The sequence below is a fragment of the Luteimonas sp. gir genome, from assembly GCF_037198055.1.
Taxonomy (GTDB): domain Bacteria; phylum Pseudomonadota; class Gammaproteobacteria; order Xanthomonadales; family Xanthomonadaceae; genus Luteimonas; species Luteimonas citri_A.
In genome coordinates this window covers 170,075-227,745 of record NZ_JBBAXQ010000004.1, presented here as the reverse complement: position 1 = coordinate 227,745, position 57,671 = coordinate 170,075, and the positions used below count along the sequence as shown (strand labels likewise).

General features: G+C 71.1%; 47 protein-coding genes (1 of these 47 cut by a window edge). 28 read left to right on the top strand and 19 right to left on the bottom strand.

Translation table 11 applies throughout. From position 1 onward, the window contains the following. Positions 1-18 precede the first annotated feature (18 nt). The 10 genes from tsaD (at position 19) to WAF18_RS08600 (ending at position 9,248) form a co-directional block, all read left to right on the top strand. Positions 19-1,059 carry a tRNA (adenosine(37)-N6)-threonylcarbamoyltransferase complex transferase subunit TsaD gene (gene tsaD / locus WAF18_RS08645; RefSeq protein ID WP_337244740.1) on the top strand — a complete coding sequence of 347 codons (1,041 nt, stop codon included), beginning with the start codon at positions 19-21 and terminating at the stop codon, positions 1,057-1,059. A gap of 119 nt (positions 1,060-1,178) precedes the next feature. Continuing rightward, the gene (gene folB, locus WAF18_RS08640) at positions 1,179-1,535 is read left to right on the top strand and encodes a dihydroneopterin aldolase (RefSeq protein ID WP_183427257.1); all 357 of its coding nucleotides are present in this window, start codon (positions 1,179-1,181) and stop codon (positions 1,533-1,535) included. Between the two features lie 56 nt (positions 1,536-1,591). After that, positions 1,592-2,893 (top strand): mechanosensitive ion channel family protein, encoded by a 1,302-nt coding sequence (locus WAF18_RS08635; RefSeq protein ID WP_337244739.1) that lies wholly within the window; start codon positions 1,592-1,594, stop codon positions 2,891-2,893. Between the two features lie 48 nt (positions 2,894-2,941). Further along, on the top strand, positions 2,942-3,442 hold the full coding sequence (gene folK / locus WAF18_RS08630; protein ID WP_337244738.1) for a 2-amino-4-hydroxy-6-hydroxymethyldihydropteridine diphosphokinase: 501 nt from the start codon (positions 2,942-2,944) through the stop codon (positions 3,440-3,442). Next, entirely contained in the window at positions 3,430-4,455 is a 1,026-nt protein-coding gene (locus WAF18_RS08625; RefSeq protein WP_337244737.1) for a 3-oxoacyl-[acyl-carrier-protein] synthase III C-terminal domain-containing protein, read from the top strand. Before folK ends, WAF18_RS08625 begins: the two co-directional genes overlap by 13 nt. A 1-nt stretch (position 4,456) precedes the next feature. Continuing rightward, positions 4,457-5,335: an MBL fold metallo-hydrolase gene (locus tag WAF18_RS08620; RefSeq protein WP_337244736.1), complete on the top strand. Its 879-nt coding sequence runs from the start codon at positions 4,457-4,459 to the stop codon at positions 5,333-5,335. Continuing rightward, the gene (locus tag WAF18_RS08615; RefSeq protein ID WP_337244735.1) at positions 5,320-6,276 is read left to right on the top strand and encodes an NAD(P)-dependent oxidoreductase; all 957 of its coding nucleotides are present in this window, start codon (positions 5,320-5,322) and stop codon (positions 6,274-6,276) included. Before WAF18_RS08620 ends, WAF18_RS08615 begins: the two co-directional genes overlap by 16 nt. Further along, entirely contained in the window at positions 6,273-7,427 is a 1,155-nt protein-coding gene (locus tag WAF18_RS08610) for a glycosyltransferase (RefSeq protein WP_337244734.1), read from the top strand. The genes WAF18_RS08615 and WAF18_RS08610 overlap by 4 nt, the downstream gene beginning before the upstream one ends. Beyond that, positions 7,417-8,001, top strand: a complete 585-nt coding sequence (locus WAF18_RS08605; protein ID WP_337244733.1) for a hypothetical protein — start codon at positions 7,417-7,419, stop codon at positions 7,999-8,001. Before WAF18_RS08610 ends, WAF18_RS08605 begins: the two co-directional genes overlap by 11 nt. Continuing rightward, positions 7,986-9,248 carry a glycosyltransferase gene (locus WAF18_RS08600; RefSeq protein ID WP_337244732.1) on the top strand — a complete coding sequence of 421 codons (1,263 nt, stop codon included), beginning with the start codon at positions 7,986-7,988 and terminating at the stop codon, positions 9,246-9,248. Before WAF18_RS08605 ends, WAF18_RS08600 begins: the two co-directional genes overlap by 16 nt. 9 nt (positions 9,249-9,257) lie before the next feature. On the opposite strand, the gene WAF18_RS08595 is transcribed toward WAF18_RS08600, so the two are convergent. Next, positions 9,258-10,889 carry a diguanylate cyclase gene (locus tag WAF18_RS08595; RefSeq protein WP_337244731.1) on the bottom strand — a complete coding sequence of 544 codons (1,632 nt, stop codon included), beginning with the start codon at positions 10,887-10,889 and terminating at the stop codon, positions 9,258-9,260. After that, positions 10,886-11,620, bottom strand: coding sequence for a pteridine reductase (locus WAF18_RS08590; RefSeq protein ID WP_337244730.1), 735 nt, complete (start codon positions 11,618-11,620; stop codon positions 10,886-10,888). The genes WAF18_RS08595 and WAF18_RS08590 overlap by 4 nt, the downstream gene beginning before the upstream one ends. A gap of 68 nt (positions 11,621-11,688) precedes the next feature. On the opposite strand from WAF18_RS08590, the gene WAF18_RS08585 reads away from it, so the two are divergent. Both WAF18_RS08585 and WAF18_RS08580 read left to right on the top strand, forming a co-directional pair. Then, positions 11,689-12,870 carry an SAM-dependent methyltransferase gene (locus tag WAF18_RS08585; RefSeq protein WP_337244729.1) on the top strand — a complete coding sequence of 394 codons (1,182 nt, stop codon included), beginning with the start codon at positions 11,689-11,691 and terminating at the stop codon, positions 12,868-12,870. Further along, the gene (locus WAF18_RS08580) at positions 12,867-13,286 is read left to right on the top strand and encodes a VanZ family protein (protein WP_337244728.1); all 420 of its coding nucleotides are present in this window, start codon (positions 12,867-12,869) and stop codon (positions 13,284-13,286) included. The genes WAF18_RS08585 and WAF18_RS08580 overlap by 4 nt, the downstream gene beginning before the upstream one ends. 20 nt (positions 13,287-13,306) lie before the next feature. On the opposite strand, the gene WAF18_RS08575 is transcribed toward WAF18_RS08580, so the two are convergent. From WAF18_RS08575 to WAF18_RS08565, 3 genes are all read right to left on the bottom strand, one after another. Further along, complete coding sequence (locus tag WAF18_RS08575; protein WP_337244727.1) at positions 13,307-15,649, bottom strand: family 20 glycosylhydrolase; 2,343 nt, start codon at positions 15,647-15,649, stop codon at positions 13,307-13,309. Positions 15,650-15,825: 176 nt separating this feature from the next. Beyond that, positions 15,826-18,474 carry a TonB-dependent receptor gene (locus tag WAF18_RS08570; RefSeq protein WP_337244726.1) on the bottom strand — a complete coding sequence of 883 codons (2,649 nt, stop codon included), beginning with the start codon at positions 18,472-18,474 and terminating at the stop codon, positions 15,826-15,828. Between the two features lie 160 nt (positions 18,475-18,634). After that, positions 18,635-19,657, bottom strand: coding sequence for a glucokinase family protein (locus tag WAF18_RS08565; protein ID WP_337244725.1), 1,023 nt, complete (start codon positions 19,655-19,657; stop codon positions 18,635-18,637). A 382-nt stretch (positions 19,658-20,039) separates the two neighbouring features. Here WAF18_RS08565 and WAF18_RS08560 point away from each other — a divergent pair, with 382 nt between their 5' ends. The 9 genes from WAF18_RS08560 (at position 20,040) to WAF18_RS08520 (ending at position 28,551) form a co-directional block, all read left to right on the top strand. Then, on the top strand, positions 20,040-21,335 hold the full coding sequence (locus WAF18_RS08560; protein WP_241944424.1) for a sugar MFS transporter: 1,296 nt from the start codon (positions 20,040-20,042) through the stop codon (positions 21,333-21,335). Positions 21,336-21,365: 30 nt separating this feature from the next. After that, positions 21,366-22,445 (top strand): LacI family DNA-binding transcriptional regulator, encoded by a 1,080-nt coding sequence (locus WAF18_RS08555; protein WP_337244724.1) that lies wholly within the window; start codon positions 21,366-21,368, stop codon positions 22,443-22,445. Then, positions 22,429-23,484: an SIS domain-containing protein gene (locus tag WAF18_RS08550; RefSeq protein WP_337244723.1), complete on the top strand. Its 1,056-nt coding sequence runs from the start codon at positions 22,429-22,431 to the stop codon at positions 23,482-23,484. Before WAF18_RS08555 ends, WAF18_RS08550 begins: the two co-directional genes overlap by 17 nt. Beyond that, positions 23,484-24,623, top strand: coding sequence for an N-acetylglucosamine-6-phosphate deacetylase (gene nagA, locus WAF18_RS08545; protein ID WP_337244722.1), 1,140 nt, complete (start codon positions 23,484-23,486; stop codon positions 24,621-24,623). The genes WAF18_RS08550 and nagA overlap by 1 nt, the downstream gene beginning before the upstream one ends. Further along, on the top strand, positions 24,607-25,695 hold the full coding sequence (locus tag WAF18_RS08540) for a heparan-alpha-glucosaminide N-acetyltransferase domain-containing protein (RefSeq protein WP_337244721.1): 1,089 nt from the start codon (positions 24,607-24,609) through the stop codon (positions 25,693-25,695). Before nagA ends, WAF18_RS08540 begins: the two co-directional genes overlap by 17 nt. Before the next feature lie 62 nt (positions 25,696-25,757). After that, positions 25,758-26,792, top strand: a complete 1,035-nt coding sequence (locus WAF18_RS08535; protein WP_337244720.1) for a phosphotransferase — start codon at positions 25,758-25,760, stop codon at positions 26,790-26,792. Next, entirely contained in the window at positions 26,792-27,148 is a 357-nt protein-coding gene (locus WAF18_RS08530) for a VOC family protein (protein WP_337244719.1), read from the top strand. Before WAF18_RS08535 ends, WAF18_RS08530 begins: the two co-directional genes overlap by 1 nt. A gap of 7 nt (positions 27,149-27,155) precedes the next feature. Beyond that, complete coding sequence (locus WAF18_RS08525) at positions 27,156-27,989, top strand: DUF72 domain-containing protein (RefSeq protein ID WP_337244718.1); 834 nt, start codon at positions 27,156-27,158, stop codon at positions 27,987-27,989. A 70-nt stretch (positions 27,990-28,059) separates the two neighbouring features. After that, complete coding sequence (locus tag WAF18_RS08520; RefSeq protein ID WP_337244717.1) at positions 28,060-28,551, top strand: GNAT family N-acetyltransferase; 492 nt, start codon at positions 28,060-28,062, stop codon at positions 28,549-28,551. Positions 28,552-29,101: 550 nt separating this feature from the next. On the opposite strand, the gene bla is transcribed toward WAF18_RS08520, so the two are convergent. The 10 genes from bla to WAF18_RS08470 form a co-directional block, all read right to left on the bottom strand. Further along, entirely contained in the window at positions 29,102-29,965 is an 864-nt protein-coding gene (bla, locus tag WAF18_RS08515) for a subclass B3 metallo-beta-lactamase (protein ID WP_337244750.1), read from the bottom strand. 162 nt (positions 29,966-30,127) lie between these two features. Next, a complete protein-coding gene (locus WAF18_RS08510) occupies positions 30,128-30,424 on the bottom strand; it encodes a hypothetical protein (protein WP_337244716.1) in 297 nt (98 codons plus the stop codon). A 41-nt stretch (positions 30,425-30,465) separates the two neighbouring features. Next, positions 30,466-31,707: a multifunctional CCA addition/repair protein gene (locus WAF18_RS08505; RefSeq protein WP_337244715.1), complete on the bottom strand. Its 1,242-nt coding sequence runs from the start codon at positions 31,705-31,707 to the stop codon at positions 30,466-30,468. A gap of 73 nt (positions 31,708-31,780) precedes the next feature. Beyond that, the gene (locus WAF18_RS08500) at positions 31,781-33,442 is read right to left on the bottom strand and encodes a hypothetical protein (RefSeq protein ID WP_337244714.1); all 1,662 of its coding nucleotides are present in this window, start codon (positions 33,440-33,442) and stop codon (positions 31,781-31,783) included. Between the two features lie 193 nt (positions 33,443-33,635). Next, entirely contained in the window at positions 33,636-35,285 is a 1,650-nt protein-coding gene (locus WAF18_RS08495) for a hypothetical protein (protein ID WP_337244713.1), read from the bottom strand. Between the two features lie 91 nt (positions 35,286-35,376). After that, on the bottom strand, positions 35,377-37,347 hold the full coding sequence (locus WAF18_RS08490) for a transglycosylase SLT domain-containing protein (RefSeq protein ID WP_337244712.1): 1,971 nt from the start codon (positions 37,345-37,347) through the stop codon (positions 35,377-35,379). Between the two features lie 87 nt (positions 37,348-37,434). Next, complete coding sequence (locus WAF18_RS08485; RefSeq protein ID WP_337244711.1) at positions 37,435-37,971, bottom strand: hypothetical protein; 537 nt, start codon at positions 37,969-37,971, stop codon at positions 37,435-37,437. Then, on the bottom strand, positions 37,968-38,684 hold the full coding sequence (locus WAF18_RS08480) for a class I SAM-dependent methyltransferase (RefSeq protein ID WP_337244710.1): 717 nt from the start codon (positions 38,682-38,684) through the stop codon (positions 37,968-37,970). The genes WAF18_RS08485 and WAF18_RS08480 overlap by 4 nt, the downstream gene beginning before the upstream one ends. Beyond that, complete coding sequence (locus tag WAF18_RS08475; RefSeq protein WP_337244709.1) at positions 38,681-39,310, bottom strand: GDSL-type esterase/lipase family protein; 630 nt, start codon at positions 39,308-39,310, stop codon at positions 38,681-38,683. The genes WAF18_RS08480 and WAF18_RS08475 overlap by 4 nt, the downstream gene beginning before the upstream one ends. Next, on the bottom strand, positions 39,303-40,565 hold the full coding sequence (locus WAF18_RS08470) for an aminotransferase class I/II-fold pyridoxal phosphate-dependent enzyme (protein WP_337244708.1): 1,263 nt from the start codon (positions 40,563-40,565) through the stop codon (positions 39,303-39,305). The genes WAF18_RS08475 and WAF18_RS08470 overlap by 8 nt, the downstream gene beginning before the upstream one ends. A 152-nt stretch (positions 40,566-40,717) precedes the next feature. On the opposite strand from WAF18_RS08470, the gene rsgA reads away from it, so the two are divergent. Together rsgA and WAF18_RS08460 are read left to right on the top strand one after the other, a co-directional pair. Further along, positions 40,718-41,803: a ribosome small subunit-dependent GTPase A gene (gene rsgA / locus WAF18_RS08465; RefSeq protein ID WP_337244707.1), complete on the top strand. Its 1,086-nt coding sequence runs from the start codon at positions 40,718-40,720 to the stop codon at positions 41,801-41,803. A gap of 1,223 nt (positions 41,804-43,026) precedes the next feature. Further along, entirely contained in the window at positions 43,027-44,253 is a 1,227-nt protein-coding gene (locus tag WAF18_RS08460) for a flavohemoglobin expression-modulating QEGLA motif protein (RefSeq protein ID WP_337244749.1), read from the top strand. A gap of 4 nt (positions 44,254-44,257) precedes the next feature. Here the strand turns inward: WAF18_RS08460 and WAF18_RS08455 are convergent, their stop codons facing one another. Further along, positions 44,258-47,386, bottom strand: a complete 3,129-nt coding sequence (locus tag WAF18_RS08455) for a diguanylate cyclase (RefSeq protein WP_337244706.1) — start codon at positions 47,384-47,386, stop codon at positions 44,258-44,260. An 86-nt stretch (positions 47,387-47,472) separates the two neighbouring features. On the opposite strand from WAF18_RS08455, the gene WAF18_RS08450 reads away from it, so the two are divergent. Beyond that, positions 47,473-48,111 carry a response regulator transcription factor gene (locus WAF18_RS08450; RefSeq protein ID WP_337244705.1) on the top strand — a complete coding sequence of 213 codons (639 nt, stop codon included), beginning with the start codon at positions 47,473-47,475 and terminating at the stop codon, positions 48,109-48,111. A gap of 74 nt (positions 48,112-48,185) precedes the next feature. Here WAF18_RS08450 and WAF18_RS08445 read toward each other — a convergent pair whose 3' ends face one another. From WAF18_RS08445 to WAF18_RS08435, 3 genes are all read right to left on the bottom strand, one after another. Then, positions 48,186-49,067 (bottom strand): hypothetical protein, encoded by an 882-nt coding sequence (locus WAF18_RS08445; protein WP_337244704.1) that lies wholly within the window; start codon positions 49,065-49,067, stop codon positions 48,186-48,188. A gap of 122 nt (positions 49,068-49,189) precedes the next feature. Further along, the gene (locus tag WAF18_RS08440) at positions 49,190-51,808 is read right to left on the bottom strand and encodes a PAS-domain containing protein (protein ID WP_337244703.1); all 2,619 of its coding nucleotides are present in this window, start codon (positions 51,806-51,808) and stop codon (positions 49,190-49,192) included. A 50-nt stretch (positions 51,809-51,858) separates the two neighbouring features. Then, positions 51,859-53,025 carry a porin gene (locus WAF18_RS08435; protein WP_337244702.1) on the bottom strand — a complete coding sequence of 389 codons (1,167 nt, stop codon included), beginning with the start codon at positions 53,023-53,025 and terminating at the stop codon, positions 51,859-51,861. 173 nt (positions 53,026-53,198) lie between these two features. On the opposite strand from WAF18_RS08435, the gene WAF18_RS08430 reads away from it, so the two are divergent. The 4 genes from WAF18_RS08430 to WAF18_RS08415 form a co-directional block, all read left to right on the top strand. Continuing rightward, entirely contained in the window at positions 53,199-54,554 is a 1,356-nt protein-coding gene (locus tag WAF18_RS08430; RefSeq protein WP_337244701.1) for a dicarboxylate/amino acid:cation symporter, read from the top strand. Between the two features lie 45 nt (positions 54,555-54,599). Then, positions 54,600-55,619 (top strand): alpha/beta hydrolase, encoded by a 1,020-nt coding sequence (locus WAF18_RS08425; protein WP_337244700.1) that lies wholly within the window; start codon positions 54,600-54,602, stop codon positions 55,617-55,619. A gap of 38 nt (positions 55,620-55,657) precedes the next feature. Continuing rightward, positions 55,658-57,142 (top strand): porin, encoded by a 1,485-nt coding sequence (locus WAF18_RS08420; RefSeq protein WP_337244699.1) that lies wholly within the window; start codon positions 55,658-55,660, stop codon positions 57,140-57,142. 99 nt (positions 57,143-57,241) lie between these two features. After that, positions 57,242-57,671: the start of an NADP-dependent malic enzyme gene (locus WAF18_RS08415; RefSeq protein ID WP_337244698.1), read on the top strand. It continues 1,856 nt past the right edge of the window; 430 of the gene's 2,286 nt are visible here — the first part of the coding sequence; it begins with the start codon at positions 57,242-57,244; the stop codon falls past the right edge of the window.

The window sequence follows — 57,671 nt, the reverse complement described above, 5'->3', positions numbered from 1 at the left end:
CCGGCAGTCCTGCGCCCCATGAACGTCCTCGGCATCGAAACCTCCTGCGACGAGACCGGCGTCGCCGTCTACGACACCGCCCTGGGCGGTGCCGCCGGGCTGCGTGCGCATGCGGTCTACAGCCAGATCGCGCTGCATGCGCAGTACGGCGGCGTCGTGCCGGAACTGGCCAGCCGCGACCATGTGCGCAAGCTGCTGCCGCTGATCCGCCAGACCCTGGCCGAGGCCGGGCTCGAGGTCGAGGCGCTCGATGGTGTCGCCTATACCGCCGGTCCCGGCTTGGTGGGCGCGCTGCTGGTCGGTGCGGGCGTCGCGCGTTCGCTGGCCTGGGCGCTCGACGTGCCGGCGATCGGCGTGCACCACATGGAAGGCCATCTGCTGGCGCCGCTGATGGAGGACGACGCCCCGGCGCCGCCGTTCGTCGCGCTGCTGGTCTCGGGCGGGCATACGCAGTTGGTCGCGGTCGATGCGATCGGCGCCTACCGGCTGCTCGGCGAGACCCTGGACGACGCCGCAGGCGAGGCCTTCGACAAGACCGCCAAGCTGATGGGCCTGCCGTACCCCGGCGGCCCGCAACTGGCCGCGCTGGCGCAGACCGGCACGCCCGGCGCATTCCGTTTCTCGCGGCCGATGACCGACCGGCCCGGCCTGGACTTCAGTTTCAGCGGTCTGAAAACCCAGGTGCTGCTGGCTTGGCAGAACAGCGATCGCAGCGCGTCGACCCGCGCCGACATCGCGCGCGGCTTCGAGGATGCGGTCGTCGACACCTTGGCGATCAAATGCGCGCGCGCGCTCGACGCGACCGGATGCACCACGCTGGTGGTGGCCGGCGGCGTCGGTGCGAATCTGCGCCTGCGCGAGAAGCTGCAGGCCGATGCCATGCGTCGTGGCGGTCGGGTGTGCTTCCCGCGCCCGGCGCTGTGCACCGACAACGGCGCGATGATCGCCTTCGCTGGCGCCCTGCGCCTGCAGGCCGGCCAGCACGGCGACGCCGCGGTGCGCGTGGTGCCGAGGTGGGACATGGCGCAACTGCCGCCGTTGGCGCGCCGTGCTTCGTGATGGTGATGCGAGACGTCGGCTGACGGCGAGCGTCGCGCCCCAGCGACGCGACAATCGCTAAGCTGTCGCCCGCTGTGACGCTTCACTTCTTCTATCCCACGGATCACTCCGCCCGACCCATGGACAAAGTCTTCATCGAAGGCCTCGAGATCGAGGCGCTGATCGGCATCTACGACTGGGAGCGGCGCATCCGTCAGCCGCTGGTGTTCGATGTCGAGATGGCGTTCGACAACCGCGTGCCTGCAGCGAGCGACGACATCGCGCGCACGCTCGATTACAAGGCCGTCAGCAAACGGCTGATCGACTATGTGGGGGCGTCGGAATTCGGCCTGGTCGAGACGCTGGCCGAGCGTTGCGCGGCGCTCGTGATCGATGAGTTCAATGTCGGTTGGGTACGATTGAAGCTCAGCAAGCCGGGTGCGGTGCGTGGTGCACGCGCGGTCGGCGTGATCATCGAACGCAGTCGCCAGGACTGATCCGCGGGTCCTGGCGCCGCCGCAGCCATGCGGCCGCAACAGGAGATTCCCGCACGATGCAGCCCCATCTCGAACGACTCAGCGACCTGCTGGCACCCTATCCCTGGGCCTACAGCGCGATCGTGCTGGCTGCCCTGTGCCTGCTGGCATGGCTGGCGAACTTCATCACCAAGCGCATCCTGCTGCGCGGCCTGGGCAGCGTATTGCGGCGCACGTCGCTGGGCGGCGCGCAGCACGACCGGCAGGTACGCCTGCGCGTGATCCCGCGGCTGGCCAACATCGTGCCGGCGCTGGTGATCTCGGCCGGCATCGCGGTCGTGCCCGACCTGCCGCCGCAACTGGTGCTGATCGTCGAGCGGCTGTGCCAGATCTTCGTCGTGGTGACGATCGCGCTGGCCATCTCGCGCGCGCTCGACGTGGTCAACCGCAACTACGAGCGCCGCCCCGACGCGCACAACAAGCCGATCAAGGGCTACCTGCAGGTCGCCAAGATCGTGATGTTCGTGCTGGTCGGCATCTCGGTGATCGCCACGCTGATCGGTGCGAAGTTCCTGCACATCGTCACCGGCCTGGGCGCGATGACCGCGGTGCTGATGCTGATCTTCCAGGACACCATCCTGTCGCTGGTGGCCAGCGTGCAGATCAGCAACGACGGTCGTGTGCGCATCGGCGACTGGATCGAGATGCCGAGCCAGAATGCCGACGGCGACGTGATCGACATCGCCCTGCACACCATCACGGTGCGCAACTGGGACCGCACCGTGACCACGGTGCCGACCAAGAAGCTGGTCAGCGACGCGTTCAAGAACTGGCGGCCGATGTCGGAGGGCGGTGGGCGCCGGATCAAGCGCGCGCTGTATCTCGATCAGCGCAGCGTGCGGTTCCTGGCGGCCGACGAGATCGCGCGCTTCCGCCGTTTCGTCCTGCTCGACGCCTATCTCGACCGCAAGGACCAGGAGCTGTCGGACTGGAACACCGCATTGGCCGCGCGCGGCGCCGAGCCGGTGAACCACCGCCGGGTCACCAATCTGGGCACGTTCCGCGCCTACGTCGAGCACTACCTGCGCCACCATGCCGGCATCAATCAGGAGCTGACCTTGCTGGTGCGCCAGCTCCAGCCCACCGAGACCGGCCTGCCGCTGGAGATCTACTGCTTCACCGCCGACACCCGCTGGGCCGTCTACGAGGGCATCCAGTCGGACATCTTCGACCACCTGCTGGCGATCCTGCCCGAGTTCGACCTGCGGGTGTTCCAGGCCCGCAGCGATGCGCCGATGGAGGTCCGCCTGCAGGGTGAGCCCGCCGTCGACGGCCCTGCGGGTGCGGCGCCGGTACTGGAGGATGCGCGCCCCCGCTGACCGGAAGCGGACGATGCGCGATCATGGCGCTCCCCACAGGAGCGCACCATGGCCATCGCCTGCCTGAGCCTCGGCAGCAACCTCGATCCCGAGCGTCACTTGCGCGCCGCAGTGGACGCGCTGCGCGCCCGCTTTCCCGCGCTCGTCGTCTCGCAGACCTACCGCTTTCCGGCGGTGGGCTACGACGGCGCCGATTTCCTCAATGCGGCCGCGACGATCGAGACCGACCTGCCGCCCGACGCCCTCAACGCCTGGCTGCACGCGCTCGAGGACGCGCACGGGCGCGATCGCAGTGGCCCGCGCTACAGCGACCGCACGCTGGACATCGACATCGTGCTCTACGACGATCGGGTGCTGACCGGCGCCGGGAACCTGCGCATCCCGCGCGACGAACTGCGCCATGCCTTTGTGCTCAAGCCGCTGGCCGAGATCGCGCCCGACCTGCGCCACCCGGTCGATGGCCGCACGCTCGCGCAGCTGTGGGCCGCCCATCCCGACCACGACACGACGTTCGCGCGCATCGACGCGCTGTCCGCATGTCCGGCCTGATGCAGGCCGCAGGCCCCGCACTGCGGATCCTGGGCAGCGGCTGTCACCACCCGGCGCGGCGGCTGCCGTCCAGCGACTTCGACACTCAGCTCGGTCTGGCGCCCGGCGCCAGCGAGGCGGCGACTGGCGTGGCCTGGCGCGGCGTTGCCGACGCTGGCGAGACCGCATCGTGGATGGCCGCGCGCGCCGCGCAGGCGGCGTTGTCGGCGGCCGGCATCGGTGGCGATGCGCTGGACGCGATCGTCTCCACCTGCGCGGTCATGGAACAGCCGATTCCGTGCCAGGCGGCACTGGTCCAGCGTGCGCTCGGCCTCGGCGATTCGGGCATCCCGGCCTTCGATGTCAACGCGACCTGTCTGGGCTTTCTGGTCGCGCTGGACCTGGTTGCGGCCGGCATCGCCAGCGGCCGCTACCGCCGGGTGCTGGTCGTGGCCAGCGAGCTGCCCTCGCGTGGACTGCGCGCCGACGACCCGCTGACCGCGCCACTGTTCGGCGACGGCGCCGCCGCGCTGGTGCTGGGCGCCGCGGCGCCGGGTGAGGACTCGGCGCTGCTGGCCTGGCGGATGGAGACCTATGCCGACAGCGCCGACGCCTGCCGGATCCGCGGTGGCGGCACGCGCATCGCACCTGGCGATCCGACGCATCGCGACATCGACCCGGATGTCTACCGCTTCGAGATGGACGGCCCGGCGACGTTCCGGCTTGCGGGGCGCCGGTTGCCGCGCCTGCTGCAGCGCCTGCTGGCATCGGCCGGCGTCGGCCTGGACGCGATCGACTGCATCGTGCCGCACCAAGCCTCCGGCGGCGGCCTGGACCGGATCGTGCGCGCACTGCGGCTGCCCGAAGCGCGGGTGGTGCGGATCCTCGCCGAGCACGGCAATCAGGTCGCGGCCTCGCTGCCGCATGCGTTGCACCACGCGATCGCGGAGGGCTGGCTGCAGCGCGGCCAGACCTGCCTGCTGCTGGGCACCGGCGCCGGGCTGTCGCTGGGCGGCGCGGTACTGCGGTACTGACATGCGCCTTGACCTGACTCTGTTCGACGTCGGGCAGTGCCGGCACTGCGAGCGGGTGACGCTGGCCGGTGGGCGCTGGGCCAGCGTGGCGTTTCCGTCGATGGTCGCGCTGATCGTGCATCCACGTGAGGGCGCGATTCTTTACGACACCGGCTACGCGCCGCGGTTCCTGGATGCGACCGCGCGGCTGCCCGAACGTCTCTACCGCTGGGCCACGCCGGTCGCGCTACCGGCCGAGCAGCAGCTGGAGACGCAGCTCGCCGCGCATGGGCTGCGCCCGGCCGACATCCGCTGGTGCCTGATCTCGCATTTCCACGCCGACCACATCGCCGGCCTGCGCGACCTGCCCAATGCCCGCTTCGTGTGCATGCGCGAGGACCTGGACACCCTGCGCGCGATGCCCCGGCTGCGCGGGCTGCGCAACGGCTGGCTGCCGGCCTTGCTGCCGCCTGACTTCGATGCGCGCCGGCACCATGCCGACGACGCCGTCGCCAGGCCGCTGTCCGCGCCCTGGCAGGCGCTGGGCGAGGGGCACGACCTGTTCGGCGACGGCAGCCTGTTCGCGGTCGCGCTGCCGGGCCATGCGCCGCGGCAGCTCGGCCTGTGCCTGCGCGATGCGCATGACCGCGCGGTGCTACTGTGCGCCGATGCCTGCTGGTCGCATCTGGCGTTCCGCGAGCGCCGGTTGCCGGCATGGCCGGCGCGGCTGGTGACCCACGACTGGCCCGCCTATACGCACACGCTCGCACGGTTGCACACGCTGGCACGCGAGGCGCCGGACGTGGCGATCGTGCCCTCGCACTGCCAGGCGAGCCTGGACCATTACCGCGCGCAGACGTCTGCGCTCCGACCGGAGGCTGGTGCATGCGCATCCTGGTGACCGGTGCGTCGGGCTTTGTCGGCGGTGCCTTCCTGCGCCGTCACGCCGCGCGCGACGACCTGACGCTGTGGGGAACCGGGCGCCGCGCCACCGACCTGCCGGGCTATGTGCGCTGCGACCTGAGCCGGCCGTTCGACTTGCCGTTCCGTCCGGACGTGGTGATCCATGCCGCCGCGCGGTCCTCGCCCTGGGGCACGCGTGCGCAGTACCAGGCGCAGAACATCGACGCGACCGCGCACGTCATCGCGTTCTGCAAGCGCCACGGCCTGCCGAGGCTGATCTATCTGTCGTCGAGTTCGGTGTTCTACCGCGAGGCCCATCAGCTCGGCCTGCGCGAGGACAGCCCGATCGGGCCGGACTTCGTCAACCGCTACGCGCAGACCAAATACGCCGGCGAGCAACTGGTGCGTGCCTATCCCGGCGAGCATGTCGTGGTGCGGCCGCGTGCGGTGTTCGGCGTCGGTGACACGGTGTTGTTTCCGCGCATCCTCGAGGCGGCCCGGCGCGGCGCGCTGCCGCGATTCGTCGGCCAGGATCGACCGGTGATCGGCGACCTGGTGCAGATCGATACGCTGTCGGACTACCTGCTGCGGATTGCGACGATGCCGCGTCCGGCGCAGAGCTACAACCTGACCAACGCCGAGCCGGTGGACCTGCAGGCGCTGTTGCTCGACGTGCTGGCACGGTTGGACCTGCCACCGCCGACGCGGCGCGTGCGCATCGGCACAGCGCTGCGCGCGGCCACCGTGGCCGAATGGTTGTGGCGTGGCCTGCGGTTGCGCGGCGAGCCGCCGATCACGCGCTTCGGCGTCGGTGTGTTCGCCTATTCCAAGACCTTCGATCCAGCGCGCATGCTCGCCGACCTGGGGCCGCCGAGCGTGTCGTTGACCGAGGGCATCGACGCCTTCGTCGCCTGGCAGCGCGCGCAGTGGGCGGAATGAGCCTCGCGGTCGCCTGCGTTTGCACCTATGCGGCACTGTTGGTGCTGCGCAGCGCCTGCGCGTGGCGCGAACTGCAGCGCCAGCGCGCATGCCCGGTGCCGCCATCGGCGCGGCGGATGCAGGACGTTGCCGTGCTGCAGCCGATCCTCGGCGGCGACCCCCGGCTGGGCGAGGTGCTCGACGACACCCTGCGCGCGTTGCCGCAGGCGCGCTTCCACTGGCTGCTCGATGCCGACGATGCGCTCGCACATGCGGCGGTCGCCGCCGTGCGCGCAGCGCATCCGGGCGCTGCGATCGACGTGCGGGTGTTGCCGCCGGCGCCCGACGGCTGCAATCCCAAGACCTTCAAGCTCGAAGCGGCGTTGCCGCGGGTCGAGGCGCCGGTCTGTCTGGTGCTCGACGATGACGCCGCACTGTCGGCCGATGCGCTCGCACGCCTGGTCGCCGCGCTCGATACCGCCGACCTGGCGACCGCACTGCCCGGCTACCGCGACGATGGCGAGCGCTGGCCTGGCCGCCTGCTCGCACGCTTCGTCAACGACAACGCCGCACTGACCTATCTCGCGCCGTTGGCCTGGGCGCCGCCGGTGTCGATCAATGGCATGTGCTACGCGCTGCGCACCGAGCGCCTGCGCGCGATCGGCGGCTTTTCGCCGCTGCGCCACGCGCTGGCCGACGACCTGGCGATGGCCGATCACGTCCGCGCGCATGGCGGCCGCATCGCGCAGACGATCGCGCCGGTCTCGGTGCGCACCAGCCTCGACGGCGCAGCGCACTACGTGCGGCAGATGCATCGCTGGATGCTGTTCGCCACCTTGCTGCTGCGCCGCCAGCCGCCGTGCACACGGGCGGCGATCGTGCTGCTGCACGGGCTGCCGCCGCTGTTGCTGTGGGCGATGCTCATGGCGCTGGCCTGGCGCCCCGGCCTGGCTGGCGTCGGCGCGGTCGCTGCGGTCCTGGCGATGCGGGCCTGGGCACCATGGGCGCTGCAACGCGCGCTCGGGGTGTCGTCTGCGACGCGGCCACTGCTGTCGCTGCTGGCCGAGTTGGCGCAGCCACTGCACCTGTTGCACGCCACCTGCGTGCGCACGGTGCGCTGGCGCAGCCGGCGCTACCGCGTGCAGGCCGATGGTCGGTTCCATGCCGCCTGATACCGGCGGCGGGCGCGTGCGCATCGCGTTCCTGACCGGTCGCAGCGACCGGACGCGCTGTGCACTCAGCCCGCAGCAGGCGGCGTTTCTCGACGCGCTGCGCGGGCCGGGTCGCGATCTGCTTGCGCGCAACTTCCCATACACCGCGGTGCACGCCGGTCACGCCGCAGTGCCGTTGCCACTGGCGGCGCTGCGCAATGCCGGCGACTACCTCGGCGCGCGTCGTCCTGCGTTCGCCCGGCGCCATGGCGCGGCGGTGGCCGCAGCGCTCGACGGCGGCGGCGCAGTGGTGGTGCTGGCCGGCAGTTGCGGGCTCGAACTACTGGCCAACCTGCGGTTGCCGGCGGGGCTCGCCGCACGGCTGCACGTGTTCGCCTATGGGCCAGTCGCGCGCCGCGCGCCGGATGTGGCCCGGCTGCTGTGCGTGCGCGGGCGCGGCGACTGGATCTCGCGCCTGGGCTGGCGCGGGCCCGCGCTGCCGGTCGGCGGTGGCCATCTGGACTACCTGCGCAGGCCCGAAGTGCTGGCGCTGTGCGCGGACTTCGTCGCGGCGACACCATGCGCATCGACCTGATCGCGCCGCCCTACAGCGGTCATCTGCATCCGATCCTGGCGATCGCGTGCGAGCTCGCGCCGTGGCACGCGGTGCGGGTCCTGTCGACGCCGTCGGCGATGGCGCAGGTCGCACGCGCCGGACTTGTCGGCGTGCCGTTGCTCGATGCCGACGCCGAGCGCGTGCTCGATGCGATCTCCGACCCGCGCCATGCGGTGCGCAACCATCCGCTGCGCATGCATCGCCAGCTGCGCGATGCGCTCGGGGTCATGGCGCGCTTTGCGCAGGCGCTGCACGCGGCATACGCGCAGGCACCGCCGGACCTGCTGATCGCCGATTTCACCGTGCCGGTCGCCGGCACTGTTGCGCAGGCGCTGGGCATCCGTTGGTGGACCAGCCTGCCATCGCCCTGCGTGGTTGAGACCCCCGACGGGCCGCCGGCCTATATGGGCGGACTGCTGCCAGCGACGCAGGCCGGCGCGCGGCTGCGGCAGGCGCTGGCGCGCCGGGTGGTGCGGGGCTTCAAGCGCGGCGTGCACCGGCTGCATCGCAGTCGTATGCGCGCGCTCGGTCTGCCGCAGCTGTATCGCGGCGACGGCAGTGAAGCGGTCTACTCGCCCGAGCGGATTCTGGCGCTCGGTGTCGCGGCGTTGGAGTTCCCGTGTACCTGGCCCGCGGCGCTGCGCTTCGTCGGGCCGCGGCTGCCGGCCAGTGGCCACGACACGCCCTGGCTGCCGCCGCGTGCGGCGCCGGTGTTCGTCGCCGGGCGCCGGCATGTGCTGGTGACCCTCGGCACGCATCTGCGCTGGGCCAAGAACGCGTTCGATGCGCGGTTGCGCGCGCTGGCCGCGGCGATGCCCGAACTGGAATTCCATTTCACCGATGGTGATGTCGCGGCCGGTCATCACGAGCGCAGCGGCAACTACCAGCGGCTCGCCCATGTCGACTATGCGCGCTGGGTCGGACGCTACGACCTCGTCGTGCATCACGGCGGCGCCGGCATCCTCTATCGCTGCCTGGCCGACGCGCGCCCAGCGATCGTCTGCCCGCAGGACTACGACCAGTTCGACCATGCCGCGCGCTTGCAGCACGCCGGCGCTGCGCTGTGGCTGCGCGATCTCGATGGTCTCGAGGCCGCGGTGCGCCGTGCGTTCGCCGAGCCGTCGCTGTTCGCCGGTCTGCCGGCGCTGCAGGCCGCGGTGCGCGCCTGCGTGGCGGCGTACCCGCTGGCCGAGCTGGTCGAGTGCGATGGCGGCTCGGCGCCCTAGCCTTCCCGCTCAGGGTGCCAGTTGCACGCGGTCGCGGCCGGCCTGCTTGGCCTGGTACAGCGCATGGTCGGCCCGTCGCAGCAGGGTGTCGGCATCGTCGCCGGTCTGGCGAGCGGCCACGCCGATGCTGACCGTCGGGCGCAACGTGTCGAAGTCGGTCAGCGCGGTCGCAAAGCGCGTGCGGATGCGCTCGGCCACCTGCAGTGCGGTCGCGGCCTCGACGCCGGGGAGAGCGACGACGAACTCCTCGCCGCCGTAGCGCGCGACCGGCCAGGCCGGGTCGAGTTCGAGCCGCAACGCGTGCGCGACTTCGCGCAGGCAGCGGTCGCCGGCCGAATGGCCCAGCGCATCGTTGATGCGCTTGAAGTGATCTAGATCCAGGAACATCACCGTCAGCGGGCCGGGCGTCGCACTCAGCAGCGCCTGCAAGCGCGAGTCCCAGCTGCGCCGGTTGAGCAGGCCGGTCAGGCCGTCGGTATGCGCCTCCTGCAACGCCAGGTCGCGCTCGCCGCGCAATCCCGCGCTGCGCTCGGCCAGGCCCAGTGCCAGCACCAGCGCTTCGAACGCGCCAGTCGCCAGCGCCGCCAGGCCGTCGTCCCAGGCGATGCCGATCCGCTCGCCAAGCCCAAGGCTCGACAGCGCGGTGACCAGCAGCAGCGGCGTCCAGCCGATCAGGAACACGCCGGCCAGTCGCGAGCCGCGGCGCGCGGCGAGTGCGGCGGCGCCCAGCAACAGCGGCGCGCCCAGCGCCAGCAGCGGGTTGATCAGTGTGCGGCCGAGCGCCTCGAGCGCCGGCAGCGGCAGCAGCGCCGGCACCGCGCACAACGCCACGACCGCAGCATAGCCGCGCAGCCAGCGCCGGCCGCGCGGCAACAGGCGCGGCAGGTCGGCAAAGCGGTCGAGGAACAGGATCGCGGCGACGATCGCGGTCGCAGTCGCCAGCCGCCCCCAGAAGCGGGTCGCCTCACCCAGCCACTGCTGGCCGAGCGGATGCACGGTGTAGCCGGTCTGCAGCGCCATCACCAGCGCGAACGCCACCACATAGACCGCATAGAACGCGAAGGTCGCATCGCGCAGCCGCCAAGCGAAGAAGGCCGCCATCACCGCCATTGCCAGCATCGTCGCCAGGCACGCGCTCGCGATCGCCAACCAGCGCGCATCGCGTTGCAGGTAGTCGCTGTCCGACACCACCGACCACAGCAGTGTGCCGGGCATGCTGCCATGAGCGTCGACGTGCAGTGTCAGCGGACCGCCGTCGGGCGGCGGCGCCACGATGTGGAATCCCAGGCGGCCGTGCCCCGGCCATTGTCCCGGCACCAGGATCGTCTGCGCGCGGGTCTGCGGCTGGCCCGGCGGCCAGGCCAGGGTCACGTGCTGCAGCGCCGCCTGCCGGACCTCCAGCACCCAGGGGCCGGTCGGCCATTGGCCGTCGCGCGGCCACAGCTGCACCGTGTGGCCGGCGTCCGCGCGGGGCAGCGTCAGTCCGCGCTGCGGGTCGAAGGCCTGCGCCGGCTGTGCGTCCGTGGCCTGCCAGCGGCCATCGAGCGCGACCAGCGGCGCCGCCATGGCCAGGCCCGCCAGCAGCCAGGCCGCTGCACCCAGCAGCACCGACAGCAGCGTGCGCAGACCGGGCCGGTTCACAGCATGCGGCCGCCGTCGACGTGGAGCACCTCACCGGTGCTGAAGCCGGCGCCGCGCAACAGCCAGCCGACCGCTTCGGCGATGTCCTCGACCCGGCCCTGCCGGCGCAGTGGGGTCGCCTCGAGAATGCGCGCCCGCAGCTCGGGATCGCCGCCGTCCTCCGGCCACAAAATCGCCCCCGGCGCGACCGCGTTGACCCGCACCTGCGGCGCCAGCGCGACCGCCAGGCCGCGGGTCAGCCCGAGCAGCGCTGCCTTCGACGCCGCATAGGCGACCAGGTCGGCGCGCGGGCGTTCGGCATAGAGGTCGATGATGTTGACGATCGCGCCGCTGGCGCGGCGCAAGTGCGGCGCGGCGGCGCGTGCGAGCAGGAACGGCGCGCGGGCGTTGACTGCCATCAGCGCATCGAATGCGGCCGCGTCGCTGTCCTCCAGCGGCGCTGGCGCAAAGGCCGCGGCGTTGTTGACCAAGGCATCGAGCCGGCCGAACCGGGCCACCGTCGCGGCGACGAGCGCGGCGGTGGCGTCGGCATCGGCCAGGTCGGCCTGCAGCACGGCGGCGCTGCCCGGGCGCTCGGCGTCGAGCGTGGCCGCCAGCGCGTCGGCATCGGCGCGCGAGGCGTGGCAATGCAGCGCGACGTCGTGGCCATGGCCGTGCAGATGACCGGCGATCGCGGCGCCGAGGCGGCGCGCGGCGCCGGTGATCAGCACGACGGGGCGTGGGGTGTCCATGCGGGCTCCTGACAGCCCGCGTGCAGCAGGCTCGGTATGCTGTGCATTGTGACCGCCAAGCCCCACTCATGTCCGCTCCCCCTATCTCCGACGATGCCCTGGCCCACAGCGAACGCCTGCGTGCGGCGATTCGCACGCTGATCGCCGAGGCCGGCGGCGCGATCCCGTTCTGGAAGTTCATGGAACTGGCGTTGTACGCGCCGGGCCTGGGCTACTACAGCGCCGGTGCGACCAAATTCGGCGCGGCCGGCGACTTCGTCACCGCGCCCGAGCTCGGCAGTCTGTTCGCCGAATGCATCGCCGAGGCGATCGCGCCGGTGCTGCGCGAGATCGGCGGCGACGCCCAGATGCTGGAGGTCGGCGGCGGCAGCGGCGCGTTCGCCGCCGATGCGCTCGCGCACCTGGCCGCGCTCGACGCGGTGCCGGCCCGCTACGCGATCCTCGAGCCCAGCGCGGACCTGCGCGAGCGCCAGCGCGCGCATCTGGCCGCGCAGTTGCCGGCCGCGCTGTTCGCGCGCGTGCATTGGCTCGATGGCCCGATGCCCGACGACTGGAACGGTGTGCTGTTCGCCAACGAGGTCGTCGATGCGCTGCCCACGCCGCGGTTCGCGGTGCGGGGCGGCGAGGTGCATGAGGAGTACGTCGTCGTCGCCGACGATGGCAGTTTCGCGACCGCGCTGCGCCCGGCCGATGCGCTGCTGGCGCCGGCCGTGCGGCACATCGAGCGCCAGCGTGGCGCGCCGCTGCCAGACGGTTACCGCTCCGAACTGCTGCCGCAACTGCCCTACTGGGTCCAGGCGGTGGCCGGCGGCCTGCGACGCGGCGCGATGCTGTTCGTCGACTACGGCTATCCGCGCAGCGAGTACTACCGCGACGACCGCAGCGACGGCACCTTGCGCGCCTTCCATCGTCACCGGGTGTCGCCGGACGTGTTCGCGCTGCCGGGGCTGCAGGACCTGACCGCCTCGGTCGACTTCACCGCGTTGGCCGAGGCGGGCACCGGGGCCGGCTTCGAATTCGCCGGCTACTGCACCCAGGCTTCGTTGCTGATCGGTAATCGCCTGGATGCGCGCCTGGCCGCGCACGAGGCGCAGGCCGCCGACGAGGCCGCGCGCTATGCCCTGCGCCAGCAGGTCAAGAAGCTGACTCTGCCCGGCGGCATGGGCGAGGCGTTCCAGGCGATCGGCTTTGCCCGCGATGTCGAGTTCGACCACGCCTTCCTGGTCGGCGATCTGAGCCACCGGCTGTGAGCCGCGCTGCGGGGCCACACGCGCGACGCAGCGCGCTCAAACCGCTGTGCCGGCCAAGGCTGTGGTGCGGGCTGTGGATCGCGGCGATCGCGACGGTCGTGGTGCTGTCGCTGGTGTCCTCGGTGCCGATGCCCGACGTGCCCGATGGCGACAAGCTCGGGCATTTCCTCGCCTACGCGGCGCTGGCCGCGGCCGCGGTCCAGCTCTACGCGCGCTGGCCCTCGCTGCTCGGCGCCGGCCTGGGCTTGGTGCTGCTGGGGATCGGGCTGGAATTCGCGCAAGGCGCGCTGACCCAGACCCGCATGCAGGACCCGGCCGATGCGCTGGCCAATACGTTGGGCGTGATCGCAGGCCTGGCGACCCGGCTCACGCCATTGCGCGACCTGCTGCTGCGCATCGACGGCGGGCGCCGGTAGGCCAGCGCCCGCCGCGCATCTCAGCGCGGTTGCAGCGTGACCGCGTCGACGACCCACATCGTCGGCCGGGTGTCGCCGGTGAAGCGCAGGCACAGGTCGGTCGCACGCCGTGAGGCCAGCACGGCGGTGTCGAGCGGCACGTCGAGGCTGACGAACCCGTCGGCATCGGGCGCGGCCGGCAGCGGCACCGTCGCCAGCACCGGACCGGCACAGCCCTCGCCCTGCACCTGCAGTTCGCCATGCGCGCTGCGTGCCGGCAGGAAGGTGCGCTGCGGCTCGTCGTGGGCCAGCTGGAACGCGTAGGGCATGCGCCCGGCGCGGACCGTCAACCGGTCGATATCGCCCAGATCCGCCGCTGGCCACAGCCAGCAGGGGTGGAAGATCGTCACGTTGAAGATCGCGCGCTCGCCGGTCAGCGGGCCATCGTCCTCGAGCCGCAGCAGCAGGCGCCCGACGTCGGGGCAGACCGCCAGCTCGGCGTTGCGGCGGGTCAGCAGCGAGGTCGCATCGACCGCATGGGTCGTGGCCGGCGCCAGTGGCGTGCCGTCGGCGGCGAATGCGGCCGCGCGCAGCTGCACCGGCAGGCGCAGATCGAGCGGCGCGGTGTAGCGCGGCGAGCCGGCATGGGGCACGCGGCCATTGAGGGTGTAGTGGATCGGGTAGCCCAGCGGATTGCGCAACGTCACCCGCGCGCTGCCATCCCGGCGGTCGCCGTCGATCGTCGCCAGCGCCTGGAACGGCGTTTGCGCGTAGGCGATGTCCAGCGCCCGGTAACGCCGCAGTTGTACCGGCAGGCGCGCCAGGAAATCGGCGTAGTCGCGCGCCTCCACCGGCGACCAGGCGGTCTCGGCCAGTGCCGCCATGCGCGGGAACAGGTTGTGCTGCAGACGCGCAAAGTTGCGCGTGTGCTCGGTCCACATGTTCGCCTGCACGCCGAGAATGTGATGGCGTTGTGCGGCCGGCAGCGCGGCGGGCACCGGTTCGAACCGGTAGACCTGCTCGAGCGTGACCATCGACGGCCGGCCCGGCGGCTCGCCCGGCGCGTCGGTCTGCAGGTAGTCCAGGTACAGGTCCGAGACCGGACTCATGACCACGTCGTGGCCGAGCGCGGCGGCGGCGAGGCCACCGTCGACGCCGCGCCACGACATCACCGTCGCCTCCGGCGGCAGGCCGCCTTCGAGGATCTCGTCCCAGCCGATCAGGCGCCGACCGTGCGTGGACAGGTAGCGCTCCATCCGGCCGATGAAATAGCTCTGCAACTGCGCCTCGTCGCGCATGCCGAGTTCGCGCATGCGCTGTTGCACCCGCGGCGAGGCCTGCCACTGGTCCTTGACCGCTTCGTCGCCGCCGACATGCACATACCGGCCGGGGAACAGCGTCACCACCTCGGCCAACACGTTCTCCAGAAACGTGAAGGTCGACTCCTCGACATTGAACAGCGTGCGGTTGACGCCCCATTCGGCGAGCACCGGGACCGGCGTGTCGAGCACGCCGAGCTCGGGATAGGCCGCGACCGCAGCCTGGGCGTGCCCGGGGCCGTTGATCTCCGGCACGACCTCGATATGCAGCGTCGCGGCATAGGCCACGACCTCGCGGATCTGGTCCCGGGTGTAGTAGCCGCAGTAGGGCACCGGCGCGCCGGTCGCAGGGTCGATGCCGCCATCGCCGGCCGGAATGCGGCAACCGCCGATCTCGGTCAGGCGCGGATAGCGCTTGATTTCGATGCGCCAGCCCTGGTCGTCGGTCAGGTGCCAGTGGAAGACGTTGAGCTTGTGCATCGCCATCGCGTCGAGCACGCGCTTGATCTCGTCGACGCTCTGGAAATGCCGCGCCGAATCGAGCATGAGCCCGCGCCAGCCAAAGCGCGGAGCGTCCTCGATGCGCAGCGCCGGCAGCGTCATCGCCTCGCCCTGCGCCTGCGCGACGAGTTGCCACAGCGTCGTCGCGCCGTGGAACAGGCCGCGCGCATCGGCGGCGCGCACCACGATGCCGCTTGGCGCGATCTCCAGCGCATAGCCTTCGGGCGCCTCGGGCGAGACCGCCGGATCGCGCACGAACGCGATTGCCCCGGGCGTCGGGCCGCCGGCCCTCGGCGCCGCCAGGCGCAGCCCGTTGGAGGCAGCGGCCAGTGCGGCGAACCGGTGCGCCGCCTGTTGCCCGGCCAGGCCGTCGGCGTAAAGCGGCGTCGCCGCATCGAGATCGAAACCGCCGTCGTCGGCGACGAGCCGGGCAGGCGCGGGAATCAGGGCCGGGGCCACGACGACTTCATGCGGCCGTTGCGGGCGCGGGGCGCAGGCCGCGAGCAAGGTGGCAGCGGCCAGGCCGAGACTTAGGTAAACGACGTGCTGGAACGATCGAACCATCGTGCAGTGCTCCCTCAGGCTGCGTTGCAGCATGGCGCATGGCGAACGCATTCCGCCAGAACGCGATGCCTTGTATAGCGGTGCCGCCTATCGGCCGGGCTGTGCGAAGAGCCTATGAGCAGCGCGAGGACGGCGGGATCGTTGCCCGCCGTCCAAGATCGGCCGGTGGCGCTCTTCTAAAACCGCATATGCAAGGTCGCCATGTAGCGACGCCCGGTGTGATAACGCCCTGCCGGCATGTGCTTCTCGCCCAAGTACTGGAAGTACTCCTCATCGAGCAGGTTCTGCGCATCGACGGCGATCGACCAGTTGTCGTTGAATCGCCAGCCGATGCTTGCGCCCAGCTCAGCGTAGTCATCCACACTCGCAGGTGCCGCGCCGGCAACGTAACCACCGGCAAGGTAACTGTCGCGCCAGTTGTAGCTCAGTCTGACGCTCAAGGGGCCCTGCTCATAGTAAGGACTCAGTGCGACGCTGTGCTCGGACTGATAGGGCAGCGGGTTGCCGGTATTGTTCTCCCCATCCGCGTAGGTGTAGTTGGTGGTCAGTCCGAAGCCGCTCTCACCGAATGCCTGCTGATAGGAGAGATTGAGTCCCTTGACCTTGCCGCCACCAGCATTGCGCGGCCTTGCGATGCTGTAGTCGCAATAGCCATCTGCGGTACAGCCGTTACTGCCGACAAGATCTTCCCATGCGCGCGGATCGTTGTCCCGGATCGAGTTGTACTGACGTTCGATCGTCGCACTGGTATCGATGTAGTTGTCGATGTCCTTGTAGAAGATAGATGCAGCTAATGCTGACTGCGGTGCGAAGTACCATTCGGCAGAGAGATTGAGGTTCGTCGATTCATACGGTGAAAGCTCGGCGTTGCCGCCGGCGCCAGTGAGCGTGGTGTCATTGAGAAAGGTGTTGTTGACCAACTGGTTGTACGGTGCCCACGCAATGACTTTGGCTGCCGCAAAGCGGAACAACCAGTCGTTTCCAGGGTCGAGAACCAGGTTGACCGAAGGCAGCAAAAAGTCTTCTTTGGATGTTCGGGTCTGCCATTTGCTGTCGAGATCGTCGAGTGTTGGCGTGCCGCTATAGACGAACCCGCTGCCGTCGATCTTGGATTCTACGTAGCGCAGACCGACATTGCCGCGCAATAGTCCTGTTGAAAAATCCGCCTGGACGTAACCTGCGGTGTTGGTCTGCTCCAATGCCCAGGTGTTGTTGAGGTAGCTCGCCGGATCAGGATTGTTGTAGTCGATCGGACTGTTGCGGATCCAATCGATGACGTTGTCGCGACCGACCTGCAAATGATGACCGTGATCAGGATGGAATCCGCGGATGTCGGTCAGGCCGATGGTGCCGACTTCGTCCAGGAACCCGGTGTTGACGCCCCCGTAGACATTGAGCGCGAAGCGCTCTTCCTGCTTCACCTGGCGGGCACCGAAGCGCAGCATGCTGATAACGCCCGGCAGGCGCACGTTGAAATCCAGCTGGCCGTAGCGGTTCTCACTTTCGGTAGAGAAAATGCCGTTGTTGCCCAGCCAGCCATTGGAGCCCCAGTTGCCGGGATCGCGTGCGGCCTCTGGATCGTCGAAGCGGATGCCATCGTCGATGTGCCAGCTGAAACCGCCGTTGTAGACCGGTTCGATGAAGTACTGCGCGAGATTGGTGTTGTCCGATTTGCTGCGACCGACCTGGGCTGCGATGCCCCAGATGTCCCCTTGCCATGCGCCGCGTAGGTCGAGGCCCTTGGTGGTGACCTCAGACTCGCGCACGTTGTTGTCGTAGATGACGGTTCCGCCGTCGGGATCGGCATTCGAGCCTGAGTGTCCGCCCACCACGACGCCGTTCGGTCCTTGATCGAGTCGATCGACAGCGCCGATGGTGCCTGGGTTCCAGGTCAGAAAGCTGTACAGCGATTGATTGTAGTTGTCGAAGTTCTCGCGGATGTAGAGCCCTTGAAGCTTGAACTCGAGAGCGTCGGTCGGTTTGAGCTGCAAGTTGAGCACCGCGCTGTCGCGCTTGCGCTCTTGCTGGAACCAGGCCGCGTTGATGGAGTTTGGAACCATCGCATCCGGATCCAGTCCGGCCGCCGCTGCATTGGTGAAGGTGGAGGCGGGCGCGTAGCCGAATACCTCAAGGCCCTGGCGGTCCACCTTCTCTTCGTAGTGCTGCGCTGACACAGCGACGCCAAGCGTCTCAGCCGGGTTCTTCCAGCTGTAAAGCAGCGATGCATTCGGCGCGCCACTGCCGGCTTGGTCGTTGTAGCTGTATCCGATGGAAGCGGCGATCTCGTTGGTATCCAGATCGAGCGGCTGCCGCGTATGCATCAGCACTGTGCCGCCGAGACTGCCTTCGGGCAGACGTGCCTCGGAGGACTTGATGACTTCCAGTCGGCCGAGGATCTGGGGCGCAAGCAGCGTGTAATCGAAGCCCCGGTTGGGCTGCTCGCCATAGAGCCAGATGGCTTGTGCGACGGGTCGACCGTCCAGGAACGTCAGGTTGAGGCTGGGGTCTGTGCCGTCGATGCTCACGCGCTCGCCCTGTCCGAAACGCCGGTCAAGGGAGACGCCCGGGATCTGCGACATTGCTTCGGCGACGTTGGTGTTGGGGAACTTGCCGATGTCCTCGGCAGTGATCGCTTCTGAGATCGTGTCGTTGTTGCGCTTGGTGTCGAGCGACTTCTCCAGGCTGCCGCGGATGCCGGTCACCACGACCCGGTCCAGATCGGTGGCCGCGTCCGACGTGGGGGCCGTCTGTTGTGCCTGGGCCTGCGCGGCGACGCACAGCCCCAGCGTGATCGCGGCCGAAAGCACTGATTTACGGGTGTTCATGGTGGTCCCCATCGCTGATGTGAGTGGCGCCGCGGCGGCCGTCGTGCCGTCGCGTGCGTACCTGTACCGGCGTCCCCCACTGCCTGGCCGCACCGCGCGCGCGCCGTAAGGGCGCGTCGCGACACGACGTTTTCCCGACCCTCGCGCCGCCAGCCGCGCGTCAGTCGAGCCGATCGAGGTACCAGCTGGCGGCGCCGATGACGCCCAACTGCCCGTGCTCGACCAGATTCACGGGAATACGTTCGAGCGCCTCGCGCATCGGTGCCTTGTCGAGGAACCGGGCGACGAAGTCGCTGCCCATCAGGTAGTCGCGGATCTGCGGCAGGATGCCGCCCGCCAGATAGATGCCGCCGTGCGCGCCGTAGAGCAGCGCCATGTCGCCGATCGTGCTGCCGAGCAGGCCGCAGAAGGCGTCCAGCGCCGCGCGCGCCTGCGCGTCGTCGCCGGCGATCGCCGCCGCAGTGACTTCGCCCGGGGCCGTGTGAACGGGCGTGACGCCCTGCAGCGCGCACACCGCGCGATAAAGATTGAGCAAGCCCGGGCCCGAGAGCGCGTGCTCGATCGGCACGTGGCTGCGGCCGCGCTGCAGTTCGCGCAGCAGCGCCTGCTCGCCGGCATGGCCGGTGGTCAATGCCGCCTGCCCGGCCTCGGTGGCCAACACCACCGGGCCGTGCGCGGTCGGGATGCGCACCGCGGCGCCCAGGCCGGTGCCTGGTCCGACGATCAGCATCGGTCCCGGCGCCGCGGCGTCAGGACCGGTCAGCCGCACCACATCTTGGGGGTCGACCTGGGCGGCGGCATGGGCGACCGCCTCGAAATCGTTGACCAGGCGGAACTCGCGAAAACCCAACTGTGTGCGGATGCGCTCGAGCGAGATCGGCCAGGGCAGGTTGGCGGTGATCACGGTGCCATCGCCCAGCGCGTAGCCGGCGCTGGCGATCGCGCCGGCATCGACCCGACGCCCGGGCAGAGCGGCCAGGAAATCCTCGACGATCTCCACCAGCCCCGGGTACGCGGCGCAGGCGTACTTGCGGTACTCGAGCACGCGCACCGGGTGCGCGGCATCGCCGGTGGCCTCGACCAGGCCGATACGCACATGGGTGCCGCCGACGTCGGCGGCGATGAAGGCATCGCGCATGGCGTGGCGCGGTGCGGTCGACGGCAGGGAAGGGGATGCAGCCACGGAAGCTCCGGGTGGGAAGGGCGCCATACGATGACAGCCGCTGCCAGATGCGGCGGAGTGTCGGCATGTCATGACAACGATGTCAACGCCCCGGATGCTTCGGGCGCGTCCCACCACGGGATCCTTCACACAGTTGCAACAATCGGCGCGACACGCGGAAATGAACGCGAGAGGCGCGTCGAATCAGCAGGTTCCGACCCTCGGTGCGGGACAGGGTCCGCCGATCAATGCCGCAATGCAGCACGCGTTTCGCGCGGAAGTTCAGGCATGATGCGGTCGCCGGGGCCCGCCTGGCGCGTGTTGATGACAACGTTGGTACTCGATGTCCGGTCTGCGGCCGCGCCGCACCGGTCCTGCAGTCCCGTCCGCCGGAGCGCTCCTGATGTCTGCGATCGCGACACCGTATGCCCGCCCGAGTCACGCGACCTCGATCGCGATCATGGGCCTGTTGTTCTTCATCATCGGCTTCTTCACCTGGGTCAACGGCCCGCTGATCGCGTTCGTGCAACTGGCCTTCGAACTCGACGAGGTGAACGCCTTCCTGGTGCTGATGGTGTTCTACCTGTCGTACTTCTTCCTCGCGCTGCCCGCGGCCTGGGTGCTGCGCCGGACCGGCATGAAGAAGGGACTGGCCCTGAGCCTGTTCGTGATGGCCGCTGGTGCGATGCTGTTTGGCGAGTTCTCGACCCAGCGCTGGTACGCCGGCGCGCTGTCGGGGCTGTTCGTGATGGGCAGCGGTCTGGCGTTGCTGCAGACCGCGGTCAACCCGTACGTGAGCATCCTGGGGCCGATCGAGAGCGCGGCGCGGCGCATCGCGTTGATGGGCATCTGCAACAAGGTCGCCGGCATCCTGGCACCGGTGGTGCTGGGCACGGTGGTGCTGCACGGCATGGGCGATCTCAGCGCGCAGGCCGCCGCGGCCGATGCCGCCGGACGCGCGCAGTTGCTGGGCGAGTTCGCCGCCAAGATCCATCTGCCGTATCTGGTCATGGCCGGCGTGCTGATGCTGGTCGCGCTGGGCGTGCTGTTCTCGCCGCTGCCCGAACTGCGGCCGGCTGAGGCCAACGCCGCGGCCGAGCCGGGCGAGGGCGCGCGCGTGCGTGGGCTGTTCCAACTGCCGCACCTGTGGCTGGGTGTGCTGTGTCTGTTCCTGTATGTCGGCGTGGAGGTGCTGGCCGGAGATGCGATCGGCACCTACGGCAACGGCTTCGACCTGCCGCTGGACCGGACCAAGTTCTTCACCTCGTTCACCCTCGGCGCGATGCTGCTCGGCTACGTCGCCGGTCTGGTCGCGATCCCGCGCTTCGTCAGCCAGGAGCGCTACCTGGGCATTTCGGCGGTGCTGGGCATCGTGTTCTCGGCCGGCGCGTTCCTGAGCCACGGCTACGTCGCGGTGGGCTTCGTCGCCGCGCTGGGCTTTGCCAACGCGATGATGTGGCCGGCGATCTTTCCGCTGGCGATCAAGGGCCTGGGCCGGCTGACCGAGACCGGCTCGGCGCTGCTGATCATGGGCATCGCCGGCGGCGCGATCGTGCCGCAGCTGTTCGCGGTGCTCAAACAGCACTACGACTTCCAACTGGTGTTCCTGGCGCTGACCCTGCCGTGCTACCTGTACATCCTGTACTACGGCCTGCGCGGGCATCGCGCCGGTCACGCGGCGCGCCGGGCTGCGCGATGATGGCGGCCTGAGAGACTGCCGGAGCCGGACGTGCGCAAACCCACCATCAAGGATGTCGCCGAGCGGGCCAAGGTCTCGCTCAAGACCGTCTCGCGGGTGATCAACAACGAGCCGTCGGTGTTGCAGGCCACCCGCGCGCGGGTGCTGCACGCGATCGCCGAACTCGACTACGAGCCCGACCCCTCGGCGCGCAACCTGCGCAGCGCGACCTCGTTCGTGATCGGGCTGATCTACGACAACCCCAACCCGTACCACATCATCGGCGTGCAGAACGGCGTACTCGCCGCGTGCCGGGAAACCGGCTTCGGGTTGCAGATCCATCCCTGCGATGCGAGCTCGCCGCTGCTGGTCGAGGAGCTGGTGGAGTTCGTGCGGCGCTCGCGGCTGGCCGGCCTGGTGCTCACTGCGCCGATGTCCGAGCGGCGCGAACTGATCGACGCCTTGACCGCGCGCGGCATCCGCCTGGTGCGCATCATCGCCGCGACCGAGGATCCGCGCGACGGCCATCCCTGCGTGTTCGTGGACGACCGGGATGCTGCCTACGAGATCACCGAGCATCTGATCCAGCTTGGCCACCAGCGCATCGGCTTTCTGTGGGGCGGGCCGCAGCACCATTCCAGCGGCGAACGCCATGCCGGCTACGAGGCCGCGCTCAAGGACTACGGCATTCCGCACGACAAGCACCTGGTGATTCCCGGCGACTACACCTTCGACGACGGATTCCGCGGCGCGCGCCGGTTGCTGGCGCTGCGCGATCCGCCGACCGCGATCTTCGGCTCCAACGACGAGATCGCCGCCGGCGTCCTGGCCGCGGCCAAGTCGGCGGGCATGCATGTGCCCTTCGATCTGTCGATCGCCGGCTTCGAGGACAGCCCGTTCTCGCGCCAGTCGTGGCCGCCGCTGACCACCGCCAAGCAGGCCACCGAAGACATCGCGCGACAGGCCGCGCGGATGTTGATCGCAAGCCTGCGCGAGGACGCCGATGCCGTCGCCGCGCAGGCCACCCACAACCAAGGCTTCGTGCCGCAGCTGGTGGTGCGCGGGTCGACCGCGCCGATGCGCCCGCGGCCGACGCCATCACCGGGACCCGAGGATGCCCCACGCGACTGAGGCGCCGCGCGACGCGGCCACCACCTGGATGTTCCGCGAGGCCGCGCAGGCGCCGGACGTCGTCGCTGCGCAGTTCGCGCGCAACGCCGACGCGGTCGATGCGCTGGTCGCCACCCTCATCGCGCGGCCGCCGCCGTTCGTGGTGACCTGCGCGCGCGGCAGTTCCGACCACGCGGCAACCTACGCCAAGTACCTGTTCGAGACCCGCTTAGGGATCGTCACCGCCTCGGCCTCGCCGTCGGTCGGCTCGGTCTACGCCGCGCCGCAACGCATGCACGGCGCGCTGTTCATCGCGATCTCGCAATCGGGCCGCAGCCCCGACCTGCTGCGCAACGCCGAGGCCGCGCGCGCGGCCGGCGCGCACGTGGTCGCACTGGTCAACGTCGAGGACGCGCCGCTGGCGCAGCTCGCCGACACGGTGCTGCCGCTGCATGCCGGCCCCGAGCGCAGCGTCGCGGCGACCAAGAGCTATCTGGCCTCGCTGTCGGCGCTGCTGCAGCTGACCGCGCACTGGCAGCGGGCCGCCGGCGGCGACACCGCGCTGGCCGCGGCGCTGCCGGCGCTGCCCGACGCGATGCGCGCGGCCTGGGCCTGCGACTGGACGCCATTGGTCGAGGGCCTGGCGGACGCGCGCAACCTGTTCGTGCTCGGTCGCGGCACGGGCCTCGCCGCAGCGCAGGAGGCGGCGCTGAAGTTCAAGGAGACCTGCGGGCTGCATGCCGAGGCCTACAGCGCCGCCGAAGTCCGCCACGGGCCGATGGCGCTCGTCGGTCCGCGGTTCCCGGTCCTGCTGCTGGCCCAGCCCGACGGCACCGATGCCGGCACGCGCGCGGTCGCCGACGAGTTCCGCGGTCGCGGCGCGGAGGTGTGGCTGGCCGCGCCGGGCGGCGAGCTGCCGGTCGCCGAAGCGCCCGAACCGGCCTGCGCGCCGCTGCTGGCGGTACAGAGCTTCTACCGCGCGGCCAATGCGCTGTCGCTGCGGCGTGGCTTCGATCCCGATGTCCCGCCGCATCTCAACAAGGTCACGGAGACCGTCTGATGGCCCTCGCCCTGGTCAATGGCCGCGTGCTGACCGACGCCGGCTTCCGCGACGATATCGCGGTGCTGGTCGAGGGCGCGCGCATCGCCGCGCTGCTCGCGCACGACGACCCGACGCTCCGCGAGGTCGCGCGTCACGACCTCGACGGACTGCATCTGCTGCCGGGCTTCGTCGATGCCCAGGTCAACGGCGGCGGCGGTGTGCTGTTCAACAACGCACCGACCGTCGAGGCGATCGCTTTGATCGCCGCCGCGCATCGACGTTTCGGCACGACCGCGCTGCTGCCGACGCTGATCAGCGACGATGTCGAAGTGATGCGCGCCGCGATCGCTGCAGTGGATGCGGCGATCGCGGACGGCGTGCCCGGTGTGGTCGGCATCCATCTCGAAGGTCCCTACATCGCGCCCGAACGCCGCGGCACCCACGATGCCGGCAAGTTCCGTGTGCCCGGCGCCGACGAGATCGCGCTGGCGACCTCGCTGCGTGGCGGCGTCACCCTGGTGACGCTGGCGCCCGAGCGCGTGCCGGCCGACACCGTGCGCGCGCTGGTCGCCGGCGGCGCGATCGTCGCCGCCGGGCACACCGCGGCCACCTGGGCGCAGGCGCGCGCGGGCCTGGACGCGGGCATCCGCGGCTTCACCCATCTCTACAACGCGATGTCGCCGCTGCAGGGACGCGAGCCGGGCGCGGTCGGCGCCGCACTCGAGGACCGCGAGGCCTGGTGCGGGATCATCGTCGACGGTGCGCATGTGCATCCGGCCAGCCTGCGCGTGGCGCTGGCCGCCAAGCCGCGCGGCAAGGTGTTCCTGGTGACCGATGCGATGCCGCCGGTCGGCGCCGACCGCCCCGACTACATGCTCTACGGCGAGACGATCACCGCCGTCGATGGCGTGGTGCGTAACGCTGCCGGTGCGCTCGCCGGCTCGGCGCTCGACATGATGGCGGCGGTGCGCAACACCGTGCGCACACTCGACGTGCCGCTGGACGAAGCGGCGCGGATGGCGGCGACGTATCCGGCGCAGTTCCTCGGCCTCGACGACCGGCTCGGCCGCATCGCGCCCGGTCTGCGCGCGGATTTCGCGCTGGTCGACGACACGCTGTCGCTGCGCGGCACCTGGATCGGTGGCGCGGCCGGCTGACAGGGCCGCGCCGTCCGCGCGGCTGGCCAGCGTCGATGCCCTGCGCGGCATCGCGGTCGCGGCGATGCTGCTGGTCAACACGCCGGGCGATTGGGATCACGTCTACGCCCCGCTGCTGCACGCGGCCTGGCACGGCTGCACGCTGGCCGACTTGGTGTTTCCGACGTTCCTGTTCGTGGTCGGCGTGTCGATCGCACTGGCGTTGTCGCCCCGGCGGGAGGCCGGCGCCGACCTTGCCCGGCTGCGTCGCAGCGTGCTCGTGCGCGCGGCGCGGTTGGTGCTGATCGGCCTGGCGCTGCATCTGCTGGCGTGGTGGGTGTTCGACCTGGCGCATTTTCGCCCGTGGGGGGTGTTGCAGCGTATCGGCGTGTGCTTCGCGCTGGCCGGGCTCGCCGCGCTGTCGCTGTCGCCGCGTGGGCAATGGGCGCTGCTGGCCGGCCTGCTCGTGGCCAGCGCGGTGGCGCTGGGTCTGGGCGGCACCGCGCCAGGGACCAACCCGTTCGACCGGCTCGACAATGCGCTGTTTGCGCCCTGGCTGTATCGCTACGACCCGGTGACCGGCCTGGGCCACGACCCGGAGGGTCTGGCGAGCACGGCAGGTGCGCTGGCGACGACGCTGTTGGGCGTGCGCGCCGGCGACTGGCTGCGTGCGGGGCGGGTGCGCGCACTGCTCGCGCTGGGCGTAGCCGCATGCATGCTGGGCGCGGCGTGGTCGCTGGTGCTGCCGTTCAACAAGCCGCTGTGGAGTGCGTCCTATGTGCTGTGGACCGGTGGGCTGGCCGCGCTCGCGCTCGTCGGCCTGCACCTGCTGATCGACCGGCGCGGCTGGCCGGCCTGGGGCCGCCGCTTTGGCGTCAACGCGATCGCGGTCTATGCCGGTTCGAGCGCGCTGGTGCTGCTCGCCATCGCCGCCGGCCTGTGGGCACCGCTCTATCGCGTGCTGTTCGCCGCGCCGCTGGCCCCGCTGCTCGGCGAACAGGCTGCGTCACTGGCATTCGCACTGGCGTTCGTCGCGCTGTGGTGGGCGATCGCCGCCTGGATGGACCGGCGTCGGTGGTACCTGAAGGTCTGAGCCGCGATGCCGCGGCCGTGCCGAGCTTGTACCCTGCGCATCCCGCCCCCCACATCCGCCCGATGACCGCGACGTTTCCCGTTTCCCCGGACGCCGATCCCGACCGCAGCGCCGCCCGCCTGGCCTGGGCGCGCGATGCGGCCGACGATGCAACGCTGACGCTCGTCCGTGCGTCGACCGATGCCGGTTTCCGCAGCTATTGGCGCACGCAGGGCGCAGGGCCGGCGCGCATCGTCATGGATTCGCCGCCCGAACTCGAGGATGTGCGGCCGTGGCTGCGCATCCGCACGCTGCTGCGCGCGGCCGGTGTGCGCGTGCCCGAGGTGCTGGCCGAGGACACCGACGCCGGGTTCCTGCTGCTGGAGGATCTGGGCCCGCGCACCTGCCTGGATATCGCCGACGACGCCGGTGCCGATGCGATGGTCGATGCCGCGTTCGAGCAACTGCTGCGCCTGCAGGCGATCGCCTGCCCGGCGGACCTGCCCGCCTACGATGCGCCGATGCTGCAGCGCGAGCTCGACCTGTTCGAAGACTGGTTCCTCGGCCGCCACCTCGGCGTGACGCTCGATGCCGAGACGCGCACCGGCCTGCAGGCCGTGCAGCGGACGCTGATCGAGGCGGTGCTGGCGCAGCCGCAAGGCTTCGTGCACCGCGACTACATGCTGCGCAACCTGATGCCCGACGGCGCAGGCGTCGCCGTGATCGATTTCCAGGGCGCGGTGCGCGGGCCGCTGGCCTACGACCCGATCAGCCTGTTCCGCGATGCCTTCCGCAGCTGGCCGCCGGCGCGCGTCGATGCCTGGCTCGCGCGCTACCACGCCCGCGCGCGGGCCGCCGGCGTGCCGGTCGATCCGGACCCGGCCGTGTTCGCGCGTCACGCCGACCTGGCCGGCATGCAGCGCCACCTCAAGATCCTCGGCCTGTTCGCGCGGCTGCACTACCGCGACGGCAAGCCGCGGTATCTGGCCGATGCGCCGCGTTTCGTCGCGTATCTCGACCAGGTGCTCGCGCGCGAACCGACGCTCGCACCGCTGGCTGCGATCCTCGACCGCCATGTGCGGCCGCGGCTGGCTGCCATGGCACCGGATGCGGTGTGATGCGCCAGACCGTGATCCCGCAGCTGCGCATGACCGATGCCGCGCGCAGTCTCGCGTTCTACGCCGCGCTCGGCTTCCGGGTCGACTGGGAGCATCGCTTCGAACCCGGGCTGCCGCTGTTCGCGCAGCTCACCTGCGACGGCCAGACGTTGTTTCTGAGCGGGCACGCCGGCGATGGTGCGGTCGGCGGCGCGGTCTACTTCAAGGTGGCCGACGTCGATGCCTGCGCACACGCATTCCAGGCCGCCGGTGTCGCGATCCTGCAGCCGCCGCACGACACCGACTGGGGCACGCGCGAGATGCTGCTCGTCGACCCCGACCACAACCGGCTGCGCTTTGCGCAGCATCCCGACTGAGGTTCTCATGATCGACCTGTTCGACGCCCCGCCGCAGCCGGTGGACGGCATCCGCACCGGCATCGGCGGCTGGACCTTCGCGCCTTGGCGCGACAACTTCTACCCCAAGGGCCTGGTGCAGAAGCGCGAGCTCGAATACGCGAGCCGGAAGCTGACCGCGATCGAGGTCAACGGCACGTTCTACGGCGCGCAGAAGCCGGCGACCTACGCCGCCTGGCGCGCGGAAACGCCGGAGGGCTTCGTGTTCTCGCTCAAGGCGCCGCGCCACATCGTCGGCGCGCGCACACTGGCCGACACCGGCCCGCGCATCGAGGCCTTCGTCGGTGGCGGCATCGCCGAACTCGGCGACAGACTCGGCCCGCTGCTGTGGCAGTTTGCGCCGAACCGCCGCTTCGATGCCGACGATGTCGAAGCCTTCCTCGCGCTGTTGCCGCGCGAGGTCGATGGCCTGCCGCTGCGCCATGCCGTCGAGGTCCGCCACCCCTCGTTCCAGAGCGCGGCCTGGCTGGCGCTGGCGCGTGCGCACGAGGTCGCCACGGTGTTCACCGACTCAGCCGATTACCCCTCGTTCGCCGACCTGACCGGCGACTTCGTCTACGCCCGGCTGATGTCCAGCCGCGAGGAGCACCCGCAGGGCTACCCCGGCCTGCAACTCGACGCCTGGGCACAGCGTGCACGCCAGTGGGCGAAAGGCGGCGCGCCGGCCGACCTCCCCTACGCCGGCGACCGCGACGCCGCCCCGGTCGTGCCGCGCGAGACCTACGTGTTCTTCATCTCCGCAGCCAAGGCCCGCAACCCCGCCGCCGCGATGGCCCTGCAACAGCGGCTCGAAGCAGCGTGAGGATATGACAGCAAGCGGGCTTTCGTTGCGAATGGCCGAGTGCGGGGACGCAGACCTGCTGTTCCAGCTGATGCAGTACTACTACTTCGAGGCATCTGCCTGGAGCGGCGAGCAGATTGGCCGGGACGGGTTGTACGACTACGACCGGGCGGATGCCATCGCGATGCTCGAGACCGGACCGGAACGGGTGCGGTTGCTCGAGTGCGATGGTGGCGTTGTCGGCTTTGTGCTGCTCGATGACTTGGATCTGAGTAGCGTTGGTGACGCCTCGCTGCGCGACTGCCTGGACGCGTTCCTCCCGGGAGCTGGACATCGTGTCCGAGAGGTGGCGGACCTGTTCGTGCTGCCGACGTGGCGCCGACGTGGCCTGGCGGTGGAGACAGTGCGCCGATTGCTCGTGCCGGGCAGCGGTTTGTGGCTGATTGCGACATTTCGCGACGACCTGAAGGCGCACGCATACTGGCAGCGCGCATTGCCGCGGCTGGGGCTTCGATACATCAGCCTGCCCGACGAACTCGACGCGCGGTTCCGCCTGTTCGCTCTGGCGGCACCCTTGGCCTGACACAGCACGCAACCCGCCAAGCAGTCCTGCGCTGCTGCAAGCCGGTCCTCGATTGCTGACTGGGTGCTGTCGAGGTATGCAGTGCAGTCGTCTGGGCGCACGGTATCGCGCCGCACTCCCCATGTGAGTAAGGCAGTGCGCCATGAAGTCAGTGCTGCAGGACGCTCTTCTATTGCCAGCCCCCACCCAACCCTCCCCCGCACGCGGGGGAGGGCTTCGATGCCCCGCCGTCAGCGGAGGAGGGCTTCTGCTGTCACCTCCCCCGCAGTGCGGGGGAGGTCGGTGCGCGCAGCGCAGCGGGTGGGGGCGGGAGATCATCTTCCTGCTCGCGGGAGAAGTGGGGGACATCGCCTCGACCTGTGCCCCCACCCAACCCTCCCCCGCACGCGGGGGAGGGCTCGACCGTTGCGGCAGTTGCGCATACGGACGCCGGCACGCATTGCTGTCACCTCCCCCGCATCGCGGGGGAGGTCGGTGCGCGCAGCGCGCCGGGTGGGGGCAGGGGCCGTGCACGCATTCGCGTGGCCGCCCCGACTCACCAACGCAGCCCTCAGTCCACCGCGCCCTCACGTTCTGCCTTGAGCTGCTCGTCGAATGCGGCCTCGGCAGCGTCGGCATAGCTTGCGCAGGTGACCGGGCGTTCGCGCTCGAGCGTGGTGCCATAGCGCAGTCCGCTGAAGTCGGGATGCGGCGTCAGCAGCAGATCGCAGGGCAGGCTGCGCACACGCGCGAAACTCGCGCGGTAGGCGTCGACGATGCGTGGATAGCGAGGATTGTCGACCAAGCGGTAATCGGGCGCGCTGAGGCTGTCGACGTATGCGATCCGCACCGGCGTGCCGTCGTCGGCCCGATCCGTCCAGGTCCAACTCATGCCGCCCGGTGTGTGGCCGGGCGTGAAATGCACCTGCAGGCGCAGCTTGCCCAGTGCCAGCGTCTCGCCGTCCTGCAGCAGGCGATCGGTGACGACCGGCGGATAGAGAATGGCATCGCCGTAGTGGATATCGTCGCTGCCGCCGCGTGCGAGCAATTGCGCCGATTCGGCATTGGCCACGACCCGCGCACCGGTGGCGCGACGCAGGGCCGCCAGCGGGCCGGCGTGATCGGCATGGGCGTGGCTGAGCACGATGAACTTCAGATCGGACGGGGCCACGCCGAGTGCGGCCATGTTCGCGAGCAGGTGCTCGGCGGTCTGCGGCATGCCGCCGTCGATCAGGATGGCGCCGGCATCGCCCTTGAGCAGCAGCGCGCTCAACTGCGCCGTGCCGATCTGCCAGGTGCCGGCGGCGATGCGCAGCGGCGCGACCGGCTGCCGCCAGGTCTCGGGCACCGTGTAGGCGCGCAGCTGCGGCAGCGGCTCGGCCGCCCGCGTCTGCACCGCGCCGAGGCTGCCGAGCCCCGTCACCGTCCACAACATCCAGCCGATCACGCTTCGCATCGTCCACTCCACTTCTGAGGTCGTGCGGCGATTGTCGACAGGCGCTGACGCACCCCACAAGCGCGACGATCTCATCGCAGCCATGAGCGGATTCGATGGCGGCGACCGCGAGCATGCCCGCATGGCCGGTGGCATTGCGAGCTAGCGGGCGGGCGCGTTGCCCGACTGCGGCGCATCGGCCGGCGCCGCGCACCAGGCCTCGACGGCGGGTGCGGTGTTCTCGATGCCTTCGCGTTCGGCCAGTTCCCACGGCCGTTCGCAGGTCGCGCTGCGCGGGCACCAGGCGTAGCCGGCCGAGCCGATGCAGCCGTGGGCGTCACGGTCGCCGCCGACCACGGCCGGTGTGGCACTCGGAGCGGGCGAGGCAGGGGCGGGTGTCTGCGGCGGGCTGCAAGCCGCCAGCAACAGGCCCAAGGGCAGGATCATGAACTGACGCATCGCAAGCTCCCGTACTGGAACGGCCTCGAGAATGCCGACGGCTACGTGGCCGGTGTGTCGTCGCCACCGCGTGCTGCCGCGATTGCCGCGATCCGTGCGCGCCGCAGCGCTTCGCCGATCGCCGGGCCTGCGAGTCCTTCGGCCGCGAGGTCGCGGGCGTTGACTGCGCAGGCGGCGGCGTGGGCGCGGCGTAGTTGCGCGCCCTGCGGATAGTCGCTGTCGGCGCTGCCCAGGCGGCCGCGCTTGTCGGCCTCGCAGACCAGCGCGAGCTGGCCGATGCGTTCGGGCCGGCGAAAACCGTCGCAGCGCGCGATCAGTTCAAAGAGCGTGGCATCGCGCAGTTCGGCGATGCGGTGCACGTTGAGGTGTTCGCGGCAGGCGACGATCGCCAGCTCGCGATGCGCGGCCGGCACCTTAAGCCGTGCGCTTAGCGCCTCGAGCGGACGCACGCCGGCGTGCTCGTGGCCGACATGGCGCGGCAGCCGGTGCGCGGGCGTCAGCGCCTTGCCCAGGTCGTGGGTCAGCGCGGCGAAGCCGATCACATCGTCGCCCGGCGCCAGCCGCGCGGCCATGTCGACGACCAGCTCGATGTGCGTGCCGGTGTCGACCTCGGGATGGTATTCGGCGCGCTGCGGCACGCCGTACAGCGCATCGACCTCGGGCAGCACGACCGCGAGCGCGCCGCAGTCGTGCAAGGTGCGCACGAACGCCGACGGCCGTGCCGAGCCCAGGGCGCGGCGCAACTCCTGCCACACGCGTTCGGGCGTCAACGTCGCCAGTTCGCCGGCCTCGACCATCGCGCGCATCAGCGCCATCGTCTCGTCGGCGACCGTAAAGCCGAGCGGTGCAAACCGGGCCATGAAGCGCGCGGCACGCAGCACCCGCAGCGGGTCTTCGGCGAACGCCGGGCCGACGTGGCGCAGCACCCGCGCGTCGAGGTCGCGCGCGCCACCGTAGGGATCGACCAGGCTGCCATCGGGCGCCTGGGCGATCGCGTTGATCGTGAAGTCGCGACGCTCGAGATCCTGTTCCAGCGTCACCGACGGGTCGGCATCGACGACGAAGCCTCGATGGCCGCGTCCGGCCTTGCGCTCGGTGCGCGCCAGCGCGTACTCCTCGCCGGTGCGCGGGTGCAGAAACACCGGGAAATCGCGCCCGATCGCGCGGAAACCGGCGGCCTCCATCGCCGCCTGGGTTTCGCCGACGACGACCCAGTCGCGGTCGCCTGCGGGCTGTCCGAGCAGGCGATCGCGCACGGCGCCACCGACGAGATAGGTCTTCATGGTGGACATGGTCCGGCAATCACCATAGGCAGGTCTGGAGCGACAGCCTAACGGCCACGGGCCGAGCGCTGTCTCAACGTGCGCTGGCGCCGCGTCCGAATCTGCGCTCGTACTCGGCGCGTTCGGCGGCGGGCATGCGGGTGCGGATGTCGTGGAACGTCCAGATTCGCGGTTCGGCTTGCCAACGATAGTGGCGCAGACGCAGGCCGGCCAACGGCGTGGCCGTCGCGATGTCCAGCCGTTGCGGCGTGCGCCCGGACTCCAACGCCAGCGGCGGCAACGTGGCCGGCGTGCGCCAGTCCCCTGGCGGAGCGAGTGTCCGGCCCGTGATGACCTGCGCCGATGGCATCTCGTGACCGTCCGCATCGATCGGCACCGCGGTCGTCCACAGGCCATCGCGACGCGTGGGCGCGGGGTGATCCTGCAGCAGTGCGACCCGATGCGGCGATATCCATTCGATGCGCGCCTCCCTGTTGTGCGTGGGCGAGTCCCCGTAACGCACGGTTTCGGTCTGGTCCCAGCGATAGACATCCACCTCGCCGGTCATTCGCACCGTGTCCAGCGCCCACAGCGTATCGGCCGGCACGTCGGGCGGGAGTTGGAACGGAAACGCCAGTTGGGTGTCGACGATGCGCTGGCGATCGGACATCGGCAGTGTCGGGTGCACGATCGTCGCGTCGGTGCCGGGCAGCGGCTGGCCGGCGGCGTCGAGCAGGGTGACCGTGCGCAGACGCAGGCTGAGGAAATCCGCGATGGGCGGACCACTGCGGCCGACCGCGCGGCCATCGGCGCCGATTGCGATATGCGGACGACCGCCATCGGGCGCGCGTTGCACGCCGACGACCAGCATGCTCTCCAGCGCGGAATCGTCCGCACCCGCCATCCAGGTTTCGAGCGCACCTTCGGGGATGGGGTGGGGGGCGTACAGTTCAGGATCGTCGGCCGGGGCAGAGAACGGCGGCGCGTCGAGGATGGCGTGCGTCGATTCGATCGAGGCCTGCGCCAGGTCCGCATCGAGTTCGAGTTCCAGGACCGGCTCGGTGGCCATGTCGACCACATGCAGACGATGCACGTCAGGCCCGGCGCTGCCGGTCGTCCGTTCCAGGTACAGGCGGGTTTCGAGCGGCACGCCGTCGTCGATGCGGACTGCCTGCCGGCCGTGGCCACGCAGACCGGCGCCATCGATCTCGAGGTCGAGCACGGCAACCGTGGCGTCGAGGCTGCGGACTCGCGAGGTCTGCCGCAGACCCGAGAAATCGCCGCTGTCGTCCTGGCGGGTGGCCTGGTTTCCGACGCGCAGCGATGACGGGAGCATCCCGGGGCGCAGCGCGAGCGCGGCCATCCGGGCGGAGGCGAGCAGGGACGTGGCCGGATCGTCAGGCGGTACCGACTGCCACGCCGTCGTGTCGACCGGCCGCAGCGCGACGCCTTCGCGCTGCAGCTGCAGATCGAAACCCGCGTACGCGGCGGGCGGCACGCGCCCAGCCATCTCGTCGCTGTGACGGTCCGGCACGCGCGTCCAGACTGGGCGGATACGCAGCGGCGTGTCATCGCGCGCGGGTATCCCTGGCGAGACTGTGGCATAGCTCCAGTGCCTGCGCGGCACAGCATCCGGCGCCGCAGGCAGGACCGTGTGCGCGATGAAGACCACGCGCGGCGTGAGGTCCGCGGCGTCGGCCAAGCCCGCCAGCGTCCACAGGCAGAGGCCCATCGCGATGTCACGCGGTCCGATCATCGACTTGTTGCTCCTTCATTGGATCGCCGGTCGACGCCGGGTGGGCGGACCGTTGCGGTGAGCCGGACATTATCCCCGACGCGCGGCCACCGCACTTCGGTCTGGGCGCTGCTGCGCGACGAGAGGGATCGCCACATCGAACACAAGCATGGCACCGGACGCCAAGGGCATCGCTGGCGATGCCTGCGTGGCCTCAGTCCGCGCCGGCGTCCGGGTCGCTTCCGCTTGGCTGCATGCTGATGTCGTCGATCGTCAGCGCGCGTCGCTCGGCACGCCAGCGGTAATGCAGCAGGCGCAGACCGGCCATGAGGGCGTGCGTGGCGATCTCCGTGCGGTCGACGGCGCGTTCCGGGTCGAGTTGCAGCAGCGGCATGGCGTCGAGCGTGCGCCAGTCGCTGGCGGCATCGGATGCGCGGCCGACGAAGAGCTGCGAGGAGGCAATCTCGCGACCGGCCGCATCGATCGGCACGACCGTGGTCCATGTGCCCTGGGTCTGGCCCGCGGCGGGGGCGGTTTGACGCAGCGTGGCGCGGTACGGCGACGTCCATTCGATCAGCGTGTCGGCAGTGTGCGTGCTCTGGCTGCGATACGGCACGGGTTCGGCCCGATCCCAGCGGTAGACTCGGATATCGGCGGTCAGGCGAATGCGCGACAGGGGCTGCAGGGTCGAGGTCGACACCGTCAGCGGCAGGCGGAAGGGAAACGACACGCGGGTCTCTTCGAGTCGCATGCCGTTGAACACCGGAAAGTTCGGCTGCGTGACCGTCGGGTTCGCGCCCGGCAGCGGCTGCCCCTGGGCATCGAGCAACTGGACATCGCGCACGTGCAGAAAGCCGACACGGGGCGTGCTGGCAGCCGGACGGCCGTCGGCATGCAGCGCGATGTGCGGGCGGCCGCCGTCGCTGTGCGCCAGCATATCGAAGGCCAGCGCCATGTCGAGATCGCCGCCGTCATCGGGCTGCATCCAGGCCGCGAGCGTGCCCGCCTCGATCGGGTCGGTCGCGAACAGGGCCGGGTCGTCGCTGCGCGCCGAGAACGGCGGCGCCGCCAGCCGCTCGGCGGTGACGTTGAACACGCCTTGCGGCTGCGAGATGGCGTGTTCGAGATCGAGGACGGGCTCGGTCGCCATGTCCACCAGATACAACCGATGGGTCTCGGGCGTGCCCTGGCCGTCACTGGAGGTGAGATAGAGCCGCGTCTCCAGCGGTCTGCCGTCCTGGCGGCGTACGGCCTGCCGTCCGTGTCCCGAGAGGCCGTCGCCCTCGAACTCGACATCGAGCAGCACGATCTCCGGCGTCAGCGCGCGCACGCGCATGTGCGTGTCGAGGGACGCGAAATCGCCACCGCGCTCGAGATGCGTGAGGCGCTGTCCGAGTCGCGGCGTCGCGGGCAGCGCCACCGGGCGCAGGCCCAGAGCCTGCACCCGAAAAAGCGCGAGAAACCGGGCATCCGAGGGGCCCGAACGGCGCTCCCAGCCCGCCAGGTCGGCAGGTTGCAGCACTGTGCCGCCGTCGTTGCGTGGCAGTGTCAGGGTGAAGCCGCGCTCGAGGATGTCGATCGCGGCGCGATCACCTTCGTCCCGGTGATCGAGCGCAAGCGAGCCGCGCGCGGAAGACCCGCGCCCCTGCACCCAGAGCGGGCGGATGCGCAATTGCGACGCGCTGTCCGGCGCGGACTGCATCGAGACATCCACGTAGGCACGGAACGGTTGCGCACGTGCACGCACGCCATCGGGCGTGACGTCGTGTGCGACGAAGACCACCTGCGGGTCGACGGGTGCTGCCTCGACCCCACCCCAGACCGCGCTCACCAGGCACACGGCCATGCACACCTTACGCCACACTCTCGACTCCCTTATGCGAATGGGAATGCGCGCATCTGCAGGCATTCCCGGATCCATCACGACCGCCGTCCATTATCCCCGATGCGTCGACTCAGCCGGCCGACCGGTCCGTCGGGCAGGCGAAGCGCGTGGTGCGCTGGGCCTCGGCGCCGCGCAGGCGTTCGTCGAGCTTGGCCGCGCGGCCGTACATGCGCCAGTCGTAGAGCACGCTGAAAGCGAGCACGCGGGCGACGTATTCGCGCGTTTCGCGGTAGCTGATCGTTTCGATCCAGAAGTCGGGGTCCATGTCCGGGCGCTGCGACAGCCAGCGCGAGGTCGGTGTCGGCCCGGCGTTGTAGGCGGCGATCGCGACGTAGGGCTTGCCGTACATGTCCTTCTTCTCGCGCAGGTAGGCGGTGCCCAGCGCGACGTTGGTCTCGGGGTCGTACAGGCTCTCGGCGCCGGCCCAGTTGCGGCCAAGCCGGCGCGCGACCGCGGCGCCCGTCGCGGGCAGCACCTGCATCAGCCCGCGGGCATCGGCCGGCGAGCGTGCGCGCGGGTTGAACGTGCTCTCGGCGCGGATCTCGGCCGCGACCCAAGCCGGGTCCAGGCCGTGGCGCTTGGCCTCGCGCTCGATCAGCGCCTGCTGGGTCAGCGGAAAGCGCAGCGCGTAGAGCCGGGTTTCGTCGGGCTGGCGGCCGAGTCCGAACACCGCGCGGTCGTACCAGCCGTTCTCCTGGGCCACCAGCACCGCGACGCGCCGCTGCTCGTCGTCGAAGCGTGCGAGCGCAGCGCTCCATTCGCGCGTCGCCCAGATCGGCCGCTCGATGCGATACAGCGCCATCGCCCGCACGATGCCCGGGTCGGTCGCGACGCGCGTCTTGGCCTCGTTCGACGGTGCGAAGTCCCAGGGGCACAGCGCGTAGGGTTGGCCGAGGCGGTCGGCGGCGAGGAAGCCGTGGAAATCGGATTTGGTCGCCGCGTCGCGGTACAGCCGCTCGGCGGTGGCCGGATCGCCGGTCAGGGCCGCCAGCCGCGCCTCGAAATAGGTCCAGCGCGATTGCGCGCGCTGCGCTGCGCCCATCGCGCGGATCGCCGTCAGTGCCGCCGGCCAGTCGCTGCGCGCCATCGCCTCGCGCACGCGCCATTCGTGCAGGCGCTCGTCGTAGGCCGAGGCCGGCACGCGTGCCAGTAGCCGCGCCGAGTCCGGCAGATAGGACGCCACGGTCCACAGCGCGGCCTGGTAGAGCACGCGGCCGTTGTCTTCCTCGGTGAAGCCCAGCGCCCCCGCGACCGCCGGCAACTGCGCCTCGGCGCCCAGCGGATCGTCCTTGGCCAGGCGCGCCAGCCCGTGCGAGGCGACCAAGCGGCTGCGCGCGGTCTTCGGCCAGCCGGTGGCGCGCGCGTGCGGCGCCTGCAGATAGGCCGCATAGTCGGTCGCCAGCGGCTGCTCGGCCGCCGACATTCCCCGCGCGATTCCCCGCGCGATCGCCACGTCCTGCGCGGCGACCGCCAGGTCGAAGCGTTCCCAGCGCAGGGCGTCGTCGAGGCCGCCGCGCGCGGATAAGGTTTGCAACGGGGCATCGCAGGTGTCGGGCAGCGACGTGCCGCTGCTGCGCCAGATCGCCTGCATGTCGCGCGTCCACTGCGCATCGGTGGCGCCGGTGCGGGCGCGCGCGTCGAGCTCGATGCAGCGCAGCGCCACGTTCGAGATCGATGGCGACCAGGCTGCACGCACGCCGGCCCAGTCCTGGCGCTTGGCCAGCGCGCGCAACCAGCTCTCGCGGAAGACCTCGGCCACCGGCGCGCCTGCGTGCCGGGTCAGGAAGTCCTGGCCCTGGGCCAGCGGCAGTGTGTCGAGATTGCGCCGCAGCGCGGCCAGTTCCAGCCAGGCGGCGGCCGGATGGCCGGTCATTGCCGGTGGCACCGGCTGGCCGCGCTCGGCCGCCTGCATCGCCGCGAGAAAGCCGTCGTCGCCCGGTGCTTGCGCCTGCGCAGCGGCGGCGAGCGCGAGCAGGGACAGCAGTGCGCCGCGCAGCGTGCGCGGCAGCGAGTGGGCGGTGCGAGGGGCGCTGGACGGCATCGGCAGACAGGCTTCGGCGAAGGGCCGACGACTATAGCCAAGCGTCGCTGAAGCCGATGTGGCAGCGGCGGTGCCGCCTGCAGCAGCTCAGTCCGCGCGCAGCCAGGCGAGTACCGCGTCGACGTCGTCGGCCTCGAGCAGCAACTCGGCCAGCGCGTGCTGGCCGGTCGCCGCAGCGGTGGCGGCCAGCGCCGATGCACACAGCGTTTCGTCCCAGTCCGGCGTGGCGACCAGGCCGGCGAGCAGCGGCAACCGGGCGAGCGCGGCGACGTAGCCGTCGATCAGGCTGTCGGGAATCACCGCATCGCTGGCGGCGCGCGCCAGTTCGATGCTCGCCGGCAGCACGAAGTGGCTCGGGCAGGCGCGCTCGGGCGCCTCGGCCAGCGCGGCGACGATGTGCGGCACGGCGGCGAACGAGGCCGGGTGCACGCGGCCCTCGTCGCACAGCGCCGCCCACAGCGCCTGCCAGGGCGCGCTCTGCCAGCTGTCCTCGGTCGCGCCGTCGAGCTGCGCCAGCAGGGCCGGCACGCCAAGGGCGACGCCATGCGCGCAGCTCAGCCGTGCCCACGCCGGGTCGTCGAGTGCCAGCATCGGCGCACCGGCCAGCCCGTCGCGCGGACTCATGTGCGGCGGCCCACGATCAGCCAATTGTTGAACGGCGTGTCGCCGTACAGCGGCCGCAGCGTGGTCGCCAGGCCCGCGCCTTCGAGCTGCGTGCGCAGGCCGTCGGCGGTCGGATAGCAGCGTGCGCGTTCCTGCATCCAGCCGGCGAAATTGGCCAGCCGGTCGGTGATGCGCGACGTCCGGCTGCGGGTCGAGCCGTCGGCCAGTCCGCTACGGATCACCAGCAGTGCGCCCGGGGCGAGCATCGCGATCACCTCGTCGAGCAACGCGCGCTGACGCTCGTGCGACAGGTACTGCAGCACGTCCAGGATCGCGACGCTGCCGCGATGCGCCGGCAGGCCGGCGGCAAGGTCGAGCACGTCCAACTGCACATCGGCCAGTCCGGCGCGCGCGGCGACCTCGCGGCCGCGGCGGATCTTGGCCGCGTCGATGTCGACACCGGCGTAGGGCAGGGCCTGGCCATCGGCACGCAGTGCGTGCGCCAGCAGGCCCAGGCCGCAGCCCAGGTCGAGCACCGGTGCGGTCGTTGGCCGCAGCGCCTGCAGCACGCCCGGATACAGCGGATCGGTGCGCAGCTTGGTCAGCGTGTAGTAGTAGTCGTATCGGTTGCCCAGCGGGTGGCGCGGCAGGAACGCGCGCGCAATGCCACGCGCGGCGTCGCGCGGATAGGGGGCGGTGGAGAGCGGGGTGGGATCGGAGGTGGTCGCGGTCATGCCCGCGACAATAAGCCGCGTGCGACCGGCAGCGCCAGTCGGGCCCAGTCCGCGTGCAGCGCGGCCGAGGGATGCAGGCCATCGTCGGCCAGCATCGCCGGCTCGCCACCGCGGGCGCGGCTGATCGGTGCGATGTCGACGAACGCCACGCCCTGCCGTGCACAGAGCGCCGCCGCGGCGGCGTTGTAGGCATCGAGCGTGCGTGCGATCTCGGCGACATCGCGCCCGGACTGCGCGCCGAACGGCGTGACGCCCCAGTCGGGGATCGCGAGCACGAACACGCGCTGGGCGCGGCCACCGGCAAAGCCGATCGCCCGCGCGAGCAGTGCTTCGAAGCGTGGCACATAGTCCTCGACGGGGCGGCCGCGGTACTGGTCGTTGACGCCGATCAGCAGGCTGACCAGATCGAACGGTCCCTCGGGCGCGGCGTCGTCGATGCCGGCATCGAGCTCGTCGGTGGTCCAGCCGGTGGTGGCGATGATCTGCGGCGTATCGATCGCGGTCCCGGCCGCGCGCAGCGCATCGGCCAGCACCACCGGCCAGCGCGCCGCCGGCGCGATGCCCTCGCCGATCGTGTAGCTGTCGCCGAGCGCCAGATAGCGGACCGGCCGCGCGCGCTCAGCCATTGACCGCGCGCGGCACCAGCGGCACGACCTTGCGCGCGTCGATGATCTGACGATCGAGCACCCGTTCGATGCGCGAGAACACCTCGCGCAGCTGCGCCGGCTCGGGCAGCAAGGTCACGCGGAAATGGTTGCGATAGGGCACGTTGAAGCTGTTGCCCGGCACCACCAGTACGCCCTCGGCATCCATCAGTTCCAGCGCGAACGCATGGTCGTCGAAGCCTTGCGCGAACTCGGGCGCGATGCCGGGAAACGCGTACAGCGCGCCGGCCGGCTCGACCAGCTGCAGATAACGGCTCGCCGCGCAGGCCTCGACCACCGCGCGGCGCGCCTCGTACAGCCGGCCGCCCGGCGCGCACAGCGCGCCGATCGTGTCGATGCCGGTCAGCGCGGCTTCGATCGCGAACTGCCCGGGCACATTCGCGCACAGCCGCAGCGCGCCGAGCAGGTCCATCGCATTGCGGAACTCGCGGCTGCGCGCCTCATCGCCCGACAGCACGGCCCAGCCCACGCGCCAGCCGCAGGCGCGGTGGACCTTCGACAGCCCGCCGAACGACACGCAGGGCACGTCGCCTGCGATCGGTGCAAGCGGCTCGAACACCGCACCGTCGTAGGTGATGGCGTCGTAGATCTCGTCGCACAGCAGCAGCAGGCCGTGGCGCTGGGCGATGGCGACGATGCGCTCGAGCAGCGCGCGCGGATAGACCGCGCCGGTCGGGTTGTTCGGGTTGATCAGCACGATCGCGCGCGTGCGCGGCGACACCAGCGCTTCGAGCGCATCGGGGTCGGGCAAGAAGCCATGCTCGGCCTTGCACTGGTAGAACACCGGCCGACCGTCGTTGAGGATCGTCGCCGCCGACCACAGCGGATAGTCGGGCGAGGGCACCAGCACTTCGTCGCCGGGATTGAGCAGCGCGCGCAGCGCGATGTCGATCAGCTCGCTGACGCCGTTGCCGACGAACACGCGCTCGGGCGAGACCGCATGCGCGCCGCGCGCGGCATGGTGCGCGGCGATCGCCTCGCGCGCGACCGGCAGACCCTGCTGGTGGGTATAGGGATCGGTGTCGTGGATGCGCCCGGCGATCGCGCGCTGCAGGTGCTCGGGGGCGCGGAAGCCGAAGGCGCCGGGATTGCCGATGTTGAGCTTGATCAGCGTGCGCCCCTGGGCCTCCAACTCGCGCGCTCGCCGGGCCAGCTCGCCGCGGATTTCGTAGCGCACTTCGGACAGGCGTTCGCGGGTTCTGAGGGGGGCGGACATCGGGCGGCGCTCTGCGCGGGGAGGGTCGCCCGATGCTAGCCCAAAAGATGCATGAATGCGGCCGGGCCGACGAATGGTCATGCCCGGCCGCCGTGCGCGCCTTGACGCGGTCCCCGTAGAATCCGCCGCATGCCGACTGTCCCGCCGACCGCTTGACCGCCCCCGACCCCGCGCTGCGCGCAATCGGCTGGCCATTCGACGGCCCCCCGTCCGGCCCCTGGGCCGAGACGATGGCCGCCCACCCGCAGGCGCACCCCCGGCGCGTGGTCGAGCAACACCGCTCCGGCTACCTGGTCGCCGGTGCGCCCGGCGAAGCGCTGTCGGTCGAGTCGCTGCCCGACTGGCTGCGCCGCAGCGGCTACCGCAAGGGCACGATGGCCCCGGAGGACCGCGCCGCGGTCGGCGACTGGGTGCTGGTCGAGGACGAACGCCGCATCGTCGCGATGCTCCCCCGGCGCAGCGCGATCAAGCGCGCGGCGGCCGGCGAGCATTACCGGCAGCAATTGATCGCCGCCAACATCGACACCGTGCTCGTGGTCTGCGGCCTCGATGCCGACTTCAACCCGCGCCGCATCGAACGCTATCTGCTGCTGGTGCAGGGCGGCGGCACGCCGGTCGTCGTGCTGACCAAGGCCGACCGCGACAGCGCCGACCCCGAGGCCGCGCGCGCTGCGCTGGCCGAGATCGCCGCGCTAGGCGTCGCGGTGCTGGCGGTCAACGCCCGCGACCCCGACAGCGTCGCGGCGCTGCACCCCTGGCTCGGCCCGGGCACCACCGCGGTGCTGGTCGGCAGCTCGGGCGCCGGCAAGTCGACATTGACCAACACCTTGCTCGGTCGCGAACACATGCGCACCGGCGCGGTGCGCGACAGCGACGACCGCGGCCGCCACACGACCACCCACCGCGCGCTGATCCCGCTGCCGGCCGGTGCCTGCCTGATCGACACCCCGGGCATGCGCGAGCTCAAGCCGACCGGCGAAGAAGACCTCGCCGAAGGCGGCTTCGCCGACATCGAAGCCCTGGCCGCCGACTGTCGCTTCCGCGACTGCCGGCACGAACGCGAGCCCGGCTGCGCCGTGCGCGCCGCGGTCGAAGCCGGCACCCTGACCGCACAGCGGCTGGCGAACTACCTCAAGTTGCGCGACGAACGCGACGCCGCCACCGCCCGCCGCGCCGACCGCCTGGCCGCCCGCCAGGACGACGCCCGCCCCACCGGACGACGGCCCGGCCGCCGCTGAGGCTTGCTCCCGCGCTTGCGGGGGAGGGCCGGGGTGGGGGCAAACGGCCTCGCGGTGCTGCGCTCCCTCCCCCGCGTGCGGGGGAGGGCTGGGGGTGGGGGCGCTTGGCTGGGAGGGCGTGTCGTTTAGGAGGTCGGTAAAGCCCAGCCCCCACCCGCCGCGCTACGCGCGTCGACCTCGCCCCGCAGGCGGGGGAGGTGAGATTGCACGCTCCACGAGCCAGGCGGGGGAGGTGGTCGCGATCTTCGGCATGGCAGCGCTGCAGCATCTAGCTCCCTCCCCCGCGTGCGGGGGAGGGCTGGGGTGGGGCGATCGGCCGCGAGGGCGCGTCGTTTGGAGCTCGGGAAAGCCCCCGCCCCCACCCGCCGCGCTGCGCTCGTCGACCTCCCCCGCATGCGGGGGAGGTGAGATGGCGCGATCTTCGGCATCGCAGCACTGCAGCGCTGTGCTCCCTCCCCCGCGTGCGGGGGAGGGCTGGGGTGGGGCGATCGGCCGCGAGGGCGCGTCGTTTGGAGCTCGGGAAAGCCCCCGCCCCCACCCGCCGCGCTGCGCGCGTCGACCTCCCCCGCATGCGGGGGAGGTGAGATGGCGCGATCTTCGGCATCGCAGCACTGCAGCTCTGTGCTCCCTCCCCCGCGTGCGGGGGAGGGCTGGGGTGGGGGCGATCGGCCGCGAGGGGGTGTCGTTTGGATGTCGGGACAGCCCCGCCCCCACCCGCCGCGCTACGCGCGTCGACCTCCCCCGCATGCGGGGGAGGTGAGATTGCGCGCGCCACGATCCAGGCGGGGAGGTGCCGCGGTCTTCGGCACTGCAGCGCTGTGCTCCCTCCCCCGCGTGCGGGGGAGGGCTGGGGTGGGGGCGATCGGCCGCGAGGGAGTGTCGTTTGGAGCTCGGGAAAGCCCCCGCCCCCGCCCGCCGCGCTGCGCGCGTCGACCTCCCCCGCAGGCGGGGGAGGTGAGATTGCGCGCGCCACGAGCCAGGCGGGGGAGGTGAGATTGCACGCTCCACGAGCCAAGCGGGGGAGGTGGTCGCGGTCTTCGGGCTGAAATGCCGAGCTTGAATGTGTCCACCATGTCCCCGAACACCTGTCCACCATGTGCCCGGTCTGTACAGCCGCGCTATGCGCGTCGACCAGCCCGCAAGCGGGGGAGGGAGGAATGCGGGCGCCGCGAGCCGAGGACGCGGCGTTGCTACAGTGGCCGCGCCGCGACCAGGAGCTGCCGATGCCCGATGCGATCGCCCATCACGCTGCGCTCGATGCGCGCATGGTCGCCGCTGCGCGTGGGATTCGCTTGCTCGGGCTGGCGAGTTGGGCGCCGCAGACGCAGCAGCGGTTCCTCGCAGCGTTCGCGGCCGGACGTCGCGAAATGCCGGAGGTCGTCTATCCCACGCTCGATTTTGCCGAGGCGCGGCGCGAGTTGGCCGCGGTCGCGGCCGCGGCCGATGCGCAGCATCCGCTGGGCGCGTATCTGGTCGAATCGGCCCAGGCCTGGGACGTGGCCGCGCGCCTGCTCGAGACGCTGGGTACCGGCGCGGTCACCGCGCATGCGGTCGCGCTCTACGGGCGCCCCGACGCGCCGTTGCCGGGCGGGGCGCTGACGACCTGCGATGCGGCGCGGCATTTCCTCCAGATCGCCGAGGCCTACGATCCGGCCCTGCTTGGCGAGGCCGACGACCCGACGGTCGATGCCGCAACGTTGCAGGCGCAGCTCCAAGGCGATCTGGATGGGTACTTCGGCACACGCGTGGTCGAGGTCGCACTCGATGCCGGACTGATCGCCAAGGCCGCCGCCGGCGCCTATCGACTGCGGCTGCGCGCCGATGCGCGCTACTCGCCGCACGACCGCGCGCAACTGCTGCAGCACGAAGCCTTCGTGCATTCGCTGACCGCGCTCAACGGCCGCGCGCAGCCGGTGCTGCCGAGCCTGGCGATGGCCGCGCCGCGCACCACCGCCACGCAGGAAGGACTGGCGGTGTTCGCCGAGCAGATCACCGGCAGCCTCGACATCGCCCGCATGAAGCGGGTCAGTCTGCGTACCGAGGCGATCGCGCGTGCACTGGACGGGGCCGACTTTCTGCAGGTGTTCGACTACTTCCACGCCGCCGGACAAGCCCCGGCCGAGAGCTTCGCCTCGGCGCAGCGGGTGTTCCGCGGCGTGCCGCTCGGCGGCGGTCATGCCTTCACCAAGGACACGGTGTACCTGCGTGGCTTGATCGATGTGCACACCTTCTTCCGCCAGGCGCTGGCGCAGCGCCGCTTGCCGCTGTGTCGGCAGTTGTTCGCCGGCAAGATGACCCTGGACGATGTGCACCGGTTCGCGCCGCTTTTCGACGACGGCACGCTGCAGCCGCCGCGCTGGCTGCCGCCGTGGCTGGCACGTGCCGGCGGGCTGGCGGGCATGCTCGCGTTCTCGCTGTTCGCCAACCGCATCCGGCTCGACCGGCTCTAGCCGCTCACAGCCCGAAGGTCGGCGGCGCGGCGGTCGAATACAGGCAGCGCACACTCTCGCCCAGGTCGGCCGGGTCGGCACCGGCGAACAGCGCATGCAACTGGTGCCGGCGGGGTGCGGGCGTCGGTACCAGACCGACCCAGGCGTCGCGCCCGGCGGCCTTGGCTGCGTACAGGCAGCGATCGGCCAGCGCGCTGGTCTGCTGCCAGTCGCCGAGCGTCGGCCAGGCGGATGCGAACGGCCAGGGCGCAAAGCCGATCGAGCAGGTCAGCGGCAGCGGCGCACCGTGGGCCAGCGTCACCGGCTCGGCGGCGACGGTGTCGCGGATGCGCTCGGCCAGCCGGGCTGCCGCCTCGGGGCCGTCGAGCGGGGCGACCAGCAGGAACTCCTCGCCGCCCCAGCGCACCAGCAGGTCGTCGCTGCGGCACAGGCCGCGCAGCCGCTGCGCGAATTGCACCAGCACCGCGTCGCCGGCCTGGTGCCCGCGAGTGTCGTTGATGCGCTTGAACGCGTCGATGTCGAGCATGAAGAAGTACAGCGCGGTCTGCGTCGCCTCCGCGGTGGCCGGCGTCGACACACGCTGCGACGCCCGCGCAAGCCAGTCCTGCAGCTCGCGCCGGTTGGCCAGGCGGGTCAGCGGATCGAGCCGGGTCGCCGCGTCGAGTTGCGCGTTGCTCAACTGCAGTTGCCGATTGGCCTGTTCGAGCTGGGCAGTGCGCTCGGCGATCGTGCGGTCGAGCAGTGCCGCGCGTTCGCGCTCGCGATGCACCGCCCGTCGCGCGCGCCAGACGAACAGCGCCAGCGCACAGACGGCCAGCAGCACGTAGCCCGCGTAGGCCAGCGGATGGCGCCAGGGCGGCGGCGGCATGGTCATCTCCAGCACCCGCGACGGGCCGAACGTGCCGTCGCGGCCGGCCGCCTGCACCTCCAGCCGATAGCGCCCGGCGGGCAGGTGGTTGAGCGAGACCTCGGTGCGCGCCTGGTGTGGATACAGCCAGCCCGCATGCAGGCCGTCGACCCGGTAACGCAGCTGCGCCGCGCCAGGGGCGAGGAAGTCGATCGCGGTCATGCCGATCGTGAACACGTCGTCCTCGTCGTCGAGCGTGATCCGGGTCGCGTAGACGATGTCGGTCTCGCCGGCGCGACGCGCCTCCAGGTCGCTGCGCCGGCTGAGCAACTGCAGGCCGGTGAGCACCGGGCGCGCCGGCGCGCTGCGCCGCGGCAGTTGCATCGGCGCGATCACGTCCAGCCCCAGTGTGCCGCCGAAATACAGCAGCCCGTCCGCGTCCTGGAACGCCGAGCCGCTGTTGTATTCCTGGTTGCGCAGGCCGTCGCGCCGGCCGAGGTTCTGTACGATGCCGTTGTCGTGGTCGACCACGCTCAGGCCCAGATTCGTGCTCACCCACAGCCGCCCGCCCGGATCGGGCAGGATCCGGTAGACGACGTTGTTGGTCAGCCCGTCACGGTCGGTCAGCACGGTCGACTCGCCGCTCGCGCGGTCGATGCGGTACAGGCCGCCGCCGAAGGTGCCGGCCCAGATCGCGCGGACATCGCTATGGATCGCCCACACCGCGCGGTGCAGGCCGGCGCCGGTGGGCGTCAGTCGCGCGAACGTATCGCCGCGCAGCCGCCACAGCCCGCGCGTGCTGGTGCCCACCAGCAGACTGCCGTCGATGTCGGGATACAGCCGGGTGACCACGCTGCCGTCGATCGCCGCCACGCGCGGGTCGGCCACCGCCTGGCCGCGCTCGAAACGCTGCAGCCCGCCGCGGGTGCCGACCCACAGCGTGTCGCCCTGGCGCAGCAGCGCATCGATGCGCGGATCGCGCAGGCCCGGGATCGGCGCGATGCGGTCATCGCGGTGCAGCCGGTATAGCCCCGACAGCGTGCCGACCCACCAGCCGCCGGCCCCGTCGGCGGCGAGGGCGCGCACCGAATCGGTCGCCAGTGCCGGGATCGTGCGCCACGGCCCGGCGCCATCGCGCAGGTGCAGCCCGGCATCGGTGCCGACCAGCATCCGCGCCCCGTCGCGTGCGACTGCGCGCACGCTCGGGCTCGGCCAGTCGCGCATGTCGCCGACGCCGGCGCCGTCCTGGCGGATCACCGACGACAGCGGCCGCGCCCGGTACAGGCCCGAGGTGTAGGTCCCGATCCACAAGGCCCCGGACCGCCCCTCATGGAAGCGGGTGATCGCACTGCGCGGCGGTTGGTCGAAGCGCAGCGGCTGCGGGCGGTCGCTGCCGGGCGCGAGCTGCACCACCCCGCCATCGGCGAAGCCGACCAGCAACCGGCCATCGCCGAGCCGGATCATCGCCGTGGGCCGCGCGGTGCTGGCGCCCAGCGCGGTCATCGGCCAATGGCGCAGGACCGCACCGCCCAGGTCCAGCCGGTGCAGGCCGGCATCGGAGGCGATCCACAGCCCCTCGGGACCGGCCTGCAGCGCCAGGCAGCGGCGCGCGCCTGGCGGCGACGGCAGCGCCTCGAGCCCGGTATCGGCGACCGCCCACAGCCTGCAGGCGGTGTCCAGCGCGACCGGCTGCCCGCGGCTTTCCGCCCAGACCAGGCCCACGATCTCCCCGGTCGCGCCCAGCGGCCGGACCTTGGCGACCGCCGCGTCGACATGGTCGACCCCGGCCTCGGTGCCCACCCACGCGCCGCCGTCCGGGTCGAGCAGGATCTCGGTGACGCGCGTATGCGACAGGCCCGCATCGACATCCACCCGTCGTCGCGTCCAGGTCGGCAGATGCACCACCTCCACGCCGGCGTCATCGGTGCCCAGCCACATCCGCGTGGTGGAGGCCTCGAACGCCAGGCTGTCGATGCCGCTGCTCGCCAGACCCGCCTCGCCGGGCGTGCCGTCGGTCCGGTAGGTGCGAAAGCGATGCCCATCGAACCGGTTGAGGCCATCCTGGGTGGCGACCCACAGAAAGCCCTGGTCGTCGCCGCTCATCGACGAGACCGTCAGCTGCGACAGCCCTTCATCGAGGCCGTAGACCTCCAGGCTCAGCGGGGGTGCCTCGCCCGGCGCCTGCGCACAGACGCCCGCAGGCGCCAGCGCGGCGAGCAGCGCGAGCAGTGCGCCACGGCAACGGCGGCGCCTGTGCGCGCGAAGAATGTGCGCGACGGTATGCACCTCGATGGCGGCTCCGGCTCCCGATCGTCCCGATCGACCATTGTGCCTTCGAAAGCGCCCGCCGATGGACATGCCAGACTGTGGCAATGGAGACTCCGACGATCCTGGTCGCCGACGACCACCCGCTGCTGCGCGCCGCGGTCCTGCACGCACTGCGCGATGGCCTGGGCGAGATCCGCGTGGTCGAGGCCGCCAGCGCCTCGGCCGTCGAGACTGCGCTGCGGGCCCACCCCGAGATCGAGCTGGTGCTGCTCGACCTGGCGATGCCCGGCGCCCGCGGCCTGTCCACGCTGGTGTGGCTGCGCGGCGAGCGGCCCGAGCTGCCGGTGCTGGTGATCTCGTCCAACGACCACCCGCGCACCGTGCGCCGGGTCCAGCAGTTCGGCGCTGCTGGTTTCATCTCCAAGTCGGCGCCCGCCGAGTCGATCGCCCAGGCGGTCGCGGCGGTGCTCGACGGCGGCAGCTGGTTCCCGCCGCTGACCGCCGAGCGCTCGGAGGCCGATGCCCAACTGGCCAGCCGCCTGGCCCAGCTCACGCCGCAGCAGGTGCGGGTGCTGCTGTGCCTGGCCGACGGCCTGCTCAACAAGCAGATCGCCCACCAGCTCGGCCTGGCCGAGAACACCGTCAAGGTCCACGTGACCGCGATCCTGCGCAAGCTCGAATGCCACAGCCGCACCCAGGCCGCAGTCCTGGTCAAGGCCTTGGAGCCCGAAGACGAGGGCTGACCGCGAGGGCGGTGACGGCGCCACGCGCAGCTTGCCAAAGCGTCACCCGTCGGTCGGCAACGCCGGTTGCGCGTTCAGCTGCTGAAGTTGAAGACGGGCGCCTGCAGTTCCTGCCACAGCCCGTCCCGGGCGAGGGGGAACCCAGCTGCATGGGCCTGCGCGAACCAGGCCTCGATCTGCGCCCGCTCGATCCCGGTCACCGCGTTCTCCATCGCCAGCAGCCCGCAGAAATACAGGCCGATGGCGCTGCCCGCATCGCCGGCGCGCTGGAACTGCGCCAGTGCGGCCTGCGGGTCGCGCGGCATGCCGATGCCGAAGGTCTGCAGCAGTCCGAGGTCGATCCAGGCCTCGACATCGCCGCGCGCGGCCTGCTCGCGGATCGCGGCGACGATGGCGTCGAGCCGCGCCTGCGACGCGGCGGTCGGTTGCGAGCGGGGGGCGGACAGGCCGCCCAGCTGGGTCGGGCGCAGCGCGCCGCGTTCGAACAGGCTCTGCGTGGTCATCGCAAAGCGCATGCGCCAACGCGCCTCCTGCGTGGCATCGCCGCGAAGGCGGGCGTCCTCCCACAGGTCGCGCATCGCGGCTGTCGAGCCATGGCGCGCCGCGAGCAGCAGCCACGGACGCCCCTGTTCCGGCCGCGGCCGCCGCAGCGCCCCGCCGATGTCGCGCTCGCCATAGGGTGCCAGGCTGCCGGTCGACAGCGCGCGTCCCAGTCGCGCCTGCGCGCCCATCACCGCGTCGTCGACGGGGCGCAGCACGGCGGCCCGCCGGTACAGGCGCAGTGCGGTCCAGTCCTGTTGCCGGGCGTGTTGCTGGCCGGCCTCCAGCAGGGTGTGCGCGTCGGCATCGCCCCGGACGGGCGTCGTGGTGACGCAGCCGCTGAGCACCAGCAGACAGGCGAACAGCGCCGCGACGGCAGGACACAGACGTGCGCGCAAGGGCATGGGCATGGGCATGGCGGGACAGGGCTCCTGGATGGCGGCGGCGTGGCGGTGGCGGGTCGCGAGGATCGGCCGACAGCGCCCGGAGGGCAAGCGCGTTCGCGGATCGGCTTGGCGTCGGGCGTGCGCGGCGCCGCTCAACCGCGACGCAGCAGACGCTGGCTCAGCAAGGCGCGCAGCGCCGGTGGACGCACCGGCATCGGCAGGATGCTCCAGTCACCGGCCTCGACCAGCGCGCGCAACCCGGCGTCCTCGCGCTCGGCCAGCAGGATCACCAGCGGCGCGTCTTCCCAGCTCGCCTGCAGCTGGCGCCACAGTGCGGCGACGTCCGCGGCATTCCCCCGCTCGCACAGCAGCAGGACGTCGGGTGCGGCCGCGCCATCGGCCAGCGTCACCGCGTCCGCCGGTGCCCCGACGAACGCCACCGTGCACTGCCACTGCGCCAGTCGCTCGCGCATCGCCTCGCAGGCCACGACGTCGGAATCGATGTACCAGACCCGGCAGCCGCGCAGCGGCGAATCCTCGCCGGGGTCTCGCGTCGGCGCCGGTGCCGGGTGCGCGCCCGGCTGCGCCAGCGGCACCGTGACCGAGAACACGCTGCCCACGCCGGGCTGCGAGCGCAGGCCGATGCGATGGCCGAGCAACCGCGCGATGCGCTCGACGATCGACAGCCCCAGACCGACTCCGCGGTCGTCGCCGCCGCCGTCGTCGAGCCGGCGGAACTCCTCGAAGATCTCGCGCTGGCGGTTGGGCGCAATGCCCGGGCCGGTGTCGTGCACCTCGATGCGCAGCGACGTGCCCTCGCGCCGGCAGCCGAGCAGGATGCGGCCGTGCGCGGTGTAGCGCACCGCGTTGGACAGGAAGTTCTGCACCAGCCGGCGCAGCAGCACCGGATCGCTGCGTACCCAGGCGCGCGTGGGCACCGCGTCCAATTGCAGGCCGCGGGCCTGCGCCAGCACGCCGGCCTCGCGCGCCAGCGCTTCGAGCACCGGGCCCAGCGGCACGTCGCGCACGTCGGCCTGCAGCGTGCCCGATTCCAGCCGCGAGACATCGAGCAGGCTGGTCAGGATGCCGTCCTGCGCCGACAGCGCGCTCTCGATGCTGTCGACGATCGTGCGTGTCTCCGCATTCGGCAAGCGTGCGCGCAGCGCCGAGACGAACATGCGCGCGGCGTTGAGCGGCTGCAGCAGATCGTGCACCGCGGCCGCGGCGAACCGGCCCTTCTGGCGGTTCGCGGCCTCGGCCTCGCGGCGCGCCTGTTCCAGATCCGCGGTGCGCTCGGCGATGCGCTGCTCCAGCGCGTCGGCCAGCGTGCGCAGTTCGCGCGCGGTGGTCTTGTAGGCGGTGATGTCGGCGTAGCTGGTGACGAACCCGCCGTCGGGCAGCGGATTGCCGCGGATCTCCAGCACCGTGCCGTCGCTCTTCTCGCTTTCGCGCGCATGCGGCTTGCCGCTGCGCAGATGGTCGAGCCGGCGCTCGATCGCGTCTTCGACCGGGCCGGGGCCGAGCAGGCCGCGTCGCGCGTTGTAGCGGAACACGTCCTCGATCGGCGTGCCCACCCGCACCAGGTCGGGCGGGAAGCGGAACAGCTCGATGTAGCGCGCGTTCCAGGCCACGATGCGCAGCTGCGCGTCGATGATGACCACGCCCTGCGGCAGATGCGCCAGCCGCCGGCTCAGCCCGGTATCGGCTTCCTGCGCGGCGGCGACCAGCCCGTCCTTGGCGGTGCGCAGTTCCTCGGCGTGCTGGCGCACCAACGTCTCCAGCTCCTCGCGGCTGCGCCGACGCAGCGCCGCCAGGCGCAGCCGCTGCTGCGCGAACAGCACCACGAACACCAGCGCGATCCACGACACGCCGGCGATACCGGCCCACTGCCAGGCCGCGATCGCGACCGGCGTCGCATCCTGCAACAGATGCAGCGTCCAGTCGGTGTCGGCCAGCGGCGTGCGTTGCCACAGCCAGCGTCCGGACATGGCCGGGTTGTCGATGCGCGCCAGCGCATCGGCGCCGATCGTGCCGGCGAACGGACGCAACGGCTGCCGGCCGTACTGCCGCGTGGATTCGAGTTCGGCGCGTGCGCTATCGCTGAGCGGGGCGAGGACCCGGTAACGCCATTCGGGCCGGCTGGCCAGGAACACGATGCCGTACCGGTCGCTGGCCAGCACCACGTTGCCGGTGTGCGGCCAACGTTCCTCGTACTGGGTCAGCTCGAGCTTGATGACGATCACGCCGACCGCGCGGCCGTCCGCGTCGCGCAGCGCCTCGGACAGGAAGTAGCCCGGCACGCCGGTGGTCACACCGATGCCGTAGAAGCGCCCGCTGCCCTCGCGCAGTGCCTGCTGCACATAGGGGCGGAAGGCGTAACGTTCGCCGACGTTGCTGCCCAGCGTGCGCCAGTTGCTGGCCGCGATCGCGGTGCCGTCGGCGCCGATCAAGGTCAGCGTGGACGCCTGCGCGGTGCGGTTGGCTTCCTCCAGCCGCCGGTTCAGCCGCTCGCGCGTGGGCGCGTCCACGGGCGCGGCGACCGCGGCGCGCAGGTCGGGGTCGAGCGCCAGCAACTGCGGCAGCGCGCGGTAACGCTCGATGCGCTGGTCCAGCGCCTGCGCCTGCAACTGCAATTGCTGCTGCGCCAGCGCGGTCTGCTGGCGCAAGGCGCTCTGGCCACCGACCTGGTAGCCCAGCACGATCGTCGCCACCAGCCCGCCGATCGCGATTGCGGTCCAGAGCAGGCGGCGGGCACGGGGCGGGGATCGCATGGGGCCAGGCTAGCGGCCGACGTGTCGCGGGCTCGCGACGCGTCGCTCGCTCAGAACTGCACCTGCGCGCGGAACTCGACCGCATCGGGCGAGGTCGCGCGGCCGCCGCGGGTGGCGTTGGTGCGCACGTAGTTGGCCTGCAGCTTGAAGTGCGAGGTCAGATACCAGTTGGCGCCGAACGTCCAGTCATGCTGGCGGCCGCCGGCGATCAGGCCGTCGTCGAGGTCGAGCGTGCTGTAGCGCGCGGCCAGTTCCACCGCGCCGTAGCCGTGCGCCGGCTTGGGGTTGGCGACATTGCCGGCCGAGTACGGCCGGTGCTCGCCGGTGATCAGCCAACTGCCGGCCAGGTAGCCGCCTTCGGCGCGGTAGTCGGGCAGGCCACCGTCGCGCGCGATGTCGGCGCGCAGCAGCTCGCCCTGCAGCGAGACCGGCCCACGGATCCAGATGCCTTCCAGACCGGTGCGGCGGATGTGATCGACCGGCGCCAGGTCGCCCGAATCGACCAGGCGCACCGGCGTCAGCCCCGCGCCGGGTCGCGCACGCAGGCGCGCAGTCGGGGCGAAGCGGTCGCCGCGCCCGTCGGTCCAGGCCTCCGGGTTCTCGCGCGAGGCCGCCAGCCCCAGGTGCAGCACGTCGCCGTCGGCCTTGCGCGGCGTCCACACCGCACGCCCGGCCAGGGTCTGGCCGTGGTTGTCGCCGTGCAGGTCCTGACCGGCGTAGCCGCCGAGCTGGAACAGCGCGGTCGGCTGTTCGTAGGTCCACTCCACACCGGTCCGCCGGCCCTGGTAGATCGCCTGGATCGGCGCCGCCAGTTCCATGAACGTGCCGGCGCGCGAGGCGGTCACGCCCTCCAGCCCGACCGGCACCTTCATATAGCCCACGCGCAGCTTGCCCAGGTCGCGGCCCAGGAACGCCTTGCTCTCCACGCGCACGAACACGTCCAGCCAGGTCCTGGATTCGAAGTCGAAATAGACCATCGCATCCCAGACGCCGGCCTTCTTGACCGTCGCGCCGAACTCGCGGCGGCGCAGTCCGTCGTCGTCGCTCAGGCGCGGATCGCCGCTGAAATCCACCGTGTCCCAGGCGAAGTTCGCCGTCGCCGCGACGCGGGTGCCGTCGCCGAAGGTGTAACTGGTCGGCCAGTCGTCGAATTCACGGGCGAACGCAGGAGACGTGCCGGCGGCGAGCGCCAGCAGCAGCGGGAGGGTGGGGCGCATCGGGGGACCTTAATGGGCGCAGGGCGCGGGTGGCCGGGCAGTCTAGGCAGTGTGCGCAGCGGATGCACGCGGCGCATAACACCAATGCGCTATCGGCGGATCGGGCGTGCGGGCGTACAACACAGCCTCGCCGAGCGCCCGCATGTCGACGGACGCGCCAACCGGATCCTCGCATGCACGCCATTCCCGCCGCCACGCCGGCCGCCCCGCGGTTGCCGTGGTATCGCCAGTTGTACGTCCAGGTGCTGGTCGCGATCGCGCTGGGTGCGCTGCTCGGTCACTACGCACCGGTGTTCGCCGAGCAGCTCAAGCCGCTGGGCGACGCATTCATCAAGCTGGTCAAGATGATCATCGCGCCGGTGATCTTCCTGACCATCGTCACCGGCATCGCCGGCATGACCCAGCTGCGCACCGTCGGCCGGGTGTTCGCCAAATCGATGGCGTACTTCCTGTTCTTCTCGACGCTGGCGCTGGTGGTCGGCATGGTCGTGGCGCACATCGTCCAGCCCGGCGTGGGCATGGACATCGACCCGGCCACGCTCGATACCGCCGCGGTGCAGGGCTATGTGCAGAAATCGCATGAGCTCACGCTCACCGGCTTCCTGCTCGACATCATCCCCGGCACTCTGGTAGGTGCATTCGTCGACGGCAACATCCTGCAAGTGCTGTTTGTCGCGGTGCTGTTCGGCATCGCGCTGGCGCTCACCGGCCAGAAGGGCCGCCCGGTGTTGACCTTCCTCGAAGCGCTGACCACGCCGGTGTTCAAGCTGGTGCACATCCTGATGAAGGCCGCCCCCATCGGCGCCTTCGGCGCGATCGCCTTCACCATCGGCAAGTACGGCCTGGAATCGCTGGTCAACCTGGCCTGGCTGGTAGGCACGTTTTACGTCAGCTCGCTGCTGTTCGTGCTGGTGATCCTGGGTGCGGTGGCGCGCGCCTGCGGCTTCTCGGTGCTCAAGCTGATCCGCTATCTGAAGGCCGAACTGCTGCTGGTGCTGGGCACCTCGTCGTCGGAATCGGCGCTGCCCTCGCTGATGGAAAAGATGGAAAAAGCCGGCTGCAAGAAGTCGGTGGTCGGCTTGGTCGTGCCGACCGGCTACTCGTTCAACCTCGATGGCACCAACCTCTACATGACCCTGGCCGCGCTGTTCATCGCCCAGGCCACCAACACCGAGCTCACGCTGTGGCAGCAGGTCACCCTGCTGCTGGTGGCGATGCTCAGCTCCAAGGGCGCCGCCGGCGTGACCGGCGCGGGCTTCATCACGCTGGCGGCCACGCTGTCGGTGGTGCCGACGGTGCCGGTGGCCGGCATGGCGCTGATCCTGGGTATCGACCGCTTCATGAGCGAGTGCCGCTCGCTGACCAACTTCATCGGCAACGCGGTCGCGACCGTGGTCGTCGCGCGCTGGGAGAACGCGCTCGACCGCGATGCCCTCAACGCTGCGCTCGACGGCACACCGGCCCCGGTGATGGCCGCGCCCGATCCGGCCGCCGGGCCCGGCGACCGCGAGGTGCTGGCGCTCGACTGATCGCCGCACCCAGCACCATCCATGCAATCCCTCGGGAGGGGACCCATGACAACACCACATCGCTGGGCCGGCGCCATCGCCGGCCTGTTGTTCGCCTGCACCGGCATCGCCCAGGCGCAGACCGGCCCACAGACCGTGCCGCTGTGGCCGGCCGGCCACCTGCCGACCAACGTCACCGGGCCCGAGCAGGTCGGCAACGAAGGCAGCGCGCTGGGTGCGGTGACCCGCATCGCCGAGCCGCGAATGGAGATCTACCGGCCTGCGCAGCCCAACGGCACCGCGGTGCTGATCCTGGGCGGCGGCGGCTACTTCCGCATCCAGGTCGGCACGGCCGCAGCGCCGATGGCGCAGTGGCTGGCCTCGATCGGCACCACCGCCGCGGTGCTGTACTACCGGCTGCCGGGCGATGGCTGGCCGGCGGTGGCGCCGTTCCAGGACGGCCAGCGCGCGGTGCGCCTGCTGCGCAGCCAGGCCGATACGCTGGGCATCGACCCGCAGCAGATCGGCGTCATGGGCTCGTCGGCCGGCGCCAACCTCGGCGGCATCCTCGCCACGCGGTTCGACCACGACTTCTATCCCGCCCTGGATGCCGCCGACCGCGCCTCCGCGCGGCCGGATTTCCTGGCGATGCTCTACCCGGTGGTGTCGCTGCAGGCGCCGCTCGACACCACCCGTTCGCGCCGCGAACTGGGCACGCAGTCCGACGCGGTCGCCGCCTACTCGGTCGAATCGCACGTGCGCGCCGACATGCCGCCGGTGTTCCTGGTGCATGCCGCCGACGATCCGATCGCCGATGTCGGCCACAGCCTGACGATGTTCAATGCCACCCGCGCCCAGGGCGTGCCGGCCGAGATGCACATCTTCGAGCGCGGCGGCCATAGCTGGGGCCTGGGCCGGCCGGGCGCGCTGGTCGCGCAGTGGCCGCGCCTGTTCGCGACCTGGGCGCGCAGCCACGGCTTCATGCAGGGTGCGCCGGTCTCGCTGCAGCCGTTGCTCGGCAACACCGCACCCGCGCCGGCCACCGATGTGCCGGACGAGGACATCGACGACGCGGACGGCGACTGACCGCCGCGCCCACGCCACCATCCCGGGGAGGGACATACATGCACCCATTGCGCTCTGCGGCACTCGCTGCCGCCATCGGCCTTGCACTCGGCACGGCCGCCTTCGACGCCACCGCCCAGGACGAGACCGCACTGCGTACGCTCGTCGAACAGCAGGCCCAGATGCTGCAGGCCCAGGCCGCCCAGCTCGAACAGCTCAACGCGCGCCTGGCCGCGCTCGAAGCGGGGCGGCCGGCACCGGCGACCGCCGTCGCCGCGTCGCCTGCGGCCGCGTCCGCGACTGACGCCCAGGTCGCCGCGGCCGTCGCCGACACCCGCCAGGACGACCTGGCAATCCTGCAGGCGCAGGTCGCGCAGCTGGCCGCCAGCGGCGGCACCGGCGGCGGCAACACCAGCTGGCGCCGCGGCGGACCGGAGTTCCGCAACGCCGATCGCAGCTTCACCTTCCACCCGCGTGGCCGGGTGATGATGGACTGGTCGTCGACCCACGGCTCGAACTTCGCCGACCGCAACATCGGCGGCACCGAAATGCGCCAGGTGCGCCTGGGCGCCGAAGGCACCATCGGCGCGCTGGGCTACAAGATCGACGTCGACTTCGCCGACAACGACGTCAGCATCAAGGACGCCTACCTGTCCTGGGATACGCGCCTGGGCAACCTGCCGGCCGAGTTCTACCTCGGCAACAAGCTCAAGGACCGCGCGATCGATTCGAGCACCACGCTCACCCGCACGCCCTTCATGGAGCGCAACGCGGTCGCCTCGATCGGCGCGCCCAACAGCGGCTACTTCGGCCTCGGCGCGCAGATGAAGCTCATCGGCCAGAACTGGCACTACAGCCTGGGCTTCACCGGCGACGACATCGGCAACGCCGGTGCGCAGAGCGATTCGCAGACCGTCACCACGCGCGCGCACTGGAACCCGATCAAGCGCGCGCAGGGCTTCGTGCACCTGGGCGGCTGGGCGGTGTACGAGGAGTTCGGCAGCGACGTGACCAGCATCAACAAGGTCCCGCGCATCGCCTCGAGCTTCAACGACAACGTGCGTGTGTCGGCCAGCTCGATCGCCGACGTCAGCCGCGAGACCATCTGGGGCGCCGAGCTCGGCGGCACCTGGCGCAGCGGCTGGGCCTTCGCCGAGTACGCCGAGCGCACCATCGCCTCGCGCACCGCCGACGACGTCACCCAGAAGGCGACCTCGGTCTATGCCGGCTGGCTGCTCACCGGCGAGAAGCCCGGTTTCAGCGCCCGCTCCGGCGTCTGGGGCACCACCCGCGTCGCGCGCCCGGTCACCGACGGCGGCATCGGCGCCTGGGAACTGGCCGCGCGTTTCGACCGCATGGACTTCACCGACGCCCGGCGCGGCGGCGAGGGCGACGCCTGGACGCTCGGCGTGAACTGGTACCTCAACAACTGGTCGCGGCTGATGCTCAACTACGTGCACTGGACCACCGACAACCAGGTCGGCAGCTACCGCGGCCCGGATTCGGGCAACACCGTCAACGTCCGCGCCCAGGTCGTGTTCTGACCTGCGCAATGCGCACCATCCGCCCGCGTCGGGTCCGGCGCGGGCGCGGGGGGTAGAATCACGCGCCTGCCCCCGCTTCCCATACCCAAGACCAATCTGATGTCCAACGACGATTTCCGCCAGGCCGCCCTCGACTATCACCGCCTGTCGCCGCCCGGCAAGATCACCGTCAGCGCGACCAAGCCGATGCTGACCCAGCGCGATCTCGCCCTGGCCTACTCGCCCGGTGTGGCCTACGCCTGCGAGGAGATCGTCAAGGACCCCAACGCCGCCAGCGAACTGACCGCGCGCGGCAACCTGGTCGCGGTCATCAGCAACGGCACCGCGGTGCTGGGCCTGGGCGACATCGGCGCGCTGGCCGGCAAGCCGGTCATGGAAGGCAAGGGCGTGCTGTTCAAGAAGTTCGCCGGCGTCGACGTGTTCGACATCGAGGTCGACGAGCGCGACCCCGACAAGCTGGTGGAGATCATCGCCAGCCTCGAGCCGACCTTCGGCGGCATCAACCTCGAGGACATCAAGGCACCGGAGT

Bases quoted from the DNA above. Each gene is read 5' to 3' on its own strand.
- WAF18_RS08450 (WP_337244705.1), top strand. From the start codon at position 47,473: ATGGAGACTCCGACGATCCTGGTCGCCGACGACCACCCGCTGCTGCGC.
- WAF18_RS08620 (WP_337244736.1), top strand. From the start codon at position 4,457: ATGCGCCTTGACCTGACTCTGTTCGACGTCGGGCAGTGCCGGCACTGC.
- WAF18_RS08590 (WP_337244730.1), bottom strand. From the start codon at position 11,620: ATGGACACCCCACGCCCCGTCGTGCTGATCACCGGCGCCGCGCGCCGC.
- bla (WP_337244750.1), bottom strand. From the start codon at position 29,965: ATGTTGTGGACGGTGACGGGGCTCGGCAGCCTCGGCGCGGTGCAGACG.
- WAF18_RS08440 (WP_337244703.1), bottom strand. From the start codon at position 51,808: ATGCGATCCCCGCCCCGTGCCCGCCGCCTGCTCTGGACCGCAATCGCG.
- WAF18_RS08505 (WP_337244715.1), bottom strand. From the start codon at position 31,707: ATGAAGACCTATCTCGTCGGTGGCGCCGTGCGCGATCGCCTGCTCGGA.
- WAF18_RS08610 (WP_337244734.1), top strand. From the start codon at position 6,273: ATGAGCCTCGCGGTCGCCTGCGTTTGCACCTATGCGGCACTGTTGGTG.
- folB (WP_183427257.1), top strand. From the start codon at position 1,179: ATGGACAAAGTCTTCATCGAAGGCCTCGAGATCGAGGCGCTGATCGGC.
- WAF18_RS08510 (WP_337244716.1), bottom strand. From the start codon at position 30,424: ATGCGTCAGTTCATGATCCTGCCCTTGGGCCTGTTGCTGGCGGCTTGC.
- WAF18_RS08605 (WP_337244733.1), top strand. From the start codon at position 7,417: ATGCCGCCTGATACCGGCGGCGGGCGCGTGCGCATCGCGTTCCTGACC.
- WAF18_RS08420 (WP_337244699.1), top strand. From the start codon at position 55,658: ATGCACCCATTGCGCTCTGCGGCACTCGCTGCCGCCATCGGCCTTGCA.
- WAF18_RS08635 (WP_337244739.1), top strand. From the start codon at position 1,592: ATGCAGCCCCATCTCGAACGACTCAGCGACCTGCTGGCACCCTATCCC.
- WAF18_RS08585 (WP_337244729.1), top strand. From the start codon at position 11,689: ATGTCCGCTCCCCCTATCTCCGACGATGCCCTGGCCCACAGCGAACGC.
- WAF18_RS08575 (WP_337244727.1), bottom strand. From the start codon at position 15,649: ATGGTTCGATCGTTCCAGCACGTCGTTTACCTAAGTCTCGGCCTGGCC.
- WAF18_RS08600 (WP_337244732.1), top strand. From the start codon at position 7,986: ATGCGCATCGACCTGATCGCGCCGCCCTACAGCGGTCATCTGCATCCG.
- WAF18_RS08460 (WP_337244749.1), top strand. From the start codon at position 43,027: ATGCCCGATGCGATCGCCCATCACGCTGCGCTCGATGCGCGCATGGTC.
- WAF18_RS08425 (WP_337244700.1), top strand. From the start codon at position 54,600: ATGACAACACCACATCGCTGGGCCGGCGCCATCGCCGGCCTGTTGTTC.
- WAF18_RS08430 (WP_337244701.1), top strand. From the start codon at position 53,199: ATGCACGCCATTCCCGCCGCCACGCCGGCCGCCCCGCGGTTGCCGTGG.
- WAF18_RS08530 (WP_337244719.1), top strand. From the start codon at position 26,792: ATGCGCCAGACCGTGATCCCGCAGCTGCGCATGACCGATGCCGCGCGC.
- WAF18_RS08525 (WP_337244718.1), top strand. From the start codon at position 27,156: ATGATCGACCTGTTCGACGCCCCGCCGCAGCCGGTGGACGGCATCCGC.
- nagA (WP_337244722.1), top strand. From the start codon at position 23,484: ATGGCCCTCGCCCTGGTCAATGGCCGCGTGCTGACCGACGCCGGCTTC.
- WAF18_RS08475 (WP_337244709.1), bottom strand. From the start codon at position 39,310: ATGGCTGAGCGCGCGCGGCCGGTCCGCTATCTGGCGCTCGGCGACAGC.
- WAF18_RS08615 (WP_337244735.1), top strand. From the start codon at position 5,320: ATGCGCATCCTGGTGACCGGTGCGTCGGGCTTTGTCGGCGGTGCCTTC.
- WAF18_RS08560 (WP_241944424.1), top strand. From the start codon at position 20,040: ATGTCTGCGATCGCGACACCGTATGCCCGCCCGAGTCACGCGACCTCG.
- WAF18_RS08535 (WP_337244720.1), top strand. From the start codon at position 25,758: ATGACCGCGACGTTTCCCGTTTCCCCGGACGCCGATCCCGACCGCAGC.
- WAF18_RS08570 (WP_337244726.1), bottom strand. From the start codon at position 18,474: ATGAACACCCGTAAATCAGTGCTTTCGGCCGCGATCACGCTGGGGCTG.
- folK (WP_337244738.1), top strand. From the start codon at position 2,942: ATGGCCATCGCCTGCCTGAGCCTCGGCAGCAACCTCGATCCCGAGCGT.
- WAF18_RS08470 (WP_337244708.1), bottom strand. From the start codon at position 40,565: ATGTCCGCCCCCCTCAGAACCCGCGAACGCCTGTCCGAAGTGCGCTAC.
- WAF18_RS08520 (WP_337244717.1), top strand. From the start codon at position 28,060: ATGCAGTACTACTACTTCGAGGCATCTGCCTGGAGCGGCGAGCAGATT.
- WAF18_RS08445 (WP_337244704.1), bottom strand. From the start codon at position 49,067: ATGCCCATGCCCATGCCCTTGCGCGCACGTCTGTGTCCTGCCGTCGCG.
- WAF18_RS08490 (WP_337244712.1), bottom strand. From the start codon at position 37,347: ATGCCGTCCAGCGCCCCTCGCACCGCCCACTCGCTGCCGCGCACGCTG.
- WAF18_RS08500 (WP_337244714.1), bottom strand. From the start codon at position 33,442: ATGATCGGACCGCGTGACATCGCGATGGGCCTCTGCCTGTGGACGCTG.
- tsaD (WP_337244740.1), top strand. From the start codon at position 19: ATGAACGTCCTCGGCATCGAAACCTCCTGCGACGAGACCGGCGTCGCC.
- WAF18_RS08485 (WP_337244711.1), bottom strand. From the start codon at position 37,971: ATGAGTCCGCGCGACGGGCTGGCCGGTGCGCCGATGCTGGCACTCGAC.
- WAF18_RS08435 (WP_337244702.1), bottom strand. From the start codon at position 53,025: ATGCGCCCCACCCTCCCGCTGCTGCTGGCGCTCGCCGCCGGCACGTCT.
- WAF18_RS08480 (WP_337244710.1), bottom strand. From the start codon at position 38,684: ATGACCGCGACCACCTCCGATCCCACCCCGCTCTCCACCGCCCCCTAT.
- WAF18_RS08625 (WP_337244737.1), top strand. From the start codon at position 3,430: ATGTCCGGCCTGATGCAGGCCGCAGGCCCCGCACTGCGGATCCTGGGC.
- WAF18_RS08550 (WP_337244723.1), top strand. From the start codon at position 22,429: ATGCCCCACGCGACTGAGGCGCCGCGCGACGCGGCCACCACCTGGATG.